At 66.3% G+C, this 48364-nt stretch carries 41 protein-coding genes (1 of these 41 running past the window's edge); 26 read left to right on the forward strand and 15 right to left on the reverse strand.

The window, feature by feature from the left end:
* Positions 1-1292 carry the beginning of a carboxyl transferase domain-containing protein gene (locus tag CG51_RS08315; RefSeq protein WP_198947621.1) on the reverse strand. It extends 2008 nt beyond the left edge of the window, so 1292 of the gene's 3300 nt are visible here — the first part of the coding sequence; its start codon is at positions 1290-1292; the stop codon falls past the left edge of the window.
* A 424-nt stretch (positions 1293-1716) separates the two neighbouring features.
* On the opposite strand from CG51_RS08315, the gene CG51_RS08320 reads away from it, so the two are divergent.
* From CG51_RS08320 to CG51_RS08330, 3 genes are all read left to right on the forward strand, one after another.
* Positions 1717-4110: a CaiB/BaiF CoA-transferase family protein gene (locus CG51_RS08320; RefSeq protein ID WP_035743892.1), complete on the forward strand. Its 2394-nt coding sequence runs from the start codon at positions 1717-1719 to the stop codon at positions 4108-4110.
* Entirely contained in the window at positions 4103-4915 is an 813-nt protein-coding gene (locus tag CG51_RS08325; RefSeq protein ID WP_035743894.1) for a tyrosine-protein phosphatase, read from the forward strand. The genes CG51_RS08320 and CG51_RS08325 overlap by 8 nt, the downstream gene beginning before the upstream one ends.
* 65 nt (positions 4916-4980) lie before the next feature.
* The gene (locus tag CG51_RS08330; protein WP_035743895.1) at positions 4981-5862 is read left to right on the forward strand and encodes a bifunctional helix-turn-helix transcriptional regulator/GNAT family N-acetyltransferase; all 882 of its coding nucleotides are present in this window, start codon (positions 4981-4983) and stop codon (positions 5860-5862) included.
* Between the two features lie 112 nt (positions 5863-5974).
* Here the strand turns inward: CG51_RS08330 and CG51_RS08335 are convergent, their stop codons facing one another.
* Positions 5975-6868, reverse strand: coding sequence for a LysR family transcriptional regulator (locus tag CG51_RS08335; protein WP_035743897.1), 894 nt, complete (start codon positions 6866-6868; stop codon positions 5975-5977).
* A 146-nt stretch (positions 6869-7014) separates the two neighbouring features.
* On the opposite strand from CG51_RS08335, the gene CG51_RS08340 reads away from it, so the two are divergent.
* The 8 genes from CG51_RS08340 (at position 7015) to CG51_RS08375 (ending at position 16271) form a co-directional block, all read left to right on the forward strand.
* The gene (locus tag CG51_RS08340) at positions 7015-7992 is read left to right on the forward strand and encodes an ABC transporter substrate-binding protein (RefSeq protein ID WP_035743899.1); all 978 of its coding nucleotides are present in this window, start codon (positions 7015-7017) and stop codon (positions 7990-7992) included.
* Between the two features lie 283 nt (positions 7993-8275).
* Positions 8276-9118, forward strand: a complete 843-nt coding sequence (locus CG51_RS08345) for an ABC transporter ATP-binding protein (RefSeq protein WP_051930264.1) — start codon at positions 8276-8278, stop codon at positions 9116-9118.
* Positions 9109-9894: an ABC transporter permease gene (locus CG51_RS08350; protein WP_035743901.1), complete on the forward strand. Its 786-nt coding sequence runs from the start codon at positions 9109-9111 to the stop codon at positions 9892-9894. The genes CG51_RS08345 and CG51_RS08350 overlap by 10 nt, the downstream gene beginning before the upstream one ends.
* 88 nt (positions 9895-9982) lie before the next feature.
* Complete coding sequence (locus CG51_RS08355) at positions 9983-11374, forward strand: FAD-binding oxidoreductase (protein WP_051930266.1); 1392 nt, start codon at positions 9983-9985, stop codon at positions 11372-11374.
* 455 nt (positions 11375-11829) lie between these two features.
* On the forward strand, positions 11830-13155 hold the full coding sequence (locus CG51_RS08360; RefSeq protein ID WP_051930267.1) for a cytosine deaminase: 1326 nt from the start codon (positions 11830-11832) through the stop codon (positions 13153-13155).
* Between the two features lie 264 nt (positions 13156-13419).
* Positions 13420-13764 (forward strand): 2Fe-2S iron-sulfur cluster-binding protein, encoded by a 345-nt coding sequence (locus CG51_RS08365; RefSeq protein WP_084695105.1) that lies wholly within the window; start codon positions 13420-13422, stop codon positions 13762-13764.
* Positions 13761-14195: a GlcG/HbpS family heme-binding protein gene (locus tag CG51_RS08370; protein WP_035743903.1), complete on the forward strand. Its 435-nt coding sequence runs from the start codon at positions 13761-13763 to the stop codon at positions 14193-14195. The genes CG51_RS08365 and CG51_RS08370 overlap by 4 nt, the downstream gene beginning before the upstream one ends.
* Before the next feature lie 381 nt (positions 14196-14576).
* Positions 14577-16271 (forward strand): AMP-binding protein, encoded by a 1695-nt coding sequence (locus CG51_RS08375; RefSeq protein WP_332888841.1) that lies wholly within the window; start codon positions 14577-14579, stop codon positions 16269-16271.
* Between the two features lie 253 nt (positions 16272-16524).
* Here CG51_RS08375 and CG51_RS20005 read toward each other — a convergent pair whose 3' ends face one another.
* From CG51_RS20005 to CG51_RS08400, 6 genes are all read right to left on the reverse strand, one after another.
* Positions 16525-16830, reverse strand: coding sequence for a hypothetical protein (locus CG51_RS20005; RefSeq protein WP_143412934.1), 306 nt, complete (start codon positions 16828-16830; stop codon positions 16525-16527).
* A gap of 388 nt (positions 16831-17218) precedes the next feature.
* A complete protein-coding gene (locus CG51_RS08380) occupies positions 17219-18562 on the reverse strand; it encodes an efflux transporter outer membrane subunit (RefSeq protein ID WP_035743905.1) in 1344 nt (447 codons plus the stop codon).
* A gap of 152 nt (positions 18563-18714) precedes the next feature.
* Complete coding sequence (locus tag CG51_RS08385; RefSeq protein WP_035743907.1) at positions 18715-19329, reverse strand: ABC-type transport auxiliary lipoprotein family protein; 615 nt, start codon at positions 19327-19329, stop codon at positions 18715-18717.
* 4 nt (positions 19330-19333) lie between these two features.
* Positions 19334-21064 (reverse strand): MCE family protein, encoded by a 1731-nt coding sequence (locus CG51_RS08390; RefSeq protein WP_035743908.1) that lies wholly within the window; start codon positions 21062-21064, stop codon positions 19334-19336.
* A 9-nt stretch (positions 21065-21073) separates the two neighbouring features.
* Positions 21074-21856 (reverse strand): ABC transporter ATP-binding protein, encoded by a 783-nt coding sequence (locus tag CG51_RS08395; protein ID WP_035743911.1) that lies wholly within the window; start codon positions 21854-21856, stop codon positions 21074-21076.
* The gene (locus tag CG51_RS08400) at positions 21857-22978 is read right to left on the reverse strand and encodes an ABC transporter permease (protein WP_233141169.1); all 1122 of its coding nucleotides are present in this window, start codon (positions 22976-22978) and stop codon (positions 21857-21859) included.
* A gap of 238 nt (positions 22979-23216) precedes the next feature.
* Here CG51_RS08400 and CG51_RS20375 point away from each other — a divergent pair, with 238 nt between their 5' ends.
* From CG51_RS20375 to CG51_RS08420, 4 genes are all read left to right on the forward strand, one after another.
* Positions 23217-23504 carry a hypothetical protein gene (locus tag CG51_RS20375; RefSeq protein WP_158212519.1) on the forward strand — a complete coding sequence of 96 codons (288 nt, stop codon included), beginning with the start codon at positions 23217-23219 and terminating at the stop codon, positions 23502-23504.
* A complete protein-coding gene (locus CG51_RS08410; protein WP_051930270.1) occupies positions 23501-26035 on the forward strand; it encodes a response regulator in 2535 nt (844 codons plus the stop codon). Before CG51_RS20375 ends, CG51_RS08410 begins: the two co-directional genes overlap by 4 nt.
* 254 nt (positions 26036-26289) lie before the next feature.
* Positions 26290-27480 carry a polysaccharide biosynthesis/export family protein gene (locus CG51_RS08415; protein WP_035743914.1) on the forward strand — a complete coding sequence of 397 codons (1191 nt, stop codon included), beginning with the start codon at positions 26290-26292 and terminating at the stop codon, positions 27478-27480.
* 90 nt (positions 27481-27570) lie between these two features.
* Positions 27571-29055 (forward strand): right-handed parallel beta-helix repeat-containing protein, encoded by a 1485-nt coding sequence (locus tag CG51_RS08420; protein ID WP_158212520.1) that lies wholly within the window; start codon positions 27571-27573, stop codon positions 29053-29055.
* Here the strand turns inward: CG51_RS08420 and CG51_RS08425 are convergent.
* Genes CG51_RS08425 through CG51_RS08435 form a run of 3 tightly spaced genes read right to left on the reverse strand, consistent with a single transcriptional unit; the run spans position 29052 to position 32397 of the window.
* Positions 29052-30140, reverse strand: a complete 1089-nt coding sequence (locus CG51_RS08425; RefSeq protein ID WP_051930272.1) for a glycosyltransferase family 4 protein — start codon at positions 30138-30140, stop codon at positions 29052-29054. The genes CG51_RS08420 and CG51_RS08425 overlap by 4 nt on opposite strands.
* A complete protein-coding gene (locus CG51_RS08430; protein WP_051930274.1) occupies positions 30137-31459 on the reverse strand; it encodes a right-handed parallel beta-helix repeat-containing protein in 1323 nt (440 codons plus the stop codon). Before CG51_RS08430 ends, CG51_RS08425 begins: the two co-directional genes overlap by 4 nt.
* Positions 31456-32397, reverse strand: a complete 942-nt coding sequence (locus CG51_RS08435) for a glycosyltransferase family 2 protein (protein ID WP_035743918.1) — start codon at positions 32395-32397, stop codon at positions 31456-31458. The genes CG51_RS08430 and CG51_RS08435 overlap by 4 nt, the downstream gene beginning before the upstream one ends.
* 336 nt (positions 32398-32733) lie before the next feature.
* Between CG51_RS08435 and CG51_RS08440 the strand changes: the two genes are divergently transcribed.
* The 10 genes from CG51_RS08440 (at position 32734) to CG51_RS08490 (ending at position 44682) form a co-directional block, all read left to right on the forward strand.
* Entirely contained in the window at positions 32734-33957 is a 1224-nt protein-coding gene (locus CG51_RS08440; RefSeq protein WP_198947622.1) for a DegT/DnrJ/EryC1/StrS family aminotransferase, read from the forward strand.
* Positions 33951-35051 (forward strand): glycosyltransferase, encoded by a 1101-nt coding sequence (locus CG51_RS08445; RefSeq protein WP_035743920.1) that lies wholly within the window; start codon positions 33951-33953, stop codon positions 35049-35051. Before CG51_RS08440 ends, CG51_RS08445 begins: the two co-directional genes overlap by 7 nt.
* The gene (locus CG51_RS08450) at positions 35048-36469 is read left to right on the forward strand and encodes a lipopolysaccharide biosynthesis protein (RefSeq protein ID WP_035743921.1); all 1422 of its coding nucleotides are present in this window, start codon (positions 35048-35050) and stop codon (positions 36467-36469) included. The genes CG51_RS08445 and CG51_RS08450 overlap by 4 nt, the downstream gene beginning before the upstream one ends.
* 5 nt (positions 36470-36474) lie before the next feature.
* Positions 36475-37983, forward strand: coding sequence for a GumC family protein (locus CG51_RS08455; protein ID WP_143412936.1), 1509 nt, complete (start codon positions 36475-36477; stop codon positions 37981-37983).
* Positions 37980-38648 (forward strand): tyrosine-protein kinase family protein, encoded by a 669-nt coding sequence (locus CG51_RS08460; protein ID WP_035743924.1) that lies wholly within the window; start codon positions 37980-37982, stop codon positions 38646-38648. The genes CG51_RS08455 and CG51_RS08460 overlap by 4 nt, the downstream gene beginning before the upstream one ends.
* Positions 38645-40207: an O-antigen ligase family protein gene (locus CG51_RS08465; protein WP_035743925.1), complete on the forward strand. Its 1563-nt coding sequence runs from the start codon at positions 38645-38647 to the stop codon at positions 40205-40207. Before CG51_RS08460 ends, CG51_RS08465 begins: the two co-directional genes overlap by 4 nt.
* 69 nt (positions 40208-40276) lie before the next feature.
* A complete protein-coding gene (locus CG51_RS08470; RefSeq protein WP_051930276.1) occupies positions 40277-41314 on the forward strand; it encodes a glycosyltransferase family 2 protein in 1038 nt (345 codons plus the stop codon).
* Positions 41307-42578, forward strand: a complete 1272-nt coding sequence (locus CG51_RS08475) for a DUF1972 domain-containing protein (RefSeq protein ID WP_084695108.1) — start codon at positions 41307-41309, stop codon at positions 42576-42578. The genes CG51_RS08470 and CG51_RS08475 overlap by 8 nt, the downstream gene beginning before the upstream one ends.
* A gap of 10 nt (positions 42579-42588) precedes the next feature.
* A complete protein-coding gene (locus CG51_RS08485; protein WP_051930279.1) occupies positions 42589-43704 on the forward strand; it encodes an acyltransferase family protein in 1116 nt (371 codons plus the stop codon).
* 15 nt (positions 43705-43719) lie between these two features.
* Complete coding sequence (locus tag CG51_RS08490; protein ID WP_035743928.1) at positions 43720-44682, forward strand: NAD-dependent epimerase/dehydratase family protein; 963 nt, start codon at positions 43720-43722, stop codon at positions 44680-44682.
* Here CG51_RS08490 and CG51_RS08495 read toward each other — a convergent pair.
* Entirely contained in the window at positions 44648-45451 is an 804-nt protein-coding gene (locus CG51_RS08495) for a prephenate dehydrogenase/arogenate dehydrogenase family protein (RefSeq protein ID WP_051930281.1), read from the reverse strand. The two genes, CG51_RS08490 and CG51_RS08495, sit on opposite strands and share 35 nt — an antisense overlap.
* 302 nt (positions 45452-45753) lie before the next feature.
* On the opposite strand from CG51_RS08495, the gene kce reads away from it, so the two are divergent.
* On the forward strand, positions 45754-46692 hold the full coding sequence (gene kce, locus CG51_RS08500) for a 3,5-dioxohexanoate:acetyl-CoA acetone transferase (RefSeq protein ID WP_035743929.1): 939 nt from the start codon (positions 45754-45756) through the stop codon (positions 46690-46692).
* A 50-nt stretch (positions 46693-46742) separates the two neighbouring features.
* On the opposite strand, the gene CG51_RS08505 is transcribed toward kce, so the two are convergent.
* The 3 genes from CG51_RS08505 to CG51_RS20540 form a co-directional block, all read right to left on the reverse strand.
* Entirely contained in the window at positions 46743-47207 is a 465-nt protein-coding gene (locus tag CG51_RS08505) for a DoxX family protein (RefSeq protein WP_233141170.1), read from the reverse strand.
* A gap of 158 nt (positions 47208-47365) precedes the next feature.
* Positions 47366-47683: a hypothetical protein gene (locus CG51_RS08510; RefSeq protein ID WP_143412937.1), complete on the reverse strand. Its 318-nt coding sequence runs from the start codon at positions 47681-47683 to the stop codon at positions 47366-47368.
* A gap of 414 nt (positions 47684-48097) precedes the next feature.
* On the reverse strand, positions 48098-48364 hold a 267-nt coding region (locus tag CG51_RS20540), incomplete at its 5' end, for a hypothetical protein (RefSeq protein ID WP_211254199.1).

Here is a 48364-nt window from a genome sequence, read left to right on the forward strand (position 1 = left end):
GTCTCCACCCCGTCGATGCGGAATTCGGCCAGCGCCCGATCCGCCTTGCGGAGCGCGACGGACAGATCCGTCGCCGTGGTATGGACGATGACCTTGGCCAGCAGGCTGTCATAGCTGGCCGATGTCCGGTAGCCAGCCCGCGCGAAGCCATCCACGCGCACGCCCGGCCCGCTCGGCGGTTCATAGCGGGAGATGACGCCCCCCGTAGGCAGCGCGCCGCCCGTGGCGTCCATATGCTCCATGTTGACCCGTGCCTGCACCGCATAGCCGCGGGGGATGAGCCCCTCCTGCGAGATGCCGAGGGAGGCCAGCGTCCGCCCGCCCGCGATACCCAGTTGCAACGCGACGAGATCCTGGCCGAAGACCTCCTCCGTCACGGTGTGTTCGACCTGGATGCGCGGGTTGGCCTCGATGAAGAACAGCCGCTCTCCCGGCCCCTCGCCCATCAGGAACTCGAACGTGCCGAGGGAGCGGTAATCGACGCTTCGCGCCAGTTTCAGCGCCCGCTCCGCCAATGTCTCCCGCTCCGCGGCGGAGAGGGACGGGCTGGGCGCCATTTCCAGCACCTTCTGATGGCGGCGCTGCAGGCTGCATTCCCGTTCGCCCAGCTGAACGCAGGCACCCGTACCATCGCCGAGGATCTGCACCTCGATATGCCGCGCGGCGGGGAGGAACTGCTCCACATAGACGTTTGGATCGCCAAAGGCCGCCTCCGCTTCCGACCGGCAGCGTTGCCAGGCCTCCGCCACATCCTCCGCCCGCTGGACAATGCGCATGCCGCGCCCGCCGCCACCGGCGATGGCCTTGATGAGCATGGCCGCGCCTGCGGGGAGCGCCGCGAAGAAGCTCTGCGCCTCCTCAAGCGACGTGGCCCCCAGCGTGCCCTCCAGCACCGGCACGCCCACTTCGCGGGCCCGCGCCTTCGCCGCGATCTTGTCGCCCAGCAGCGCGAGCGCCTCCGGCGTCGGACCGACGAAACGGATGCCTGCCGCGTTCACCCGGCGGGCGAATTCCGCGTTTTCGGCCAGGAAGCCATAGCCCGGATGGATCGCGTCCGCGCCCGCCTGCTCTGCCGCCGCGATCACCGCGTCCATGTCGAGATAGGCGCGCACGCCGGTACCCGGAAGCGCCACGCTCTCATCCGCGCCACGCACATGCAGGCTCTCGCGGTCATCGGGCGCATAGACGGCCACGGTCGCGATGCCCAGCTCCGCCGCGGTGCGGAAGATGCGCAGCGCGATCTCCCCCCGGTTGGCGACAAGCAGCTTGCGGACGGGGGTCACGGGCATCATGCGGGCACCTGAAGATTAATGGTCATGGTCGGCTTCCTCGAAATGGCTGGTGGTCCCGGTTCGCCGGAGCGCCGGGCTGCGGGAGCAGGTCGCTTCCGGTCGGGGGCCGTGGCCTCATCCGACCGGGACGTTAAGCCCGGTGATCCTCATGTAACCCCCCTGTCTTCCCCCTGTCAGCCGTTCGCGCGGGGGCCATACGGCCTCCACCAAAAATTACTGACACTTGTCAGGCTAGCCTTTGCCCCTGTGCCGGTCAAGCTGTAAACCGGAGGCTGGCAACAAATGGCTTGCGAGGCTGACATTTGTCAGCTTACCGTGGCGCCGGGCATCTTGGCGTGATCCAAGAGGGGAAGCCATCAGGGAGCTGCGGGCCGGAGGAGGGCCGCACTCCTTGCCGTGGTGGGCTGATAGGGGGAGGAAACGGTTGGACAGGTCTGCAGGGATCGGGCCGCTCGCAGGGATTACCGTGGTGGAGACGGGACCGGGCGTGGCAGGCGCATGGTGCGGGCGGCTGCTCGCCAGCCTTGGGGCGGAGGTGACCGTGCTGCCCCCGTCCGGCGGCGACCCCCTTGCCGCGCGGGAGGAGATCCCGGGCGACGCGGCCACGCGCGGGCTGGTTCACGAGTGGCTGATGGCGGGCAAGCGCCTGGGCGAAAACACGGGCAAAAGCACGGGCGAAAACACGGGCACCGGCAATCGCACTGGCACCATCACTGGCGCGAGCCGCAGCACGGGCCGCGCCACGGGCACTGCCACCGGCGACAGCACGGATACGCCCACACCCATGCCCGCTGACACGCAGCTTGGCACGCCTCCTGCTCAACCGGACCTTCTCATCATCGGGGAGGATCATCGCGGCACGCCTTCCATTACGCCCACACGGGGCACGGTGCGGCTGTCATGGTTCGGCGCGTCCGGCCCCTATGCGGCTTGGCGGGGCACGGATCTGGTGGTTCAGGCGCTCTCCGGCATTCTCTACCCGACAGGGCCGAAGGAGGGCGCGCCCCGCCCGCTGGGCGATCTGCAATCCGCCCTGCTGGGCGGTGTGGCCGGGGCTGTGGCGGCGCTGACGGCGCTGCTGGCCAGAGGCCCCGCCCTGACCCTGGATGTCAGCATTCTGGAAACCGCGCTCCTGCTCGGGGAGTTGCAGGTCGCGGATGTGGACTACTACGGGCGGGCGGTGCCGCGCGCGGGGATCAACCGCTTCTCCCCCACCTGCCCGCTCAGCATCCACCGCTGCCGGGAGGGATGGCTCGGCGTCACGCTGATCACACCGCAGCAGTGGGACGCGTTCTGCAGGATGATCGGAAGGGCCGATCTGGCCGAGAACCCCGACTTCGGGACCACCACACTCCGCGAGCAGCGCGCGGATGCGGTGGAGGCCGCCATCGACGCAGCCCTTCCCGCGCGAACGGCGCAGGAGTGGGCGGAGGAGGCGCGGCGGCTCCGCATCCCCGCCGTGGTGGTGCCGGATGCGGCGGGCATCCTTGCCAACCCGGTGTTCGCGGAACGCGGAGCGGTGGCCCCGGTGCGTGTCGGGGACAGGGTGCTCGACGCCCCCGCCTCCCCGCTCCATGTCGCCGCGCCGGAGGGAGAGGGGCAGGCCCCGCCACCCCGCTCCACCGCCGAGTCCCCGCTCGCAGGTCTGCGGATCGCGGATTTCTCCATGGGCTGGGCCGGGCCGCTCACGACCCGCATCCTTGCCGATCTGGGGGCGGAGGTCATCAAGATCGAGGCGGGCCGCTACCCGGACTGGTGGCGCGCGACGCAATGGACACCGGAGGCCATTGCCGGCCGACAGTTCGAGAAAAGCCACCGGTTCGCCGCGATGAACCGCGGCAAGCGGAGCGTCAGCTTCGACCTGACCACGTCGGAGGGCGCCGATCTCGCGCGACGGCTTGTCGCCGAAAGCGATGCGGTGGTGGAGAACCATGCCGCTGGCGTCATCGCGCGGCTCGGTCTGGGGTGGGAGGTGCTGTCCGAGGGACATGACGATCTGGTCATGCTGTCGATGTCCGCCTTCGGCACCGGCAACCCGCTGTCCGACACGCGCGCCTACGGCTCCACGCTGGAACAGGCGTCGGGCCTGCCGAGCTTCCGGGGTGAGCCGGGGGAACCGCCGGTGCTCGGCCATGTCGCCTATGGCGATCCGGTGGGCGGTCTTTACGGGTCGGTGGCGCTGCTGGCCGCGCTCCATCACCGGCAGCGGACGGGACGGGGCCAGTGGCTCAACCTGAGCCAGGTGGAGTTCCTGCTGCCGTTTGCCGCGGCCCCCGTGCTGACCCGTTCGGCCACGGGGCGGGAGCCACCGCGGCCCGGCAACGGCCATGTGTCACTGGCCCTCCACGGGCTTTATCCTGCGGCGGGCGACCGCTGGATCGCGATTGCCGCCGATGAGGAGCAGCGCCGCGCGCTCTCCCGGCTGACCGGTCTGGCGGAAGCGACGCTGGCGGCCACCCTCTCCGCATGGACGGCGACGCAGGAGGCGGAGCGTCTCGCCGCAGCGCTTCAGGCCGCAGGCATTCCCGCCGCGCCCGTCCGCACCCCGGAGGAGACGATGGCGGACCCGCATCTCACCCGGTCGGGCAGCTACCACGACACCGAGCGTCCGCATCTCGGCCGGCAACGTCAGGTGGGGCTGCCCCTCCTGATCGACGGGCGGCGGATGCCGTTCCGTGGCACCGCGCCCCTGCTCGGGGGCGATACCGAAGCCGTGATGCGGGATATCCTCGGCGAGGGCCGCGCCCTCTACCATTCCGCGTTGGACCGGGGCATCGTGAGCCTCGAACCAACCACATTGCGAGGCGCCCATGGCTGACACCCCCTCCCTCACCGACAGTCTGATCCCGTTGCAAGGAGCGGAGAACGTGCGCGACCTCGGTGGCTATGCCGTGGTCGGGGGCGGGACGACACAGTGGCGGCGGGTGCTGCGCGGCGACGGGCTGCACGCGCTGACCCCCGACGATCTTCGCAGCCTCCATGATCTGGGCGTGCGCAGTGTCATCGATCTGCGCGGCCCGGCGGAGCTTGCGCGCCAGCCCAGCCCCTATGCCACGCGGGCCAGTACCGCCGCCAGTCTCTCGGACGGTACCGCCGCCAATCCCTCCGCCAGTCCTTCCGACGGTATCTCCTATGCCAATGTTCCGCTGTTCGAAAAGCTCTCGCCCATCGACATGGCGGTTTCCGATGGGAGCTACACCCTTCTGGGCCGCTACCTGGAGGCGATCGACCAGTGCGGCACCCGGATCGCGGAAGTCCTCACCCGCATCGCCGTGGCGGAGCCGGGCGTGGTTCTGTTCCACTGCACCGTCGGCAAGGACCGCACGGGGCTGATCGCCGGCCTGCTGCTGTCGCTCGTTGGGGTGGCGCCGGACACGGTGGTGGAGGATTACGCCCTGACCGAGCGCATCGCCGGCCCCTTGCTCGCGGGGTTCCGTGCTGCCGCGCTGGAACGGGGCCTGCCGCCCGCGCAGGTGGACGAGCTTCTTTCCTCGCCGCCCGCGGCAATGGCGGGGGTTCTCGCGCACATAGATGCGCGGTACGGGGGCGTTGCCGCCTATCTCACCGCCAACGGCGTGGACGCCACCGTGCAGGAGCGCCTGAAGGAGCGGCTGACACGCTGACGTCCCTTGCGCGCCGGGAATGTCTGATCTAGGTCAGGGGAAATTACCGGACCAAGGTCAGACAAATGCCGTCAGCCGTCGCTCGCATCCGCCGCTTCCACCGGGCCGTAACCCGTGAAACCGGGGCATTGGACACGTCCTTTCTGGGCCGTGGACGGCCTCTCGGCCCCGCGCGGGTGCTGAACGCCATCGGTCAGGGGATGGAGGAGATCGGGGAAATCCGGGGCTATCTCAACCTCGATTCCGGCCTGATGAGCCGCCTGCTTCGTCAGCTGGAGGGGGAAGGCCTGCTGGAAACCCTGCCGGATCCGGCCGATTCCCGCCGCCGCCTTGCCCGGCTGACGGAGGCGGGCCGGCGGGAATATGCGGCCTATGAGGCGCTGTCGGACAGACAGGCGGCGGAGATCCTCTCCCGCCATCCCAGACCGCAGGCATTGCTGGCGGCCATGGACCTCGTAGCCTCCGCGCTGGGACGTGACGGCATCACCCTTGCCGAAGTCTCTCCCCGCGATCCGCGTGCGGTACATTGCCTGCAAGCCTACTACACGGAGTTGGGCCAGCGGCTCGCACAGGGGTTTGACGTGACCCTCTCCGCAGACCCGGAGGCGCGGGACATGGAACCACCGCGCGGCACGTTCCTCATCGCGCTGTCGGACGGTCTGCCGGTCGCCTGCGGCGGCGTGAAGGGAACCGACAAGGGCTATGCGGAGGTGAAGCGCGTCTGGACGGATCCCTCTGCCCGGGGCCTCGGCCTCTCCCGGCGGATGATGGCGGCGCTGGAGGAGCGCGCCCGTGCGCTTGGCATCCTTACCCTCCGGCTGGACAGCAACAGCGCCCTGCATGAGGCGATCGCGCTCTACCGCTCCAGCGGCTGGACGGAGATTGATCGCTTCAACGACGATCCCTACCCGGATCATTTCTTTGAGAAAACCCTGCGCGAATCCTGAACGCTGCCGCTTCCTGGGCGAAGAGCCGAGCGTCCGCTCCGTACGACCATCGCGGCAGGAACCCCAGCCGCATAGGGTGACAGCTCCGGTGGCACGCGCCGCGCGCCCGCCGTCACTCGGCCAGATAGCCGCGCAGCGTATCGACGAATTGCAGCGTCGGGCGTTCCTGCACCCGCGCGCGCCGCGTCACCAGCATCAGGACATTGGGCCGCATCGCCGGGTCCAGCAGCGGCACGTGGATGAGCCGCCCCTCCGCCACATCCATCGCCACGTCGAAGGCGCTCAGAAACGCGATGGCCTCGCCCGCCGCCGCGATCTCCCGCATGAAGTCGATGGAGTTGGACTGAAACTGCGGGCGGAAGCTCAGGTTCGCACGCAGGAGCGCGTCGCGGATCGTACGATGCATGACCATCGTCTCATCCGCCAGCACGAGGGGATAGCCCGCACAGTCGCCCGGGCGGAGCCGTTCGGCACGGGCCAGCGGATGCTCCGGCGCCACCACCGCCCCGAGAGGCGCGTCATACCGGTTGAGCACGGCAAGCTGCGGATCGTCCGGCAGGTTGTAACCCAGCCCCAGATCGGCCTCCCCCTCCACCACGGCGCGCACGATGCCGGGGATGAAGGTCACACCGCATTCGATCCGTACCCGGGCGAAGCGGGTGGCGAACTCCCGCACCGCAGCGGCGACAAGCCCGCTCGCCAGCCCGTTCATCGTGACGAGCCGCACCTCCCCGCCGCGCATCTCGCGCATGTCCTCCAGCCGTGATTCGAGCGTGCGGTAATCCCGGAGCGTCTGCCGGACATGGGTCAGCAGCGCCTCTCCGGCGGCGGTGAGCTTCATCCCACGCGGCAGGCGCTGAAAAAGCTGCACGTCCAGCATCTCCTCCAGCTGGAGGATCTGGCGGTTCACGGCGGTCGGCGAAACATTCAGCCGTTCCGCGGCCTTGCGGATGGATCCGGCCCGCGCGACCTCATCCAGATAGCTCAACAAACGCCCGTGCAGCATGGATGCCCCCTGCCGGGGACGCTAGGCAGCACCGAACGGAGCGTCAACCAAATGTTTACGGGCATGGCAGATCTTGCTGCTTTTCCTCAGCGCTTTCGGGCCGCATAGCTCAGGTAACAAAAACACGATCCAACAGAGAGACCGCCATGACCCGCCATTTCCGCCCCGTCCTGGGCGCGCTCCTGCTCTCCGCCGCCACGCCCGCCCTTGCGGGCGAGCCCTTCACCTTCATGACCTCATGGTTCGCGCAGGCGGAGCATGGGGGGTTCTATCAGGCGCTGGCCACCGGTCTTTACGAAAAGGCGGGGCTGGACGTGACGATCCGCATGGGCGGGCCGCAGGTGAATTCCATGCAGCTCCTGCTGGCGGGAGAGGCGGATGCCTATTCGGGCTTCGATTTCCAGATCCTGAACGGGGTGTCGCAGGGCCTGCCGCTCGTGGCTGTCGCCGCAGTGTTCCAGCACGACATGAACGGCCTCGTCACGCATCCCGACGTGACCGCGCTCGACCAGATCGGCGACCGGACGGTGATGATGGCGACGTCCGCCCGCACCGCCTGGTGGCCGTGGCTGAAGGCGAAATACGACCTCTCCGACGATCAGGTGAAGCCCTATACGTTCAATATCCAGCCCTTCGTCGCAGACAGCCATGCGGTGCAGCAGGGCTTCGCTTCCTCCGAGCCCTACGGGCTGACGCAACTTGGCATCTCGTATAACTTCCTGCCCTTCTATGCAGAGGGCTACCCGCCCTACGGCGGCACCATCACCACCCGGCATGATGTGCTGGAAAAGCGGGAGGATGCGCTCCGCCGCTTCGTCCGGGCCTCCATGGAGGGCTGGAAAAGCTACCTCGCCGACCCGGCCCCCGGCAATGCGCTGATCCGGGCCGCCAACCCGAAGATGACGGAGGATCAGCTCGACTTCGCCGTGTCCCATCTTCGGGAGATGAACACGATCGGGATGGAGGATGCGGCGCGCCACGGCATCGGCACGATGAACCCCGAGCGCTGGAAGGCGAGCTATGACTACATGGTCGGCGCGGACCTGCTGCCCGCAACGACGGACTGGCAATCCGCCTTCACCACGCGGATCATCGACGAGATCAACGTTCTGCCGAGCCAGTGATGGAGGGTCCGATGCAGCCCGCTCACACGCATGCCAGCAAGAGCACCCGTATTGCGCCGCTGTGGCGTGGACACTCCGCCGGGGCGTCGGCCATGGTCGGCCTGCCGGTGAGAGTCGTACCGACCGTCCCGCTCCCCACCTTCCGCGCCGGGCCTCGGCGTTCGCCCGCCATGCGGGTCTGTCCGTCGGCCTCTCGCCCGGAAGAATCCCGCCCGCGACGCCTATCCGCCAACCGCAATCCCCGCGTCTGCCGCCGGGAAGACGCCGTCCTGCGAGGGATGCCATGATCGCCGCCATGCCGAAGCCGCCCGTCACCTCCCTCCATCGTGAAGCCGCCCAACCGGTCATCGAAGTGCTTTCCGCCGAAAAGAGCTTCGGTACGCGGCGCGTCCTCTCCCCCATCGATCTCACGGTGCACGAGGGCGAGGTGGTGACGCTGATCGGGCCGTCGGGCTGCGGGAAATCGACGCTGTTGAGCCTGATGGCACATCTGGCAGAGCCGACGGACGGGCGCATCGCCTGGTGGCGCGGCGGCTATGACCGCGTGGGGCAGCCCGGATGCAACCTCGGCATCGTGTTTCAGGATGCGACGCTGCTGCCCTGGGCGCGGGTCATCGACAATGTGCGCCTGCCGCTCGACCTTGCCCATGTGCCCAAGGCGGAAGGCAATGCGCGCGCGCAGGCGGCGTTGGAGCGGGTAGGGCTGAAAGGCTCCGAGCGTCTCCACCCCCGCCAGATTTCCGGCGGCATGAAGATGCGCGTCTCCATCGCCCGCGCGCTGGTGGCGGAGCCGGACGCGCTGCTGATGGACGAACCCTTCGGCGCGCTCGACGAGTTCACCCGCAACCGGCTCGACAGCGACCTGCTGGCGCTGAGGGCGGAGCGGAACCTGTCGCTCGTCTTCGTCACCCATTCGATCTACGAGGCGGTGTTCCTGTCCTCCCGCGTTGTCGTCATGGCGGCCAATCCCGGCCGCATCCATGCCGAACTGACCATCAACGAGCCCTTCCCGCGGGCGGAGAGCTTCCGCGTCTCCACCCGCTTCGCCGAATACTGCGCCGAACTCACCCGCCTGCTGGGCGAGGCGTCCGGGCTGGACCCTGCTGGAGACGTGACATGCCGCTGATGAAGAACGAAGTCTTCCTGCGCATCGCCGGTCCGCTGCTCGTGGGCCTCCTGATCGTGGCTGTCTGGGAGCTGGGCTGCCGCCTCTGGGCCGTGCCGGTCTATATCTTCCCCAAGCCCACCGATGTCGCGGCGAGCCTTGTGGATCAGGCACCCGTGCTGTTCGCCGCGCTGTGGACGACGCTGAGGATCACGCTCATCGCCTTTCTCTGCGCAGTGGTGGCGGGGGTGCTGCTCGCCGTGCTGTTCGTGCAGAGCCGGTTTCTGGAGATCTCCCTCTTTCCCTATGCGGTGCTCCTCCAGGTCACGCCCATCGCGGCGATCTCTCCGCTCATCATCATCCTGGTGAAGAACACGGAGGCGGCGCTGATCCTCTGTGCCTCTATCGTGGCGCTGTTCCCGATCATCTCCAACACCACGCTGGGACTGAAATCGGTGGATCAGGGGCTGGAGAACCTGTTCCGCGTCAACCGCGCGAGCAAATGGCAGACGCTCACCCGGCTGAAGATCCCCGCGGCACTGCCCTATGTCTTCGGCGGGTTCCGCATCTCCATCGGGCTGGCGCTGATCGGCGCCGTGGTGGGGGAGTTCGTGGCGGGCACCGGCGGCTCCGGCGCGGGGCTGGCTTATCAGATCATGCTCGCGGGGTTCCAGCTCGACATCCCGCTGATGTTCGCGGCGCTGCTGCTCATCACGGTCACGGGAGTGCTGCTTTTCATGATGATGGTGGGGGTCTCCCGCCTCGTCCTCGGCAGCTGGCACGAAAGCGCCCGCTGACCGCACGACCCTTCCTCAAGTCAACTGAACGCCTGGGGGCGCGTGCACCTGTGTGCGCCATCGGCCCCGCCATGCCAAAGGACAAGCCATGAACCTCGACGCCTTCCAATCCGACCTCTCCGACATTCCGCAGACCACCGATGCGCTGACGGTCAAGCGCAAGAGCCGCGACATGACCACCGCCTTCTCTCCCATCATGCGCGATGAGCTGAAGGACCGCTTCGCCGATATGGTGATCTCTCCCCGCACGAAGGATGACGTGATCCGCATCGCCCGCGCCGCCGCGCGTCACAGGGTGCCGCTGATGCCGCGCGGGGCGGGCACCTGCAACTGGGGCCAGGGCATCCCCCTGGCGGGCGGTGCGGTGCTGGATATGACCGGGCTTAACCGGATGGTGCGGCATGAGGGCCATACCGTGCGGGTGGAGCCGGGCATGATCTGCCATGACATCGACCGCGCCACGCAACCCAAGGGGCAGGAGCTGCGGATGCATCCCTCCACCCGCTATTCCACCATCGGCGGTTTCGTCGGCGGCGGGCATGTCGGTCTCGGCTCCTGCACATGGGGCATCCTGCGCGATCTGGGCAATATCCAGCGGGTGGAGGTGATCTCCGTGGAGGAGGAGCCGCGGGTGGTTGAGCTGAAGGGGGCGGAGGTGAACCGCGTCCACCACGCCTACGGCTCCAACGGCATCATCACGGAGCTCGAATTCCCTCTGGCCCCCGCCTATGGCTGGACCGAGGCCATCGTCGATTTCGATGATTTCCTGCGCGCCTGCGACTTCGGCATCACGCTGAACCGCACCGATGGCATCGTGCCGAAGATGGTGGCGATGAACGAATGGCGCTATGCGAAACTGTTCACCCAGACCGGCCTTGGCGGCATCCTGCGCGACGGGCGTCACACCGTCCATGTGATGATCGCAACCCCGTTCCTGGAGGCATTCGAGAGCCTCGCGGCGGATTTCGGCGGCACCATCGTCTATTCCGGGCCGGAAGGTCAGGGCCCGTTCGGCAAGCCGCTTTACGAATATTCGTTCGGTCATGCACGGATGAACGCGATCAAGGTGGACCCGACCTTTGTCGCCAATATCGGGGTCTTCCCCCACGACCGGCTGATGGACTCCATCGCCGCCTGCCACGAGAAGTTCCATGACCTCGGCCCGATGCGCTTCGACATGAAGCGGATGGACGGGCATCTGAGCGCGCAGGGCTCCCCGCTGTTCCACTACGAAGGGCCGGAGCAGATGGCCCGCGTCATCGAGATGATGCAGGAGGAGGGCGTCGCCGCCGCCAATACCCATACCATGCACGTGAAGGAGAACGGCATGAAGCCGGTGGATGACGCGGAGCTGGCCTTCAAGGCGGAGATGGACCCGTGGAACCTGATGAACCCCGGTAAGATCACCGCTGCGCAATCGGAGGTGAAGGGCAAGGGCGTGGCTCTGCCCACCTCCGGCTGGAGCTACCGCCGGGCCTAGCAGGCCGCTGAAAAGGCCGTCACGTCTGCGCCGAAGCGGAAATCGTTCGCAATCCAACGAATCCAGCCGGGAATCTCCACGTCCTGATCATTCCGAGGCAGATTTCCGGCTTTTCCAGAGCATAGGCATGAGACGCCGAACAGCAGCCTGTTGCCCCCCCGTGGGCGCCGCGCGTGGCGCAGACCGGCGCCCGACCTGCCGCCCACACGGCCCGGCCTTGTGCCGAGCCGCCAACGGGCCCCGGCATGGCACTCAAAGGGATCCTGCCGCCGGCGCGGAACAGTCGGGCGCTCCTCCCTGCGGTGCCGGATGGCCCCCTCTGCCCGGCCGGTGCAGACTGCCGCCCGGCTTCCGGCCCGGTAGACCCTTCCCCGGTCATGGGGCCGAAGCAACGAACCCGCGCCCTTCCGGCGCGGCCCTGTCCTCGACCACGTCCTGAAAACGGTGATCCTGCCATGACCTCCTTCCTCCGTCCCGGCCTTGCGCCCCGGCTGATCCGCAACGCACGCCTTCCCGTGGCGCTGGTGGAGGGGGCCCGCCTGTCCCCAGACCGGGAGGGGCTGGCGCTGGCCGATCTCCTGCTCGACGGGGGCCGCATCGCCGCGATCCGGCCAGCCGGAGAGGCGCCGACGGGCGATGGCATCGACGTGCGAGGCGGGCAGGTCTGGCCGCTGTTCGTCGATCTGCATACCCATCTGGACAAGGGACATATCTGGAACCGCGCGCCCAATACCGACGGAACCCATGCGACGGCCGCCCGCACCGTGGCTGAGGACCGCAAAGCCCGCTGGCGGCGCGACGACGTGGCGCGGCGGTTCGATTTCGGCCTCCGTTGTGCTTACGCCCACGGCACCGGGGCGATCCGCACCCATCTGGACAGCTATGAACCGGAGCAGGCGGTCACCTCCTTTGCCGTCTTCCGCGACATGGCCGCCGAATGGCGCGGGCGGATGGCGCTGCAACCCGTGGTCATGGCGCGGCTCGACCACTATGCCGGGGCGCGGGGGCGGGAGCTGCTGCGGCTCGCGGCGGAGACGGGCGGCGCGCTCGGCGGTATCCTGAAGATGGACGCGCCGACGCCGGAGGGCCTCGATGCGGGTCTCGACCGGCTGATGACCCTTGCCGAGGCGGAGGGTCTGGATATCGACCTGCATATCGACGAGACGGACGACCCCGCCTCCGGCCAGCTCGAACGTCTGGCGGAGGCGGTGATGCGCAACCGTTTCCGCGGCCGGGTCACGGCGGGACACTGCTGTTCGCTGTCGATGCAGAGCGATGCGGATGCCGCGCGGGTCATCGGCAAGGTGGCCGAAGCGGGCATTGCCATCGTGACGCTGCCGATGGTCAACCTCTATCTTCAAGGTCGCACCCCCGCCCGCACGCCGCAGTGGCGGGGCATCACCCGGGTGCATGAGCTTGCGGCGGCCGGAGTGACGGTTGCGGCGGCCTCCGACAACTGCCGCGATCCCTTCTTTGCCTATGGCGACCATGACGTGATGGAGGTGTTCCGCGAGTTCACCCGCATTGCCCATCTCGACCTCGCCTATGGCGACTGGGTGGGGTCGGTCACGCGGAACCCGGCGCGGGTCATGGGGGTGGCGCAGGGGCGCATCGCAACCGGAATGACCGCCGACCTGATCCTGTTCCGCGGCCGGGGGATGAGCGAGCTGCTCGCCCGCCCGCAGTCCGACCGCGCCGTGCTGCGGCAGGGGCGCGTCGTTGAAACCACGCTGCCCGATCACGCGGAACTGGACTGCCTGAGCGAACCGCAACCCGTGTGACAGGGCGTGAGATGCGAACTGCTCCCCCGACATCAGGACGACCGCAGCCCGGCCCCAGTCCCGGCCCGGTCCCGGCCCGGTCCCGCTCCCGTGGCTCCTCGCGGGGACACCGCCACGCTGAACCGCCGCCCGTATGAAACGCCTGCTTGTATCAAACCGCCTGCCTCTATGAACGACATGCCCGTATGAACCGGTTGTCCATATGGAAACCGCCCGCCCGTATGGAAACACCTGCCCGAAACCAAAACCCTAGGAGGACCGTCGATGCTGATGACACCCCCCGCCGCGCTTACGCTGCGGCTGACCTTCGTGACGCCGGACGGCCCGCGTGCCGTCACCGCCCGTTGCGGCACCACACTGATGGAGGCCGCGCGAAACGCGGGGCTTCCGGGTATCGTCGCTGAATGCGGCGGGGCCTGTGTCTGTGCGACCTGCCATGTTCATGTCGCGCCGGAATGGCAGGCGGTGACCGGCACGCCCTCGGCGACGGAGGCGGAGATGCTGGATTTCGCGGTGGATGCCGATGAGAGCTCCCGCCTGTCCTGCCAGATCCGGCTGACGGCGCGGATGGACGGTCTCACCGTGCGCGTGCCGGAGCGCCAGGCATGAGCAGGCTGACACTAGAGCAGGCGGACCGGCTGGCCAGCCATGCCCTTGCCGAAGGACGCAGGCGGGGGTTTGCCCCACTCGCCGTCGCGGTGCTGGATCAGGGCGGCAACACGATCGTCGCCAAGCGGGACGACGGCGCAGGCCATCTTCGCATCGCCATCGCGGAGGGAAAGGCGTGGGGGGCGCTTGGGCTCGGCCTCAACACGCGGGACATCGCGGCGCTGTCACGCCAGATCCCGCAGTTCGTGGCCGGTCTCGCCGCGACATCGGGCGGGCGGGTCCTGCCCTCTCCCGGCGGGGTGATCCTGAGGGCGGGGGAAGAGGTTCTGGGCGCCATCGGCCTGTCGGGCGATACCGGCGACAATGACGAGATCTGCGCTCTCGCCGCGCTGGAGTCCGAAGGGCTGACGCCCCTGCCCGCCCGGTTCTAACAGGCTGCTGAAAAAGTCCTGAAGTGTCATGCCTGCGTGCCGGAAATCGGAAAACCGGCCCGGAAACGCCGGAAAGTACATAGTCTTCCGGCTGGATTTGGTCAGATTGCCAAGGATTTCCGCTTCAACACGGGTCAGAAAGCCTTTTTCGGCAGCCTTCTAAGCGGGACGCCGCCCCCGCCCCGCGCGCGGGTGGAGGCCCGGAGGCTGTCGCTCAGGGCCCCTCCACGGGCAGGATCGCCCGCCCCGCGCGCGGGTGGTGCCCGGACCTGTTCGGAGGCTGCCTTGACCGCCTCCCGCCCACAGCCTAGCATCCCCTGACGTCCGTCCGGGCGTCCGGCGCGGAGAGAGGCGCCGGAGGGGGAGAGAGGGAGGATCGGCTTGCAGGGCAAGGCGATGACGGCCGCAGAGGCCCGCGAGTTCACCTGGAACATTCCGGCAAGGTTCAACCTCGGCACGGCTGTTTGCGACCATTGGGCCGCGCGCGATCCCGCCCGCACTGCCATTCTGGAGGTGGGGGAGGACGGCACGGCAACGGCGCATGACTATGCCACCCTGCTTGCCCGGAGCGCCCGGCTGTCGCATGCGCTCGCCCGTCGCGGCATCGCCCTTCACCGTCCGGGAGAGGCGGGCGACCGGGTGGGAGTGTTGCTGCCGCAGTCACTGGAAACCGCGCTCGCCCATATCGCGGTGATGCGGATGGGCGGCGTGTCCCTGCCGCTCTTCACGCTGTTCGGGCCGGAGGCGCTTCTGCACCGGCTGCGCGACTCGGGCGCGCGGGCGGTGGTGACCAATGCCACGGGGCTGGGCCTGCTGGCAGGGATCGTCGGAGAACTGCCGGACCTGCGTCTCGTGCTCTGCAAGGACAAGCCGGCGGACGCCTCCCTTCCCGGGGTGGAGGTGGTGGATTTCGATGCCGCCTGCGCGGGAGAGTCGGACAACTATCCCGCCGCCGACACGGGCGCGGATGATCCCGCCGTCATCATCTATACGTCCGGCACCACAGGCAGTCCCAAGGGAGCGCTGCATGCCCACCGCGTCCTGCTCGGCCATCTGCCGGGGGTGGAGGTGAGCCACAACCTGTTCCCCCAGCCGAGAGACCGGATCTGGACGCCAGCGGACTGGGCATGGATCGGCGGACTGCTGGATGTGCTGATGCCGGGGCTTTACCATGGGGTGACGGTGGTCGCCTGCCGCTTCCGCAAATTCACCGCGCAGGCCGCCTTCGATCTGATGCGAAACCACGGCATCCGAAACACCTTCCTCCCCCCCACAGCGCTGAAACTGATGCGGCTGGAGACGCCCCCCGCCGGGCTCGCGTTGCGCTCGGTGGCAAGCGGGGGCGAACCGCTTGGCGCCGAATTGCTGGACTGGGGGCGGCAGGTCTTCGGCACGACCATCAACGAATTCTACGGCCAGACGGAATGCAACATGACCGTCTCCTGCTGCATCGGAATGGAAGAGCCGCTGCCCGGGGCCATGGGCCGCGCCGCGCCGGGCCACACCGTGGCGGTGATCGAGGGCAAGACCGGGGCCGCCCTGCCCATGGGGGAGGAAGGCGATATCGCCGTCCGCGCCCCGGATCCGGTGATGTTCCTCGGCTATTGGCGCAACCCGGAGGCTACGGCGCGCAAGTTCGTTGACGGGCCGGGGGGCACGGGGCGCTGGCTGCTCACAGGCGACAGGGGCAGGCAGTTGCCGGACGGCCGGTTCGTCTTTGTCGGGCGCGATGACGACGTGATCTCCTCCGCCGGCTATCGGATCGGCCCGGCCGAGATAGAGGACTGCCTGCTCACCCACCCCGCCGTGCATCTGGCCGGCGTGGTCGGCCAGCCAGACGCGGTGCGGGGCCATATCGTTGCGGCCTTCGTCACGCTGGCGGAGGGGCACGCGCCCTCTCCCGCGCTGGCGGAGGAGATCGCGCGGCATGTGGGGCGGAGGCTCGCCGCCTATGAATACCCAAGGCGCGTGCATTTCATCGACGACATGCCGATGACCACGACCGGCAAGATCATCCGCGCGGACCTCCGCCATCGGGCGGAGCGGCTGGCGGAGGAGGAACGGCAGCCCGTCTGAGGAGACCCGCCGTCTGATGTGACAGTTAGCAGGCGGCTGAAAAAGGCTTTCTGGCCCCTGTTGGAACCTGGCCCGTGTTGGAACCCGGCGCGTGTTGGAACGGAAATCCTTCGCCATCTGACGAAAACCAGCCGGAAATCTCTATGCTTCCGGGCGTTTCCGGGCCGATTTTTGCGACTTTCGACACATGGGCATGACGCTTCAGCACTTTTTCAGCGGCCTATTAGCAGGCTGCTGAAAGAGCATTCCGAGTTTACACTGAGGCGGAGACTTTCCGCACCTTCTTGAAGAGCGCCCCGAAATCGCAAGTTTTGACGCGGAAGCTGACCGATTTTCCTGCTTTCAATTCAAGCTGGGTCGATGTCCGGGCCTTTTCATCAGACTGTGATCGGCGGCGGCCTTGCGCCGGGGCTGCCGACTGAGCTGCCGACGGGGCGGCGGTCGAGGCGGCATTCGGATCAGCGATCGGGGCGGCAGCCCGGTGGGATGCTTCAAAGCCGTGTCCTGACAGGCTGCCGAAGAAGTTATGACGTCTCATGCCTTGGACCTGGAAATCCAAAAATCGGCGCCGGTACGCACGAAATCTCTGGATCTCGGGCTGGCTTTCGCCAGATGGCGAAGGATTTCCGCTCCATCACCGGCACAAAGCTTTTACAGCAGCCTGCCCAGGTCTTTTGCCGTTGCCGATCTTCATGCGCCTGCGGTGTGGGACATCGGCCCATGCGCTGAAAGCTTGACCAGACAGCCTGCGACCGGACGGTTTTGACCGAGCGCAAGCCTTCCCCCCCGGCCTGATCGAGCCGTCGCGGCAGAGGCGCAGCCGGGGTTCAGCAGGTCCTGGTTTCCTGCCGCAACCGCGAGAACCTTGCAGCCCGGCCCGTTGCCGTCCGAGCCGCCGCGGGCTGCACGCCAACCGCGCGGTTGGCGTGGCCCCGGCCTGCGGGGGATCAGCGCGCGGTGGCCCAGCCACGACCGGTGGCGATCTGGAGGCTCGTCCAGTCATTCGCCAGCGTCCGCACAGAAGAAGCCACAGAAAGCTGCGCATCCCCCATGGACCGCTCGGAATCCAGAAAATCCAGGAAGCTGGTTGTCCCTATCTCATAGGTCTCCCGCGAGAGGTCGCGGGCACGGGCATAGGCCTCGGCGGTGCGGCCGAGGGCCGCCACCTGGCGCCGATCGCGGGAGACGGCGGCCTGCGCGGCCTGCACATCCTCTACCGCCGCCAGAACAGTACCCCGCCAGCTCAGCTCTGCCTGCTTGGCGGCAGAGACGGCGGCATCGCGGTTGGCGCGGAGCAGCGGCTGGTTCAACACCGGCAAGCTGACGGAGGGGCCGAAGCTCCAGCTATGGGAACTGCCTGCCGTGACATTGCCCGACAGGTTGACGGAAGGATAGAGATCCGCCGTGCTGACCCCCACCGCCGCCACGGCCGCTGCAAGCCCCCGCTCGGCGGAGCGCACATCTGGACGGTTGCGCAGAATGTCGGCGGGAACGCCGGTCGCGTCCTTGCCGCGCGGGCGGGGTTGGGCCGCACCCCGCTCCATCTCCGCCATCAGCGGCTGGGCCGGTTCGGCCAGCAGAGTCGCGAGCGCATAGACGGCGATGTAGAACCCCTTCTCCAGCGAGGGGAGGTTGGCGCGGGTGGATTCCAGCAACGCCTGCGCCTGCAACAGCTGAAGCTGCGTGCCGGTGCCAAGATCGAACTGCCGCTGCACAAGGCTCGCCGTCTCCTGCCGCGCGGAGACGAGGTTGCGCGTGATGGCCAGCGCCTCCTGATAATACCGCGCGTCGATATAGTTGCCGACGAGGCTGGAGAGGAAGGCGAGCCGCGCCGTGCCCACATCGAACTCCGCCGCGTCGAACTCCGCCCGCGCCCGCTCCAGCCCGCGCCGCTTGCCGCCGAAGATGTCCACGACAAGGTTCGCCGCAGCCGACCCGGAACCGTCGGTGCTGATGTTTCCGCTGGGCGAGCTCGACCGGCTGTAATCGCCCGAAACGCTCCCGGAGACGAGCGCAGCCCCCCCGGAGGCCCGGACAGCGGCGCCGGCGGCATTGATCCGCTCCACGGCGGTCTGAATGTCCAGATTCTGCGCCAATCCCCGCGCCACCAGTGCGTCTAGCCGCTGATCTCCAAAGGAAGTCCACCACCTGTCGAGCGCGACATCACCCACGCTGGCAGCCCCCGCATCCTCCGCAAAGCCCGCCTGAAGCCCGATTTCCGGCTGCCGGTAATCTGGCCCGACAGAGCAGGCGGAAGCGAGGAGGAGGAAGCTCAAAGACAGTCGTTTCACGTCAGCGCTCGTTCGTTATGATGCAACCATGCCGGGTTTGTCCGCTTGCGCGCACAAGTCACGGCAAGCGGTCGCACGAACCGGCAAGAAGTGCAACGACGCACAGATCACCTTCCGTCGCGAAATTTTCGAACATCAATGCAGAGTGGCCATTACCCGCCGACCGCACGCGCCACCCATGGCACGGCCTCCGCCAGAATGCTGCTCATTGCACGGTCAAACGCGACGACGACGGGAAGCGCCGTCGTGTCCTCTGACGGGACCGCACTCGTGAAGCGACGGCTGGCCAGCGGCCGTCCGTCGGAGTTGCGCACGACGCTGAGAGTGAGAGTGACTACGGCTTCGGCGGGTGTGGCGCGTCCGGGCGTGAGACGGGCCTGGAAGTCAGCGATCTCGGTCGTCAACGTATAGGCAGGCAGCGGACCGGAGGAGGCGGAGGTCACATAGCCGAGCCTGCCGCTGTCGGACAGGGAACGGGTCAGCAGCTCGCGCACCAATCCCGGTGCCGTATCGGCCCAGCGGGCGTTCGGCAGCAAGGTGATCTGCACCGGGCCGGGCTTCATGACGACACGGTCGGTGCTGATCACCGCGGGGGCGGAGGCTTCCGCCACGAAGAGCGACCGGGAGGATGTCCGCACGCCGGCCTGCACCGGAAGGGTCTGGAGCGTATAGGTGTCGAGCGGCCGCGTGGCATTGCCCAGCGACGAGAGCGAGTTGCAGCCGGCAACCGCCAGCACCGCGACGAAGGGGATCAGCGGAAGGCGCATCGGTCTATCTCCTGAAATCGGGGGCCGAGGGGGTAAGGAGGAAACGGGCCGGATCCCGCTGAAGTTGTGCAGCGATACGGTCGAGCTTGGCGACAAGCGCCTGGGCCTCCACGAAGAAGCGCGAGATCTGCGGCAGGCCCTGCGCGGTGAACTGTCCCAACGGCGCGCCGCTCTGACGCACCACACTGTCTATGTTCCCGACAGTTGTGCGCACATCCGTAAGAATTGCCTTCATATCGGTCGTTATCCCCGGGATATCGTTTGATATTCCTTCGACGGCCGTACTAATTCGGGCGGCGGAGGCGCGGATGTCGTCCGCTGCAGGGCTGACATCCTCATCCATCACGCGGTTGGCGCTGGTGAAGGTGCCCTCCGCGGCCGCGAGCGTGCGTTCCGCCGATGCGATGGCCGGGTCCAGCGTGTCGAGCGTGCGGCTGACCCGCGTAAACACTTCCGTCGCCGTGTTGAGCGTGCGGGATGCATCCTCCGTCAGCGGGCCGAGATTGTCGCCGAAACGGCCGATCTGGCCGCTCATGTCCGTGACGGTCGTGTTCACCGTGGTGATGGCCTGCCGCAGTTCCTGCATGACCTGCGGCAGATCCTGCGTAGTGGCCTGCTGCACGGCGGTGACGCTCTCCTCGGCGCCTGCGAGTGTCCGGCGGGCATCCGCAACCAGCGCCGCGCCATCGCCGGTGACAAGCGTGTTCACGCTTGCCGCCGCCTCGTTCACGGTGCTCAGCGCCTGCGTGGCCTCCGCGACCGCACCGTCCAGCGCGGCAAACGTCGTGCGAAGCTCCACCAGCCGCTCCGTCGCCTGATTGGCCGTGTCCCCATAGGCGGCGACCACAGGCGGGATCTGTCGCGCCGCCTCGTCGGCCAGCGTCTTGACGGTATCCATCGTCTCGCGCAGGCGTACGGCGGCGGTGGTGAAATCGTTGCGGATCAGCCCGTCCGCCGTGGTCGCTGCGTCGCTCACGGTCTTGAGGGTTCCATCGGCGGTCGCAAGGGTGGTGCGCGCCTGATCGAAGGCGCCGCTCATGGAGGTCATCGTCGTCTCGGCCTCTCCCAGTGCTGTCTGGATGGAATCCGCCAGAGGGCCGAGCCGATCGGTGAAGGTCGAAATTTGCCCGGTAGCGGAGGAGACCGCGTTGGAAATGTTCGAGAAATCTCCGATCGCCTGCTGAAAGGCGCCCGAAGCCGATTCCACGTTGGCGAGGATCTGGGTCACGTGCTGCTGATTTTCCGGGCTGACGATGCCCTGCACCTGCTTGATGAGGTTCAGCGCCTCCGCCACCAGGTCCGGTGCGTCCTCGGTCAGGGACTCGACGATGGAGCGCTGCGCCTGGATCTCCGGCGTACCCGACCGGCCTTCCCGCAGAAGCGGCTTTGAGGCATCACCGGGAGAGAGTGCTACGAAGGACGTCCCCGTCACGCCCTGTGCGCGAAGCTGCGCCGTCGCATCCTCCCGCAGGGGGGTGTTGGCGGCAACTTCCACCTGCACCCGCACCCGCCCGTCGGGGTCGAGCGCGAGAGAGGAGACCTGCCCCACCGACACCCCGCTCAACCGCACGTCCGAGGAGCGACTGAGCCCGGAGACGCTATCGAACACGATGTCATAATGAGCATATTGCCGATCGACCTGAAACTTGGCGAGCCAGAGGAAAAACCCCAGCCCCGCCAAGATGAGGGCGATCGTCACGGTTCCGATCAGCAGGTAATTGGCCCGGGTTTCCATGCCCTCTCCTTACTCCGAGGTCGACAGCGCCGCCCGGGCGCGAGGACCGTGGAAATACTCTTTCACCCAAGGCTGATCGACCTTCAGCATGTCTGCCATCGTGCCCGTCACCAGTACTTTCTTTTCCGCCAACACCGCCACCCGGTCACAGATGGCGTGCAGGCTGTCGAGATCATGCGTGACCATGAACACCGTCAGGCCGAGCGATTCCTTCAGCTGCTTGATGAGTTCGTCGAACTCGGTCGCGCCGATCGGATCCAGCCCAGCTGTCGGCTCGTCGAGAAAGACGATGTCGGGGTCGAGGGCGAGGGCGCGTGCCAGACCGGCGCGCTTCTGCATCCCCCCGGACAGTTCGGACGGGTATTTCGCGCAGGCATCTGCCGGCAGCCCCGACATCGCCACCTTCAGCCGTGCGAGTTCCGGGCGGAGATCGGCGGAGATATGCGCCATCTCCCGCATCGGGGTTTCCACATTCTCCTGCACGGTCATGGAGGAAAACAGCGCGCCCTGCTGAAACAGAACCCCCCAGCGGCGGCTGATGTCCTCCTGTTCCGCCTCCGTCGCATTCAGCACATCGGTGCCGAACACCTTGATCGTCCCCGCCGTCGGCCGGTTCAGACCGACGATGGAGCGCAGCAGCACCGACTTGCCCGTGCCGGAACCCCCGACGATGCCCAGCACCTCTCCCCGATAGACATCGAGATCCAGACCGTCATGCACGACCTGGCTGCCGAACTTGTTGACGAGGCCGCGCACCTCGATCACCACTTCGCGTCCGCCATCCTGCGCCATTCAGACCCCCACCGTGGCAAAGAAGATGGCGAACAGCGCGTCCACGAGGATCACCAGAAAAATCGCAAGCACCACGGAGGCCGATGTCAGCCGGCCAAGGCTTTCTGCGTCGCCGCCCACCTTCAGCCCGTTATTGCAACCGATGAGGGCGATGATGACCGCGAAGAAGGGCGCCTTGATCAGCCCGACGAGATAGTGCCAGACCCCGATCGCATCGGAGAGGCGGGAGACGAACATGCCCGGCGAAATGTCGAGCGATATCCACGCCATCAATCCCCCGCCCAGCAACCCCGCAAAGTCCGCGATCACTGTCAGCAGCGGCAGCATGATGAACAGCCCCAGCACCCGCGGCAGCACCAGCATCTGGACGGGATCAAGCCCCAGCACCCGCATCGCGTCGATTTCCTCCCGCATCTTCATCGTGCCTATGGACGCGGTGAAAGCGGAGCCGGAACGTCCGGCCACGATGATCGCGGTGAGCAGGACACCGAGTTCACGGAGTACCGCGATGGCGATGAGATCGACAACGAAGATCTCCGCGCCGAATTGTCGCAGCAGTACCGCGCCCATATAGGCCAGCACCACTCCGATGAGGAAGGACATGAGCGCCGCGATCGGCGCCGCGTTCAGGCCAGCCTGCTGCATATGAGAGACGAGGGCCGTGATCCTGAGCTCTTTCGGACGCAGGATGTCTCTCCACAGCCGTGCGAGGACGACCCCCAGAAGATTGACAAGCTCCAGCGTGGCGATCCAGGCGCCGACCACCGCGCGGCCCACGTTCTCCAGCCAGACGCGGGCGCCGTGCGGAACCTGCTCAGGCGGGGCGGTCTTGTCCATCGCCGCGCTTACCGTGTCCATCAGGGCACGCCGCGGCTCGTCCAGCCCCTCGAACCGCAGTTCGACCTTCTCCGCTTTCAGGCGCCGCTGCAGCGAAACCAGCGCCCAGGCGCCCGCCGTGTCCAGCTTCTCCACGCCAGAGACATCGACGACGACCGGCCCCGCTCCGCCGATGCTTTTGAACTGGTCGCGGAGCGCCTCCACCCCCGCCACGCGAAAATCGCCCGACAGCGTCGCGCGCGTGCCGCCGCCGGTGTCCTCCATCGTTACCGTCGCTTCGGCCACGCACTACTCCGCCGTTCTTTCCGCCGAGAGTAGCATGCGGAGCGGGGCGAAGCAACACGTCGCCTGGCCCCGGCAGCCGCGCGGTGGCTTTGAGGGACCTTATTTCCGATCGGAGCCGCACGCGCGGTTAACCTTCCGGAAAACCTTCGCCGCTAGTTTCACATCGTGGAGCAGGTTGGCTGGAGCAAGTGGAAGGATGCGGGATCACCCCTTTTCTCTGCGAGACATGATGCCCGCGATGCTGATGGTCGCCCTGGGCCTTCCTGCGCTGGCAGTCGTGTCCCTTTGGCCGGGCACGCCGGGACAGTACGTGGTCCTCGGCCCTCCATGGGCGGGGCCGGGGGAAGTCCTCCGTATCGTGGGCGAGTCGGGCGGAGCGCTGATCGAGCTGGGTGGCGTGGGCAATTTCGTCATCGCGGGCTCCGCTTCTCCGTCCTTTCCCTCAGCCGCGCGGAAGGCGGGCGCCTGGCTTGTCATGCCCGCACCGCGACCAGCTGGCTGCCTCGGGCCGGAGGAGACGAAATGAACCAGGAACTCGACGCCCTCCGCCACCGCTTCGGACGGTTTCTCATCCCGCTTCTCTGGGCGCATGTACCGCTTCTGGCGGTGATCGCACAGCTGAGTGGGCGTTCGGTGAGCCAGGCCTTGGGGGCAGGCGTTTTCATCGCGGGGGCCTATCACCTGACGTGGCACCGCCACGGGACCACGCCGCCGACGCGTTTTCTCTCCGCCGTGGCGCTGGTGGCGGAGCCTGCGGTGATCCTCGCACTGCTGAACGGCCATTCCTGGCAGATGGACTGGCACATGTATTTCTTCGCCATGCTCGCCCTCACCATCGCCTGGTTCGATGAGCGCGCCACGCTCGCGGCGGCTCTGGTCACCGGGCTGCACCATCTCATTTTGCTTGTTCTGATGCCGGGGCTGGTGTTTCCAAGCGATGCCCATCTGGCACGCGTGTTGCTTCACGCCGCCATCGTCGCATTCCAGACCGGAGTTCTGGTATGGCTCATCCGCATGGTCGTCTACCGTTTCCACAGGATCCGACAGCTTCACGCGGAGCTCAGCCTTGCCAACGACCGGCTGACTGAGCGCAGGCAGGAGGCGGAGGCAGCCAACCAGTCCAAGGGCTTGTTCCTTGCCAACATGAGCCACGAAATCCGCACGCCCATGAACGCCATTCTGGGATTTTGCCACCTGCTTCAGCGCGGCACATTGACGAGCCGGCAGGATGAGCATGTCCGCAAGATCAGTGCCGCAGGAGAGACACTGCTCCGCGTCATCAACGACATTCTCGATTACTCCAAGAATGAGGCAGGCAGGCTCTCCCTCGAAGAGCGACCCTTCGACATCCGCAAGGTGATAGAGGCGCAGGTGCAGATGATGGGGGCGGAGGCCGACATCAAGGGCGTCGCGCTGCAACTCCGGCTGGGCCATGACCTGCCCCATGTCGTCGTCGGCGACGCCCATCGCTTCGGGCAGGTGTTGCTGAACCTCATCGGCAACGCTGTAAAGTTCTCCAGCGGTGGCACCGTCACCATCTCCGCCCGTCTCACCTCAGCGGCCAATGAACGCGCGACGATTGAGGTTTCCGTCAGCGATACGGGGATCGGCATGACGACGGATCAGCAGGCGAGACTTTTCTCACCCTTCGCGCAGGCCGACAGTTCCACCACCCGACGTTTCGGCGGGACGGGGCTCGGCCTCGCCATCTGCCGCCAGATCGTGGAGACAATGGGCGGCGGCATCTCGGTGCAGAGCGAGCCCGGCCGAGGCAGCACGTTCCTCGCAACCGTCACATTCGGCCTCGCGCAGGACGCGCCACTGATCCCCTGTGAACGGCTCCGCAGCCTTCGCGTGCTCCTTGTCGATGACAACCCGGCGGCGCGGCAACTGCTGGCGGAATTCTTCACCGGCTGGGGGATGGAGGCCGATCTGGTCGCCTCCGGGTCGGAGGCCGTGGCCGCCGTGGCCGCCGCAGCCGGAGCAGCCAGTCCATACGACCTGCTGCTGCTCGACTGGAAGATGCCCGAGATGGACGGGATGGATACGCTCAATGCGCTGAAGGCGTTGGCCCTGCCAAAGTTGCCTGCCATCGTGGTCGTCACCGCCTACGGCGCCGACACCTTCGCCGGGGAGCACGGCGTGGAACAGATCGCCGCCTTTCTTGCCAAACCTGTCGATCCTCAGGCGATGATGACCACGCTGTCGCGTCTTTTCCCCGAGGAGCGGCGGGAGGCGGTCAGGGCTCCCATGGTTTCCGAGCGGCTTCTGGGGGCGCGGGTACTGCTGGTTGAGGACAACGACATAAACCGGGAGATCGCGACGGCGCTTCTGACAGATGCCGGGCTTCGCATCGACACTGCCGCGAACGGCAGGATCGCGGTCGAGCGTGTGACGGCCCAGGGCGGCAGCTATGCTGCGGTGCTCATGGATGTGCAGATGCCAGAGATGGACGGACTTGCCGCGACCCGTGCTATCCGTGCGCTGCCCGCCTTTTCGGACCTGCCGATCATCGCGATGACCGCCCATGCGCATGAACATGAGCGACAGCGTTGTTTCGACGCCGGAATGGACGATCATATCGCGAAGCCCGTGGATCCGGCCCTTCTGGTCCATACGCTCGACCGCTGGCTGAAACCGGTGGCAATCGACACCTCGGAAACCGCGGCTTCCGCGAGCGGGCCTCCGATAGACCTCGACGCCGCGCTTCGGCGGGTGAGCGGCAAGCGTGACCTGCTTCGCCGCCTGCTCCAGCACTTTGCAGCGGCCTATGCGTCCGCCCCGAACGATATAGCGGGGTTGCTGCATCTCCAGCAGCCGGTGGAGGCGCGGCGGCTTGCGCACGCTCTCCGGGGCGACGCGGCGACGATAGAAGCGGCGGCTGTGCGCGACATCGCAAGCGACATCGAGGATATGCTGGAGCGCGGCGCGGAGGAACAGGCATTGGCCCGACTCCCCGCGCTTGAGCAGGCCCTTCTGCCGGTGCTCACCGCAACGAGAGCCCTGATCGAGTCACCTCCCGATGACGAAGCGACAAAGGTCACGCGCTTTGGTTGAAGAGCGCGCCTCCGCTCTGGGGGTACTGTGATCCAACCTGCCCGGAAATGCGGCAAATCCCACAAAACATGTCGTGGCGTGCTAGCCCACGCGTGATCGTGATGGACCGAAAAAACCGTACATCGTAATATTTATGGGATTTTACACTCAATAGCCATTTGCAACAGGCCCGATGCCGCTTTCTGCGCCCGGCCAGATGACGAGGATCAGTTATCGTGAAATTGTCCGGTCGATCGGCAAAGGCTCTGCGCCAGATGCGTGGCTCTCTGGGCATGCGTGGTGCCATTGTTCTGCTGCTCGCGATGTCCGCAAGCCCCCTCTCTGCCGAGCCGGAAGTCTATCGTCTGGGGCCCGGGGATGAAGTCGCGCTCACAATTCTCCAGCGGGGAGAGTCGAATGGCACCTATGTCGTACAGGACGATGGCGCAATATCCCTCCCGGGCATCGGGCTTGTGTCGGCGGAGGGGTTGACGCTCCGGGATTTCGAGGCTGTCGTGACGTCGAAAGCGGCGGAGACAGTGCGAGATCCCTCAGTTGCCATTCAGATCGTCCAGCGCCGCCCGTTCTATATCGCCGGAGCCGTTTCGCAGCCCGGTGGCTATCCGCATCGCGCCAAGCTGACGGTCATGCAGGCGGTCGCCCTTGCCGGCGGCTTCGGGCGGCGGCTGGATTCCGGCGACCCCCTGAACGAAATGGTCATCGGCACGCGCGCCGAGCAGGCCCATGCCGATGCAGCGCTGCAGAGGGGCGCCCTTCTGATCCGCGCCGCCCGACTGAATGCCGAACTTGCCGGGGACCATGATTTCGACATCACCCCATCCGAGGCGGGTCTGAGTGATGCGGCCGCCGCGCCCCTTCTTGAGAAGGAGCGCCAGCTCCTCACCACCCGGCTTGGCCAGAAGGAACGGCAGATCGAGATCCTGCGTTCCAATAGCGCAGCCCGGCAGGAGGAAATGGCCGCCCATGATGCCCGGATTGCGCAGCAGACCTCCATGCTGGAGGAACTCTCCGGCGAACTCGCCAAACTGCGTGAGGCGCGGGACCGCGGCATGGTCACGTCCGAGCGCGTGAATGACATCATGCGGGAAGAGGACAATACTCGCGGCAACCAGATGCAGAGCAACATCCTGCGCAACCAGTCCCGTGTCGCGGTGATCGAACTCGAGGAGCGGATGGTTGATATCGAGGCCGGGTTCCGGGAATCCTTGCTGACGGAATTGCGCGACACGCAGACCCAACTGAGCAGCTTGAACAATTCACTGCGGGCGGAAGGCGCGCTGATGGAAGCGACGGGTAGCAGTAGTCTTTCCAATAACGAAACAATCGGGCAGTATGACTTCAGCATCATACGCGACGACGCACCCGTCAGCGGCCCCATAGGACTGACAACACGCGTTGAGCCGGGCGATGTGCTCATGGTCGCCCGCAAGAGCGTCAGTCAGTAAAAGCGCATCGCCGTTCCGGGGTTTGGGGATGCTGATCGGTTTGGGAAAGCTGATCCCCAGGGGGAACTTCCCGAAATGATGGAGGTATCCTTGACCAAAGCCAGTCAGGCAAAACCTTTACCGGATGACCTGGCGCAGGTCACGGACATGCGGCAGGAAGAAACAACGGAAAAGGCGCCGCTTCTTCCCGATCTTTTCCTCCATGATATCGCCACGATCACACCACCCGCACGGGTGGAGGTCGCAGCCGGCAGGGGGGAGAACCTGTCAGCCACCGAGGACCTGGCGATGGCAAAGGCACTCCCCACTGCCTCACCCGCCACGATCTACATAGATCCGACGGCTGCTGCGTCGGGTGATGGCAGCATGGCCGCCCCATTTCGGAGCTGGCATGACGTGACCTGGAAAGACGGCACCTCCTATCTTCAGAAGGCGGGCACGATCTGGGAGGGAAACATCATCATCTCGGGTGGCGATATCACCGTCGGCAGTTATGGCAACGGACCCGCCACCCTTCTGGGAAGCGTCGTGTTTGACGGCGCGACGGGCGGTGGCCTGGCAGGGTTCGACATCAGGGGCAGCGATTACGCGGGCGTCACGCTCACCGAAGGCGCGCGCGGGCTGAAGATCAGCGACAACACCATCACCGGAAATGCAGCCGGCATCTGGTTCTCCCAGACCTCGGGCGGCGACAACGTGATTTCGGGCAACAACGTCTCGGGAAATCTGGGCTTCGGCATTGCCCTGGATCGCGTCACAACGCCCGCAGATCATGGCAACCGGATCGAAGGGAATACCGTATCCTTCAACGGTAGCCATGGGATAGACATCTATGCGAACAATACGCTGATTGACGGAAATACGGTCTTTGGAAACGGGCGACTGGTCGAGGGGGCGTCCGGCATCCATGTCTATGCCCGCGCGCTTTCGGAGGGGTTGGGGCGGGACAATGTGATCTCCGGCAATGTGTCCTACGGCAATCTGGACAGCGGCGGGAATGACGGTATCGGCATTCTTCTGGATCATTACACCAGCGGCAATCGTGTCGAGAACAACTTCGCCTTTTCCAATGACGGCGCGGGCATCGGCATCCACGGTGCAGCGGGAAACACCGTGGCGGGCAACACGCTGTTCGGTAATCTGCTGGACCGCAGCGGCGGCCATACCGTCGTGGCGGAGCTGCTGGTTAACAGCAATCCTGAACTTGGCACCAACCTCACGCATGACAACGTGATTACGGCAAACACGGTTCTTTCCGATCATTCTCAAGGGTTTGCGCTTTACGTGGACGTTGAATCCGCGCCCCTGAACAACACGTTCGACGCAAATCTGTGGCAAAGTCCAACGGGGCCGTTGGTGCAGGATGGCGCGGCCACCCTAGCCACGGCCGAGGCGCTTGCCGCCTCCGCGCGGCATGGGGAGGATCGGGCCGAGGGGTTTACCCTCGCCGCAGCCCCGGTGGGTGAGATGGAGCATGATCTCAACGGTCTGCAACTGATACTCGACGGCCGGCCCGCGGAGTTGGAGGGGTGGGACAGCACCGTCGGGCTGGTGGGCGACTGGTTGCTTGCCTAGGAGGCGCGCCGCGCGGTTCTCTGATCTGCCGCATGGCTGATGGCGGCCAACAGACCTTCTGCCGATTTTTCCCATGTGAAACGGGAGAGGTGACGCGCGATCGCATCCGTGGCAGGGGGCGCGGTATCGGCCAGGGCCTCATCCAGCAGATGTGCGAGCCGCGGCGCGGCATCCACGGCCTCGGGATCGAAATACCGGGCGAAGGGACCCGCGACCTCGGGGATCGCTGTCGCCCTGCTGGCGACGACCGGCAGGCCGAGAGACAATGCCTCGACCAGCGGGATGCCGAACCCCTCCCCCCTGCTCGGATAGGCCAGCACCCCGGCGCGGCGATACCAGCCAGCGAGCACCTTGTCCGAGGCATCGGGCAAAAAGGCGATGTCGCCCCGCCCCGCCATCCGCGCGATCACGGCGTCGGCACCGAAATCGGGACGACCTATGACAATGAGCCGCCTGTGGGGTGTCCTCATCAGATCGAGCGCATCGAGGAGCAGGCCGAGGTTCTTGCGCGGCTCGATGCGCCCGACGAAAAGCACCGTCCTGCCGTCGCCCGCGCGACCGCCCCGAAAGGACGGCGCGCCGTTCGGCGCGAGGAACACCCGCCCTGCAGGCAGGGCGTAACGGCGGGCGATCTCATCCCGCGTCCAGTCGGACACCGTGAGCAGCGCCGCCGCCCGCCGCGCGCCGCTGCGAACCAGCGTCTGCAGGCGTTTGCGCATGAGGGGGGGGAAGAAATCCGGGTGGCTCTCGAACAGCAGATCGTGAAGAACGAGGATCTGCCGCTCCCGATAGACGGGCGGCCCGTGGTACTGGAAAAGGTGGAAATCCGCTTCCCGCGTCGCGATCACGCGGGGCCAGTAGAGCCCGAGCCGCGCGATGCTTCGGCGATAGGGTATGGGGCGGAACTCGACATTCGGCAGCGCAGCGAGCGGGCCGAGCGAGGCGCTGTCATGGGCATGGAGCAGCCAGCGGATTTCCCCCGCGGCGGGAATGGCGCGGGCCAGCGTTTCCCGCAGCCATGTCCGGCTCCCCTGTGGTTTTCCGTCCAGCACATGCGCGTCCACGGCGATCCGAAGCGGCCTCATGCCTGCACCGCGCCCAGGGCGGTGGGGGTGACATCGAGCAGCGAAAGCGCGGCATCCTTTACCGCAAGCCCCCGGGCCGGCGAGTCGGGACGGAGACGGAACCCCTCCTGCCCCGGCCGGTCGATATCGTAGAAACGCGGATCGCCCACACGATCAACCCCGCCGGTAAAGCCCGTCCAGACTTCTGCCGAACTGCCCCGCCAATGCCGTGGCGCCCAGAAAAAAGCCTCTCCACCCGCCGTGTTGTAAACGAGGTTGTTGCCGATCCGCTGGGGCATGGAGCCTGCCGTCGCCTCCACCCAAAGCGCGGTCGTCTCTCTCCGCGTGGCAACGCAGATGTTGTTTTCGATGCGGTTGCCGGAGGGGCGCGCCATGCGCCGGGTATAGTCGGAGGAGAGCGTGATCTCCGCCGGATAGGCATGGGTCCGGCCCGGATCGCGCATGTTGCCGACAAGGGTGTTGTTGACCACCACCGTGCGCGAGGCATCATAGAGATTGATCCCCGCCCCGTCGTTTCCGTAGCATATGTTGAAGGCGATCAGATTGTCGTCGCACCACTGATCGGCCTGAATTCCGTTGCCGTCCTGCGCCTCCACCTCCCGCGTGTCGGAGCAGATGTTGAAGGCGATGACATTGTTCTTGCCATGATCATCCTCCGGCGCCCGGCAGAAGGTATGGATACCGGAGCAGCCGGCGCTCCTCTGTCCGCTGCGACGGACCGCGTTATGGGTGACGATGTAATGGCTGCCATGGATTTCCATGCCATGGATGCCGGTGTCGAGTATTTCATTGCGCTGAATCCACGTCTCCCGCCCCGGCGCGGCGTTCAGGGCGTCGATCGCAATCCCCATCGTCCGGCAGCGTTCGAGCCGGTTGCCGATCAGCCGGTGCCCCGCCCCCGCCCCGTTGCCGATCCAGATCCCGAGCGCGGTATCCTGCAGCAGACAGCCCTCCACGGTCACCGCCTCCGCCCCTTGTTGCAGGACGATGGCCGAATGCTCCGTGCCCGTCATCGTGACATCGCGGAGGATGGTGTGGCGCGCGCCGTCAAGGTGGATGGGCTGGGTGAAACGGGAGCTGCCCGGAGTTTCCGCGCGGATCAGGATCGGCCGGTCCGCAGTTCCCCTGGTCGGCATGAGGAGCGGCATGTCGTAGCGGCCGGCCCGGATCACCACCTCCGTGCCCGGCGGCAGGCTGGCCCAGGGCACCTCCCCCGGCCGGTCGGTGGTGATGACCTCGCCCGCGCCCGCCCGGAGCGGCGTCAGGAGTGGCAGGGTGGCCAGCGCCAGCAATGCGCGGCGGGAGAGCGCGACGCTCACGAAGCCACCCGCGACAGCTCATCCCTGATGGCGCGGCGCTTGCGGAACTGAAAGACCTTGCGCCAGATCGCGCGGGACAGGCCGGGGGCGAGGGGGCTGACCTGCTCCGCCAGGCGTAGCGCTGCGGCATCTCCGAAAGAGGCGAAGGCGGCATCCCCCAGTCGGTGGCGGAAAGCGGGGGGCAGCGCCTCCGGTCCGACCATGCCGAGCGCGCCGAGCACGGGGGCGAGATCGGGCGCCTTCTTCCACCACAGCGCCAGCGCGGTTCCCTCCCGCTCCGCGATGCGAAGGAACTGCGTCTCGTCCAGCGAATGCCAGTGATAGCCCAGGGCCTCCGGCGCGTAGAGCAGCCGCAGCCCGTGCGGTGCGAGACGCTGGCCGAGTTCGATATCCTCGTGCCAGCGAAGCGTTTCGTCAAATCGGCCATGACGGGCGAGAAACGCAGCCTTGACCGACAGGTTGCAGGTGAAGAACGCGGTCCAGTCCACTTCCTGCCGCCCAGCGAGCGGCGCGAAGGAAGCGTCATGATGCAGCGGCGAAAGCGGATTGGCGGCGAAATCGGGGTGGATGGTCATCCGGCCCAGCACGGCCACCTCCTCCTCGGGGAAGCGGTCATGAAGCGCCAGATGGCGGGCGAGCAGATCCGGCTCCGCGATCGTATCGTCGTTCAGAAACAGCACAATCGGCGCGCGCGCTTCTGACAACCCGCGATTGCGGGCCGCATTCGCGCCAGCCTGCTTCTGCCTGATGCAGGTGATTCGAATCGGGGCGTATTCTTGTACCGGAGGTTGAATGGCTTCTGCCGAACCATCGTCAATTACCAGAACCTCGAATTTAGCATTATGCAAAACCTGTTTGCGCAACGCATCCAAGCACCGCTTCAGTGCATCCTTTCGGTTGTAGGTCGGGATAATAATTGAAATCGCGGGTTGTTCCATTTCCTGAACACCCTCCCTTTCACAGGAGATAATCAACGGGACCGAATAATACACGCAAATGTTTTCTTGACAAGTCGAGCTTCCGGTCGTGAATTGTTAACGAGATCGCCATAACAAACTTATTATCGAGACAACCAGACGTTGATGGCCCCATTTCTTATTATAATAGTTTGCGATTATTCCGCACATAAATATCCGAACGAGACACGTCCTAAAAATATTCCGAGCAGTTCTAATTATAATAAGTCGTAAAGACTAATTCCGTCCGCGCTCTGCCCATACTTTCCTGCTTATGGACAGGAAAGTGCATTGAAAATTTGTCGCGAAGGATTTCCCATGGATATGAGTGGCATCCACGCCAAGCAAAAACCGGCGATCTTCGGAAGCGCTCCCATTCGCGAACGGGGATCCTTTATCGTCTTTGGAAAGCCCGACATAGGGCAGGAAGAAATCGACAGCGTGGGGGCGGTGATCTCCAGCCTGTGGATCGGTGCCGGACCCGAAACGCGGAGGTTTGAGGAGTCCTTTGCGAATTACATCGGCGCTTCTGGCGCGGTGGCGGTCAATTCTGCGACGGCGGCGCTGCATCTGGCGATGCAGGTTCTCGACCTGGAGCCGGGAGACGAGGTCATCACCACCGCGATGACCTTTTGCGCAACGGTGAGCGCCATTCTCCATGCCGGGGCGACCCCAGTACTATGCGACTGCGACCCGGAGACCGGCAACATCCTGCCAGAGCAGATCGCCGCGCGCATCACCCCGCGGACGCGGGCCATCATCGTCGTCCACATGTACGGGCGGATCTGCGACATGGAGCCGATCATGGCCATCGCCGATGCCGCCGGCCTGCCGGTGGTGGAGGATTGCGCTCATGCGGTTGAGACGACGTGGCGCGGCGCTCATGCAGGCACGATCGGGGCGATAGGCTGCTTCAGCTTCTACGCCAACAAGACGCTCACCACGGGAGAGGGCGGCATGTTCGTCGCCCGTGATCCGGCGCTCATGGAGCGGGCACGCATGCTGAGCCTGCACGGGTTGAGCCGCGATGCGTGGAAGCGATTTTCGGCGGCGGGATACCAACATTATGACGTGCCGGAGGTCGGGTGGAAATACAACATGAACGACATCGCCGCCGCCATCGGCCGGGTCCAGCTCGCCGGGGTGGAGCGGCGGTTCCGGCGGCGAAAGGAGATCGTCGCCCGCTACCGCGCCGCGCTGACGGGCCTGCCCCTCGACCTGCCGCCCCTGCCCGACCCGTCATCCCGCCATGCCTACCACCTCTTTGCCGTGCAGATCCGGCCCGGGGAGCTGAGCGTCGATCGGGATGGCGTGCTCAATGCCGTTCAGGCGGAGAATGTCGGCGTGGGCGTGCATTACCGTGGTGTGCATCTGCTGAGCGGCTTCCGCTCGGTAAAGGTCATCGGTTGGCAGGATCTGCCGAACGCGGATCGGGTGAGCGAGCGCACCCTGTCGCTGCCGCTTTCCAGCGCGATGACGGATGACGAGGTCGAAGCCGCCTGCACCGCTGTGCGGCGCGTTCTGGAGTGGTTCTCATGCTGACATTCCGGCCTCTCCGAGCAGGCCAGCCGCTGCGCGTCGCCGTCGTCTCCACCGTCTATCGCGCGACGCCGCCCAACGGCTACGGCGGGATCGAGCGCGTGGTTCACGAATACTGCGAAGAGCTGATCCGGCAGGGTCATGACGTGACGCTCTTCGCCCGCGAGGGCAGCCGGAGCAGCGGCAGGCTCATCCCGATCCCCGCGCCCGGGCGGGAGCTGACCGGCGTGAACAAGGCCGCCGACAGGCTGAGCGAGGAGCCGCTGTACGAGATCATGAAGGCCGCGCTGGAGGCCGACCCGGTGGATGTGATCCACGACTGGTCGTTCGAGAACCTTTATGTCCTCCGGCATCCCGAGCGGTTCCCCTTCCTGATATCGAGCTGCATCCCGGTGGGGCCGGATTACCAGCGCCCCAACATCGTCGCCGCAGGGCGCGGACATGCCGAAGCGATCGGCGGCGGGATGCCGCATGTGAACTATGGCGTCGATCTCAGCCGCTACCGTTTCGTGCGGCAAAAGACGGCGCCCATCGTGCATATCGCCAAGGTCGCCCCCTACAAGGCGCAGCATGAGGCCATTCTCGCCGCGCTGCGGGCGGGCGTGCCGCTCGACATCTACGGTGTGCCGGAGCACCGGCTCTATTACTCCGCCGTGGTGCGCCCGCTGACCATGCTGGGCCGCGGAATCCGCTGGAAGGGGGAGACGAACGACCTCCCCGCCGTGCTGGGCGCGGCGCGGGCGCTGGTCCAGACGCCCCGTTGGATGGATGCGCTGCCGATGGTGGTGATCCAGGCGCTGGCCTGCGGAACGCCGGTGATCGCCTATCGCTCCGGCGGCTTGCCGGAGCAGATCGACCACGGCGTTTCGGGGTTTCTCGTCGATGGCACGAAGGATCTGGCGGAGGCGATGCGCAATGTCGGCCAGCTCGACCCGGCGGCCTGTCGCCGCTGGGCGGAGGAGCGCTTTGACGTGGCGCGCATGGCGCGGGACTACGTGCACCTGTTCGAGCGGGTGCGTGACGGCGAGGCATGGATCGGGGGCCCCGCCGTTCCGGGCGGGCGCATACAGAACGCCGGACGGGCGGAGGCGGTATGAGCCGCGAGGCCCGCGAGTATCGCCGCAACCTCGCCGCCCAGGCTCTGGGCCGGTTCCTGTATGTTGCGGGCGGCGCAGGCATCCTGATCGCGGCCAGCCATGTGATGAGCCTGACCGATGTGGGGACCTACGCGCTTGGCGTGGGGTTCCTGGCCATCGTGTGGTCCTTCGCCGATCTGGGAACAACGGCAGCGCTTGGCACGCTGTTGACCGCCACACCCGCGGCGGAGCAGGGGGAAATGCTGGGCAGTTTCGTGGCGCTTCGTCTGGCAATTTCTCTTGTCGCGGGGCTCGTGGGGGCGGGAGCGACCTATCTGTTCCTGCCCCCCTCGCTCTGGACGGTGATGACGCTCGCCTGCCTGCTGACCCCGCTGCTGGGCGCCCGCTTCTTCGAGCCGGTGTTTCAGGTGGGTGGGCAGCCGCAGTATTCGCGTCTGGCCGGATATCTCTATGTCACGGTGCTGGTATGCACGGCGGCGCCGGTCCTGTGGCTCGCGCCCGGGCGGCCGGACCTGCTGATCGGGGCGCATATGCTGGCGGGGCTGGCCTATGCCGGGCTGGGGCTCGCGCTCTGCTGGCGGCTGATGGGCGTCGGATTCGGGCGTGTGGCGGAACATGCCCTGCCGATCCTGCGCATCGCCGGACCGCTCGGCCTTTCCGGCCTGCTCGCCATGTTGAACCTGCGCTTGGCGATTGCCGTACTGCAATGGCTGCGCGGGCCGGAGGATCTCGCGATCTTCTTTGCCGCGCAACGGTTTCTGGAGCTTGGCGCGGCGCTGGTGGCCACCGCGATCACGCCGATGTTCGTCATCCTCACGCGGCTTCATCAGGACGGCGCCGTCACCGGCGCGGCACAGCGGGCGCTAGCGCTGGCGCTGGCCTTCGGCCTTCCGGTCGTGCTGGCGGCGCCGCTCCTCGCCGGGCCGGTGGTCGGCCTGATCTACGGTCCTGCCTTCGCGGCAAGCGCGCCCGTCGCGGCGATCCTGTCGATGCAGCTCGCGCTGACCGCCATCGGCATGGCGCTGCTGCCGGTGATCGTCGCGATCGGTCGGCAGGGCATGCTGATCCCGGCGGCGGCGGCGGCGCTGGCGGTGAACCTGGTGCTCTGCCCGCTGCTCGTGTCCCGCCTCGGGCCGCAGGGCGCGGCGTGGAGCGCGGTTGCCGCGGAAGCGGTCATCGCCGGGGTGCCGCTCATCGTCGTCCGCGCACGGGTGGAGGGGCTGCTCGCCCGCCGCCTCATCCTCTGGGTGTTGTTCGCCGGGGCCGCCATGACGGTCACCATGCTCGCCCTCCGCCCTTTGTCGGAGACGCTGGGCGGCGTCGCGGGGCTAGCGGTCTATGCCCTCATCATCCTGTTCTCCGGCCTTCTGCGCGCCGGAGAGGTTCGCAATCCCCTTCAGCCCCTGCAAGCGCGGTGATCCAGATGACACCCCCTCCCCGCTCCCCTGCATTGCCCTCCGCCTCCGACCGGCCGCTGACGCTCGCGGAACTCGCCACGATGATCCGGGAGCGCTGGCGGCTGATCCTCATGGTCGCGGCGGTGGCTGCAGTCACGGCGCTCGGCTACCTGATGATGACAGGCCCGGCCTATGTCGCTTCCACCAAGATGCTGGTGAAGGTCGGACGAGAGAAATTCAGCGCGCTTCAGGTGGCACAGGTCCCCCAGCAGAACGTCATCTTTCAGGAACGTCCGCAGAGCATCAACAACGAGATCGAGATCCTGCGCGATCCAACACTCACCAATGAGATCTTTGCCGATCTTCAGGCCAAACAGGCAGAGCTTGCCGCGCATGACACCGCTGCCTCCTCTTTCGTCGGGCGGGTGCTGGGCGGTGTGGCAGGCGTCGTGAAGACTGCGGTGGGCGGTCTTCACACGATGCTCGGCCTGGGGGCCGGAAAGCACCCGGAGGAGAAGATCGCGCAGGCCTATATGGATGCGTTCAACGTCAATTACATCAAGGAAACCGACATCATCCAGGCGGAGTTCGTCTGGGACGATCCGCGGTTCGCGGCCTACGCCCTGCAACGTTATCTCGATGCCTACCAGGCGCGGCACGTGGCCATCCATTCCTCCACCGCGTCCGCCGATTTCTACCGCGACCAGGTGACCCTCGCCGAACAGGACCTGCATGGCGCTGAAGAGGCCTTCTCGGCCTTTCAGCGCAGCTCCGACATGACCCGGCTCGACGTGGAGCGCGACCTCGCTTTGACCGCCATTTCCGAGATGGAGAAGGACCGTGACAGGTTGCAGGCGGAGACGGAGGACCTGCGTCAGACGCGCGCGCAGGTGACCGCGGACTTCAACGACGGGGCGGAATGGGTCGAAACTCCGGCCATGCTGAATGCGACCCCGCTGACAGCGCTCGACGAAAGCTATGTCGCCGCCTCCACGGAGCGGAGCCGCCTTGCCAGCCGTTATTCGGAGGATGCCCGAGAGGTCCGTGAAGTAACGGAGGAGATCGCGAGCCTGCGGGAGCGCAAGCACGACACGCTCAACCGGCAGATCGACGGCCTCCTGCGTTCCAGTGGCGAGCGGATGGCGCAGGTCGAAGCCCGCATCGCCGATCGTCGGGCGGCACTCCAACGGATCAACGAGGGTGCGCTTCAATTCGAGTCTCTCGGCCAGAATGTCACCCGTCAGCGCGAGAGGCTGGAGGAGTATCAGCGCCAGTACGAACGCCTGCGGCTGAACGAGGCGCTGGACCGGCTGAACGTCACCTCCACCGCGCAATTCGGGGCGGTGACCGTGCCGGCGGAGCCCGCCGCGCCGAAACGCTCGCTCGTGCTGGCCATCGGGGGGCTCTTCGGCCTGCTGGCAGGCACGGCGCTCGCCATTTTTCTTGGCCTGACCGACCGGCGCCTGCGCCGCCCCCCCGATGTGGAACGTCGCCTTGGCCTTCCCGTGGTCGCAACCGTTGCGAGGTTGTCATGAACGCGCCCTCCCTCCCCCTTGCCCTCTACGACACCTCTCCCGGCGCAGCTCGGCTGCGAGCCGCTGCCAGACATGCCCGCGGGCTTGCCGGGGCGCTCATCGCCCGGCAGGCGCGGCGGGTAGAGGAACGGCCGGTCACCGTCGCGATCACCGCGCTGACGCCGGGTGCCGGTGTCACCACTTTCGCCACCGGGCTTGCCGCTGCGCTGCATTCCGAATTCCGCGCCCGCGCCCTGCTGGTGGAGGCCAACCTGCGCCGTCCTGCCGTGGAGGGGCTGCTCGCCCTGTCCCGCCGCCCCGGCCTCGCGCAGCTGCTCACCGGCCGCCTTCCGCTGGCAGAGGCGCTGCAACTGCCGAACGATCTGCGCCCGCCCGTCATCTCCGCCGGGTTGGAGGAGACGCAGGACGCAGCCGCGCTCCTCCATCCCCGACGGCTGGAAACGCTGATCGACGGGGCGACCGGGAGGTTCGATTTCCTTTTGCTCGACTGTCCCCCCATCGGAGCGGCGCCAGACATGCTGCTGATCGGTCAGAAGGCGGACGAGATATACCTTGTGGTCGATGCGGGCCAAAGCACCAGCGACGCCGTGATGGCGGCCGCTGACGCGCTGGCGACAGTGGGCGCGCAGATCGACGGGCTGATCCTCAACAGGGTCGCGCCATGAGCATCGCGGCCCCCATCTGCCCGCGCGCCGGGACGCTCCTTCCGGTACTTCTGCCGGTCCTTTTGGCTGGCGTGGCGACTGGCGTGCTGACGATGGTGCTGATCTTTGCGCCGACGAAGATCTTCATCGCGGGCGGGCTGGCCTTCGGCTGCCTGGCGGGGTTTCTGGGGCTGATCGCCATTGGTCAGGCGGAGCGGTGGATGCTGCTGCTCCTGGCGTTCGGCCTGCCGCTCGCCGTATCCTTCACGCTGTTTCTGCATGTGAATACGGTCGGGCACTACGTTGAGAATGTCGGTGGCGCGGCGGGGGTCACCATCACGCTGAGCTTTCTCGCCGCCCTGACCGTGCTTGGCCTGTGGCTGCTGGCGGGGCGGAGCCTGAGGATGCCGGTGCTCGTCATGCTGCCGTGGCTGGCCTATGCGGCCGCGGGCGTGCTGAGCCTTCTGAAAGCGCCCGATCCGGCGCTGGTCTGGTTCGAGATCCTGCGGCTGTCGATGCTGCTGCTCCTCATGGTGACGGTGGCGAACATCACACCGGACCGGCTGTGGTTCTTCCTGCAGGCACTGGCCGTGACGATGATCTTTCAGGCGCTGATCTCCATCGCGCAGGGGGTGGGTGGCACCGGGCTGGGCCTGGGCTTTCTTGGCGATCAGGGGGTGGCCATCGAATCCGTCGACTTCGAAGCCAAGGTCCGCTCCACCGGCACGCTCGGCAATCCCAACATGCTGGCCTACTTCTATGAGCTGATGTTGCCGCTGCTGTTCGGCGCGTGGCTGATGGCCCGGGGTGTGGGCAACCACATGCTGTTCGGTCTGGCGGTGACACTGGGGCTGGCAGGGTTGGCGCTCAGCCTGTCGCGCGGCGGTTGGCTTGCCATGGGGTTACTGCTGCCGATAGAGGCATGGCTTCTCGCGCGGCACCGTTTCCTGACGCCGCGCGGGCTGGCGGTCATCGGCACGGGCCTGTTCCTGACGCTCGTCATGGTCGGCCTGTTCGGGGGCCAGGCGATGGAGCGGATGTTCGGCGATGACGGCGGCAGCCTCTCTCACCGCTCGACGATGAACCATGCCGCATGGCAGGTCTTCATGAACTCGCCATTCATCGGCCAGGGTCTGAACAATTTTGCGCCCGCTTTTTCGCGATTGGACAAAACCGGTGCGACGGGGCTTTTCGGCCCGGTTAACCACGTCGTTCACAATATGTATCTTTTCGCTGCGGTAGAGGTGGGAATTATCGGATTTTCCGGATTTCTGGGAATATTCGGCATCGGTATCTATCTTGGAATTCGCGGCTTCCTTAATTACAGATCACCTCTCAGTCGTTCCATTTCTCTTGGCGTGGCATTCGGCCTTGTCGCCCATCTGCTTCACGGCACCATCGATCCCGGCTTTCGCTTGAGCCTTCCGGTCTCGCAGGTCATCGCCGTGCTCCTGGGGCTTCTTCAGACAGCACTTATCAACGAAGAGTTTTTTCTTTCAGAACCGCGCGCCATTCCAGATGTGGAGAAGTCTAGGCGCCCGCCGCGATTGCTCGCAGCCGGAAGACAACCACTATTATGAAAAACCATTCGGGAATTCTACTGGCAGTTTCATATGCCCGGGACCAATACAACGCTGGGGAGGATGGAAATGAAATCGCATGCACTCTCTTACCCTTCCCATGCTTCACGTAAACCGCAGGTTTCAATCGTGATCGTCGCTTGGAACGGTCGCGACTACCTGCGCCACTGCCTGCAATTGGCATCGGGCGATTCACCTGACGTGTCGCGCGAGATAATTGTGATCGACAACGGATCAACCGATGGCGCACCGGAAATGGTCGCCTCTGACTTCCCCGATGTGCATCTGGTGAAAACCGGTGAGAACCTTGGTTTTGCCGGGGGGAACAACCGCGGATTTGGTCTGGCGCGGGCGGAGACGGTGCTGCTGCTGAACCCGGATGCCTTTCTGGAGACGCCCGGCACCATCGCGCGGCTGCTCCGCCATCTGGAGGCGTATCCCGGAACGGGCGCCGTCGGTTGCCGGCTGACCTATCCCGATGGGCGCCATCAGGTCGGCGACGGCGGTCACGCGCCCCGGCCGGCTGCGGTGCTGGTCCATGCGCTTGGTCTGGGGCGGCTTGTTCCCGGTGCGCGGGGCCTGTTCCTGTCGCCTCGGCGCGGTACTGCGCCCCGGCAGGTGGACTGGCTGAGCGGGGCGCTGATCCTCGTGCGCGCCGATGTCATCCGGCAGGTGGGCGGGCTGGATGCTGGTTTCTTCATGTATGCCGAGGATGTGGAATGGGGCTGCAGGATGCGCCGCGCGGGATGGCAGGTCGCCTATCTGCCCGACCTTTGCGCCGTGCATGTTCAGGGCGGCACCCAGGAAGGGGCAGATATCTCCACCACCTGGCTCGACGCGCTGGGGCGGCTCTACCTGCGGGAGAACCCGCGCGGCCTGGCCCTCTTCCGCATTGCCTACGGTGCGGGGTTCTCCCTCCGATCGGCAGCTTACGGGGTTGCGGGCGTTCTTCGCCGCGATCCCCGTCTCCGACGAAAAGCGGGGATCATGCGCCGCTACGCCACCCATGTGCTGACGATGCGACGACCCGATCCTTCGCCCTCCGCAGCGCGATCCCTGCCGATCGCCAGTTCAAACCCCGAAGAGCACGGCGTTTCCCATGGCTAACGATTTTTCCAAACGGCCCGTCGTCCTTCCGCTGAACACGCCCGCGGGGCTTCGCGACGCGGAAGGCAAGCCGCCGCATCTCGCCATTCTTGGTACGCGCGGCATTCCCGCATGGCATGGCGGGTTCGAGACCTTCGCCCAGGAGCTGGCACCTTGGCTCGTGCAGCAGGGCTGGCGCGTGGATGTCTATTGTCAGGACGAGACCGGCGACGGTGCTTCCGAATGGAGGGGCGTGCGGCTGATCCAGCTTCCGGTGCGCCGCAAGGGGTCGCTCGGCTCCATCGAGTTCGACTGGATCTCCGCCAGACATGCGGTGAAGGCGGCGCCGCTGGTGCTCACGCTCGGCTACAACACCGCGCTGATCGGGCTGCTCTACCGGCTTGGCGGCGTGCGGAACGTCATCAACATGGACGGGCTGGAATGGAAGCGGACCAAGTGGTCCTGGCCTGTCCGCCAGTGGTTCCGCCTGAACGAGCGCGCGGCGGTGATGCTGGGCAACCACCTCGTCGCCGACCATCCCGCCATCGCGAAGCGGCTGTCGGGCATGACGGATCCATCCCGCATCACCATGATCCCCTATGGCGCGGAAAGTCTGCCGGAAGCTGACCCGGCACCGCTCGCGGCCTTTGGCCTGGAACCTGAGAAGTTCATGCTGTCCATCGCTCGGGTGGAGCGGGAAAATCAGACGTTGCAGATCGTGCGCGGCTTTTCCGCGCGGCCGCGGGGAGTGAAGCTCGCCGTGGCAGGTGGGCTGGAGCCCGGCAACGCCTACCATGACGCCGTGCGCGCCGCCGCCAGCCCGGAGGTCGTGTTTCTCGGCCCGGTGTTCCAGAAGGAGGCGGTCGCCGCGCTCCGCGTGCATACGCTCGCCCATATCCATGGCCATACCGTCGGCGGGACGAACCCCTCGCTGGTCGAAGCGCTCGGTGCCGGGTGCCCGGTCATCGCGCACCGCAACGTGTTCAACGGCTGGGTCGCGGGAGAGGAGCAGCGGTTCTTCTCGGATGTGGAGGAGCTGGACCATCATATCACCGCGCTGATCGAAACGCCCCGGATGCGCGCCGCCATGTCTGCCGCCGCGCGGGCGCGCCATGCCGAGCGTTTCACATGGGAGCCGGTGCTGCGCGCCTATCAGGCGATGCTTGTCCAGCAATATCCCGTGCCGCTGCTGGGGGCGGAGCGGGAACTCTCGCTTCCGCCGATGCCGGACGGGGAACTGGCGCTGGCCGGCGGGCCCGCGCTTCATGCCCGCAACGCTGGATGAAAGGTGCGCCATGATCCGCTTTCCCGGCCTTTCGCTGCTGACCTCCATCCGGGGGCCTTTCGCCTTCATCGTCGTCTATCGCCACTGCCTGGAGGCGCTTGGCTACGGTGCATCGTTGCATGAGAATCCCGGCTTCATCGGACGGGGGGAGTTCCTGCTGGACTGTTTCTTCATCCTCTCCGGCTTTCTCATCGCCATGCTGCACCGGGAGGAGTTCTTCAGCGCCAGCCACCGGGGCATGGATGCCCGCACCGTGAGGCATTTCCTCGTCCTGCGGATCGCGCGGTTCTATCCGCTGCATCTGGTGACGCTGCTCATCCTCGGCGCGGCTGTGCTGTTGGTGAGGCCGAACACGCCGGGCACGTCCTTCTCGGGGGAGGCGTTCTTCTGGAACATCCTGCTGATGCAGGCATGGGGCACCGTGCCGACGCTCAGCTTCAACTACCCGGCCTGGTCGATCAGCACTGAATGGTTCACCTATCTGCTTTTTCCGCTGCTGGCGCTGCCATTGAACAGGCTGAACAGCACCCGGTCGCAGGTGGCGGCCATCGGCGCGCTGTTCGCTTTCATGGCGGCCTTCGTCGTGCTGCATCCGGGGCGGACATGGGCGATCCAGCTCGGCTGGGGCGCGCTGCTGCGGAACACGGTGGACTTCGCCATCGGCTGCCTGCTCGCCCGGCTGGCGCCCGCGGCGCTGCACTGGCGGCTGCCAAAGGGTGTGAGCTGGGACATCATCGCCGCGCTCGCCATGACTACCGCCTTCCTCGGGGTACGCTTCTATCTGCCGGATGTGGGCGTGGTCGCGGCCTTTACGCTGATGATCTTTGCGCTGGTGCTCTGCCGGGGCTGGCTGAAGCGGTTTCTCGGGCAGAAGTGGATCGTCTACTGGGGCGATCTCAGCTTCTCCATCTACCTGATCCATGCGCTCGTCATCATGGCGGTCAACAGGCTGGTTCCGTCGCTGAACCCCGGAACGGCGGATGGCTTCCTTGTCTATACCGTGATCGTCCTCGTGGTGAGCACGGCGCTGGCCGCGGTGAGCTTCCAGTTCCTCGAACAGCCGTCACGCAGGTGGATCCGCAACACATTCGCCGGCAACCCGCGCCTTGTCGCGCGGGCGGCATAAGCGGAGAGCGACAGCATGACCACGCTTGTCATCGGCGGGAACGGCTTCATCGGCTCCCATATCGTGGACGTCCTGCGTGCAGGGGGGGAGGAGGTCGCCGTTCTGGACAGGATGCCGGAACGCTACCGCCCACCCCTGCCGGATATCCGCTATCATCTGGGCGACCTTCGCGACATGTCCGTGGTAGAGCAGGCGCTGCACGGGGTGGATCGCGTCATCCACGCCGCCAGTTCCTCCGTCCCGCAGACGGCGGTGCGGGATCCAGCGGGCGATATCAGCGACAACCTCCTTCCGCTGGTGCACCTTCTGGCGGCCATGCGGCGGTCCGGAGCGAAGCGGCTCGTCTATCTTTCATCCGGCGGCACGGTCTATGGCCCGCCGCTCTCCGACACGATCACGGAGGATCATCCCCTTCGACCGGTCACGCCCTATGGGATCGTGAAGGCTGCGGCGGAACGCTACATCGTGGCCGAACATCTGACGAGCGGTCTGGGCTACGCCATTCTCCGGCCCGCCAATCCCTTCGGCCCGCGTCAGGGGCGGCTCGGGGTGCAGGGGGTCATCGGAACATTCCTGTGGCAGATCGCGCAGGGAGAGATGCCGGAGGTCTGGGGCGACGGCAGCGTGGTGCGGGACTTCGTCCATGTCGGCGACCTCGCCCGCCTGTGCCTGCTGGCGCTCAGGAGCAGCCTTGACGGTTGTTACAACGTGGGCAGCGGGCGTGGATGCAGTATAGCCGAGCTGATCGCACTCCTCTCGGACGCAACGGGGCGGCCGATCGTGCCTGTGCGCCGACCGGGGCGGGAGTTCGACCTGCCCCGCGTGGTTCTGGACTGTTCCCGCGCGCGGGAACTGCTGGGCTGGTCCGCCACCGCAACGCTGGAGGAGGGTCTCGCCGAAACGTGGGCCTGGCTCAGGGTGGAGGCGGGCCTTCCCCCGCCGGTCAGCGGGGTGGAGCAGCGGGCGCTGCCGGGCTGACCCCGGCGAGTTCCCCCCGCAGCGCTTCCGCCGCCGCGAAGAACCGCTGCTGGATCGCTGCGACAAAGGGATTGTCGCGCTGGATCGTTTCGAACACGCCCTGCGCGTCGCCTGCGACCATGCCCGTCGCGGTCAGCAGGTGCTCAAAGCTGGGAGTCGTCATCCCGTGTTTCCCGTCCGGCTCCGGCGAAAGCGCGGCCACGATCCGGCCCACCATATGCGTGATCCCCTGGGCAAGAGCCATGTCCCGGTCGTGCGCCTCAGCCGTGCGGACAAGCACGGTCATCCCCTCCCGCCGGAGCCAGCGGCGCACCGCAGCAAGCCCGCGCCCGCCCCGTGCCGGGCACAGCACCACCCGCGCCCCCGGGCCAAAGCTTTTCGGCCCGAACAGGGGATGGCTGCCCACCAGCGCGACATGGGCGGGCAGCAGCTCTTCCAGCAGGCGCAACGGGGTGAGCTTCACGGAGCACACGTCCACCACCAGAGCACCGGGGCGGAGATGCGGGCTGATCGCCTCCGCCGTCTCTGCCAGTGCGGCAAGCGGGACGGCCAGCACCACGATATCGGCGGAGGCGACCTCCTCCAGCGGCTGGCTCCCGTCGCGCGCGGGGTCGTGGACGGCCAGCGCGAAACGCCCTGCGAGACGCGGGGCGATCAGCCCGCCGAAGGCGCCGCAGCCGATCAGGCCGAGCCGGGGCACGGCGGGCGCCACGGGGAGCCGCAAGGGGAGCGGCGCGGGGATGAATTCTGGGGCTTCGGTCTGTTCCATCTGGCTTTCCGGGGCTTTGCGCCACCGGGAGCCCTGAAACACGAATGCCGCCCGGCGGCGGCATCGTCGAACATCATTGATCGCGGCCGCTCCTATGGGGAGGGCGCGTAATACACCGTTGCAAAGGGGCGCATCCTGATCATGGGACTGATCTAGCCGCGCAGACCCCTTCCGTCAACCTTCCCTTGACGGCTGTCAGGCGAGAGCAGATGAATTTCATCAGACAATCCGCCGCCGGGGGATGGTCCGCATAGGGGGCTGCAGCGCCAAAGCGCCGGGCCCGGAGGAGAGAGGAGACAGACATGAGCACGCAAAAGGGCAAGGTCATCATCACCTGCGCGATCACGGGGGGCATTCACACGCCGTCCATGTCGGACGCGCTGCCGTTCAAGCCGGAGGACATTGCCGCGCAGTCCATCGCGGCGGCGGAGGCGGGGGCCGCGATCCTGCATCTGCACGCCCGCGATCCGCAAGACGGCCGCCCGACACCGGCAACGGATGTCTATATGCAGTTCCTGCCGCGCATCAAACAGGCCACGGATGCGGTCATCAACATCACGACGGGCGGCGGGCTCAACATGACGGTGGAGCAGCGGCTGGAAGCGCCGCTCCAAACCGCGCCGGAGATGTGCTCGCTCAACATGGGGTCGATGAACTTCGGCATCTTTCCGATGGCGGCAAAGGACCGCTCCTGGAAGTACGACTGGGAGAAGCCCTATCTTCTCGGCACGGATGACTTCATCTTCCGCAATACGTTCAGGGACATAGAGCGCATCCTGAAGATGCTGGGCGAAGAGCACGGAACCCGGTTCGAGCATGAGTGCTACGATATCGGGCATCTCTACAACCTCGCGCATTTCGTGGATCGCGGGCTGGTGAAGCCGCCGTTCTTCGTCCAGATGATCTTCGGCATCCTTGGCGGCATCGGCTCCTCCGTCGAGAACATGGTCTTCATGAAGGAGACGGCGGACAAGCTTTTCGGCGACGACTATCGCTGGTCGGTCCTGTCGGCCGGCAAGACCCAGATGCAGTTTGCCACGCAGGCCGCGATGATGGGCGGCAACGTGCGCGTCGGACTGGAGGACAGCCTCTATATCGGCAAGGGCAAGCTCGCCACCTCCAATGCCGAGCAGGTCGCGAAGATCCGCCGGATCATCGAAGAGCTCGGACTTGAGATCGCCACCCCGACGGAGGCGCGTGACATCCTTGCGCTCAAGGGCGGCGACAAGGTCAACTTCTGAAGCGGTCGGGGAGAGGCGTCCTGCCTCTCCCCCTATTCAGAATTCCCTACTCAGAATTCCCGGCCGAAGGCGCGATCGAGCGAATAGCGGCCGCCCCCACGGGCCACGAAGAAGAAAGTGACCCCCGCCCAGATCAGCGACAGCTCCGCCCCGCTGTAGCCCTCCCCGCGCAGCACCCAGTGGAACCAGACGGTCACCAGCAGCACCACTGTCGCAGCCGCTGCGGCGGGACGGGTAAACAGGCCGAGGAGCAGAAGGATGCCGCCGACGAACTCGGTGAGCGCCAATGCAAAGGCCCAGAACCATGAGGGCGCGAAGCCGATGCTTTCCACCATGCCCGTCAACCCCATGGGGTTTTGGATCTTCGGCCAGCCGTGCACGGCCAGCGCAAACCCGGCGATTACGCGAAGCAGCGTTTCGGATATCGGCAGAAGCGCTTCATAGACGGGCTGAAGCGCGGGGATGAAGAAGCGGTTGCCCTCGGTATCGCCGGGGCGGGATTGCATATGAGACATGTGGATTCTCCGATGGCGCGCCGCTCGGGCCTGCGCCGTGTCAATCATGCCGCACGATGGCGGCGGTTGGGGGTATTGTCTTGCCAGCGAGCCGGACGATGCGGAACGGCGGCCCCTGCTCGGGACACGCGGCCGGAGACCCGGACTTCTGGCGCGGATCAGGCCCGCGGCGGACGGCGGGGCACGTCAGGGTGGAAGCGAGAAAGATCGGCAGAGGCTACGGGAAACGTCAGCACGCCTGTAGCTGTGCAGGAAATCTCCAGTTGTTCAACGAGATAGAGATCGAAGCATTTGCCTGATTTGAGCTTCGTCTGCGCGGAAGTTTCACCGAGCACGGTGCAAACCGGCATGTCCCGATAGGACAGACACCCGCCATGCGGCGCAGCGTCGGCCGAGCGGGCGAACAGGGAGAGGCACAACGACACTGCCATGAATAGGGCGATGAGGCGGGCCATGGGCTCCCGAAGCTTGGACACGGCCCTACCCTAGCCGCTTGGCACGCGGGCGGCAAGACTAACAACCTGTTCGGCGGGAGGCTCGTTCCGGCCCGGCATGGCACCCGTGGGCGGCTCGCGCCCTTTCCAAGGCGCATGACCCGATTGCCCGCCTGCAAGCCCCGCGTTATCGCTCAAGCCCCTGTCGAAGGGAGACATATTCCCGGCTGCAGGCCGTGAACCGAAGCCCAGCCGAGTCATGCGGGGCGTCCGCACACCCCCGGGCGATTCTGCTTGAGAATGGCTGTCAACAGGCCGCGGACACAGCATCCCGGGGATTGCCTTGCGCCGGAGAGTTGCCCCTGGAGCCCACAAGTCTTGGCCGGTGAGCGGACCCGTTTGCCGGTTCAACACATTTGCCGGTTCCCACGTGGGACAGGGCCTATGCCAGAGTTTTCACCAGCAGTTTAACAGGCTGCTGAGCAACGCTTTTGGCCCGTGCTGGAGCGGAAATCGTTCACTATCTGACGAATCCAGCCGGAAATCCCCATAGACTTCCGGGCGTTTCCGGGCCGATTTGCCGCTTCCGGCACATAACGCATGACAGGACTTTTCCGGCAGCCGGTTAGCAGGCTGCTGAACAAGGTCGGCGTGAGGAACGGTTCCCTCGACGCCGATGCTGGGTGGGGCTGGATCATGCGCAGGCAGAGTTGACTCCGGCTT

The sequence above is a fragment of the Haematobacter missouriensis genome, from assembly GCF_000740775.1.
GTDB lineage: Bacteria > Pseudomonadota > Alphaproteobacteria > Rhodobacterales > Rhodobacteraceae > Haematobacter > Haematobacter missouriensis.

Coding starts and splice junctions, on each gene's coding strand:
- CG51_RS08325 (WP_035743894.1), top strand. CDS start 4,103: ATGGCTGACACCCCCTCCCTCACCGACAGTCTGATCCCGTTGCAAGGA.
- CG51_RS08330 (WP_035743895.1), top strand. CDS start 4,981: ATGCCGTCAGCCGTCGCTCGCATCCGCCGCTTCCACCGGGCCGTAACC.
- CG51_RS08335 (WP_035743897.1), bottom strand. CDS start 6,868: ATGCTGCACGGGCGTTTGTTGAGCTATCTGGATGAGGTCGCGCGGGCC.
- CG51_RS08340 (WP_035743899.1), top strand. CDS start 7,015: ATGACCCGCCATTTCCGCCCCGTCCTGGGCGCGCTCCTGCTCTCCGCC.
- CG51_RS08345 (WP_051930264.1), top strand. CDS start 8,276: ATGATCGCCGCCATGCCGAAGCCGCCCGTCACCTCCCTCCATCGTGAA.
- CG51_RS08350 (WP_035743901.1), top strand. CDS start 9,109: ATGCCGCTGATGAAGAACGAAGTCTTCCTGCGCATCGCCGGTCCGCTG.
- CG51_RS08355 (WP_051930266.1), top strand. CDS start 9,983: ATGAACCTCGACGCCTTCCAATCCGACCTCTCCGACATTCCGCAGACC.
- CG51_RS08360 (WP_051930267.1), top strand. CDS start 11,830: ATGACCTCCTTCCTCCGTCCCGGCCTTGCGCCCCGGCTGATCCGCAAC.
- CG51_RS08365 (WP_084695105.1), top strand. CDS start 13,420: ATGCTGATGACACCCCCCGCCGCGCTTACGCTGCGGCTGACCTTCGTG.
- CG51_RS08370 (WP_035743903.1), top strand. CDS start 13,761: ATGAGCAGGCTGACACTAGAGCAGGCGGACCGGCTGGCCAGCCATGCC.
- CG51_RS08385 (WP_035743907.1), bottom strand. CDS start 19,329: ATGCGCCTTCCGCTGATCCCCTTCGTCGCGGTGCTGGCGGTTGCCGGC.
- CG51_RS08390 (WP_035743908.1), bottom strand. CDS start 21,064: ATGGAAACCCGGGCCAATTACCTGCTGATCGGAACCGTGACGATCGCC.
- CG51_RS08395 (WP_035743911.1), bottom strand. CDS start 21,856: ATGGCGCAGGATGGCGGACGCGAAGTGGTGATCGAGGTGCGCGGCCTC.
- CG51_RS20375 (WP_158212519.1), top strand. CDS start 23,217: ATGCTGATGGTCGCCCTGGGCCTTCCTGCGCTGGCAGTCGTGTCCCTT.
- CG51_RS08410 (WP_051930270.1), top strand. CDS start 23,501: ATGAACCAGGAACTCGACGCCCTCCGCCACCGCTTCGGACGGTTTCTC.
- CG51_RS08415 (WP_035743914.1), top strand. CDS start 26,290: ATGCGTGGCTCTCTGGGCATGCGTGGTGCCATTGTTCTGCTGCTCGCG.
- CG51_RS08425 (WP_051930272.1), bottom strand. CDS start 30,140: ATGAGGCCGCTTCGGATCGCCGTGGACGCGCATGTGCTGGACGGAAAA.
- CG51_RS08435 (WP_035743918.1), bottom strand. CDS start 32,397: ATGGAACAACCCGCGATTTCAATTATTATCCCGACCTACAACCGAAAG.
- CG51_RS08440 (WP_198947622.1), top strand. CDS start 32,734: ATGGATATGAGTGGCATCCACGCCAAGCAAAAACCGGCGATCTTCGGA.
- CG51_RS08445 (WP_035743920.1), top strand. CDS start 33,951: ATGCTGACATTCCGGCCTCTCCGAGCAGGCCAGCCGCTGCGCGTCGCC.
- CG51_RS08450 (WP_035743921.1), top strand. CDS start 35,048: ATGAGCCGCGAGGCCCGCGAGTATCGCCGCAACCTCGCCGCCCAGGCT.
- CG51_RS08455 (WP_143412936.1), top strand. CDS start 36,475: ATGACACCCCCTCCCCGCTCCCCTGCATTGCCCTCCGCCTCCGACCGG.
- CG51_RS08460 (WP_035743924.1), top strand. CDS start 37,980: ATGAACGCGCCCTCCCTCCCCCTTGCCCTCTACGACACCTCTCCCGGC.
- CG51_RS08465 (WP_035743925.1), top strand. CDS start 38,645: ATGAGCATCGCGGCCCCCATCTGCCCGCGCGCCGGGACGCTCCTTCCG.
- CG51_RS08470 (WP_051930276.1), top strand. CDS start 40,277: ATGAAATCGCATGCACTCTCTTACCCTTCCCATGCTTCACGTAAACCG.
- CG51_RS08475 (WP_084695108.1), top strand. CDS start 41,307: ATGGCTAACGATTTTTCCAAACGGCCCGTCGTCCTTCCGCTGAACACG.
- CG51_RS08485 (WP_051930279.1), top strand. CDS start 42,589: ATGATCCGCTTTCCCGGCCTTTCGCTGCTGACCTCCATCCGGGGGCCT.
- CG51_RS08490 (WP_035743928.1), top strand. CDS start 43,720: ATGACCACGCTTGTCATCGGCGGGAACGGCTTCATCGGCTCCCATATC.
- CG51_RS08495 (WP_051930281.1), bottom strand. CDS start 45,451: ATGGAACAGACCGAAGCCCCAGAATTCATCCCCGCGCCGCTCCCCTTG.
- kce (WP_035743929.1), top strand. CDS start 45,754: ATGAGCACGCAAAAGGGCAAGGTCATCATCACCTGCGCGATCACGGGG.
- CG51_RS08505 (WP_233141170.1), bottom strand. CDS start 47,207: ATGTCTCATATGCAATCCCGCCCCGGCGATACCGAGGGCAACCGCTTC.